Annotated in this window: 48 protein-coding genes and 1 pseudogene; 7 read left to right on the top strand and 42 right to left on the bottom strand. The window is 28.9% G+C overall.

Annotation, left to right across the window (positions count from 1 at the left end):
- Positions 1-234: 234 nt before the first annotated feature.
- Positions 235-852, bottom strand: a complete 618-nt coding sequence (locus ACJDTP_RS22765) for a DUF3267 domain-containing protein (protein WP_406762546.1) — start codon at positions 850-852, stop codon at positions 235-237.
- Positions 853-1,325: 473 nt separating this feature from the next.
- Positions 1,326-2,564: a [FeFe] hydrogenase H-cluster maturation GTPase HydF gene (gene hydF, locus ACJDTP_RS22760; RefSeq protein ID WP_406762545.1), complete on the bottom strand. Its 1,239-nt coding sequence runs from the start codon at positions 2,562-2,564 to the stop codon at positions 1,326-1,328.
- 286 nt (positions 2,565-2,850) lie between these two features.
- On the opposite strand from hydF, the gene ACJDTP_RS22755 reads away from it, so the two are divergent.
- Positions 2,851-3,087 carry a DUF2164 domain-containing protein gene (locus tag ACJDTP_RS22755; RefSeq protein ID WP_041898020.1) on the top strand — a complete coding sequence of 79 codons (237 nt, stop codon included), beginning with the start codon at positions 2,851-2,853 and terminating at the stop codon, positions 3,085-3,087.
- A gap of 12 nt (positions 3,088-3,099) precedes the next feature.
- Positions 3,100-4,497, top strand: a complete 1,398-nt coding sequence (locus ACJDTP_RS22750) for an aspartate ammonia-lyase (protein ID WP_406762544.1) — start codon at positions 3,100-3,102, stop codon at positions 4,495-4,497.
- A 57-nt stretch (positions 4,498-4,554) separates the two neighbouring features.
- Here ACJDTP_RS22750 and ACJDTP_RS22745 read toward each other — a convergent pair whose 3' ends face one another.
- Positions 4,555-6,111 (bottom strand): peptidoglycan-binding domain-containing protein, encoded by a 1,557-nt coding sequence (locus tag ACJDTP_RS22745; protein WP_406762543.1) that lies wholly within the window; start codon positions 6,109-6,111, stop codon positions 4,555-4,557.
- Positions 6,112-6,445: 334 nt separating this feature from the next.
- Here ACJDTP_RS22745 and ACJDTP_RS22740 point away from each other — a divergent pair, with 334 nt between their 5' ends.
- On the top strand, positions 6,446-7,021 hold the full coding sequence (locus tag ACJDTP_RS22740) for a class I SAM-dependent methyltransferase (RefSeq protein WP_171771877.1): 576 nt from the start codon (positions 6,446-6,448) through the stop codon (positions 7,019-7,021).
- 1,155 nt (positions 7,022-8,176) lie between these two features.
- Here ACJDTP_RS22740 and ACJDTP_RS22735 read toward each other — a convergent pair.
- The gene (locus ACJDTP_RS22735) at positions 8,177-8,341 is read right to left on the bottom strand and encodes a Spo0E family sporulation regulatory protein-aspartic acid phosphatase (RefSeq protein ID WP_077841109.1); all 165 of its coding nucleotides are present in this window, start codon (positions 8,339-8,341) and stop codon (positions 8,177-8,179) included.
- A gap of 578 nt (positions 8,342-8,919) precedes the next feature.
- On the opposite strand from ACJDTP_RS22735, the gene ACJDTP_RS22730 reads away from it, so the two are divergent.
- Positions 8,920-9,084, top strand: coding sequence for a hypothetical protein (locus tag ACJDTP_RS22730; RefSeq protein WP_162680635.1), 165 nt, complete (start codon positions 8,920-8,922; stop codon positions 9,082-9,084).
- Between the two features lie 126 nt (positions 9,085-9,210).
- On the opposite strand, the gene ACJDTP_RS22725 is transcribed toward ACJDTP_RS22730, so the two are convergent.
- The 5 genes from ACJDTP_RS22725 to ACJDTP_RS22705 form a co-directional block, all read right to left on the bottom strand.
- A complete protein-coding gene (locus tag ACJDTP_RS22725) occupies positions 9,211-9,903 on the bottom strand; it encodes an MBL fold metallo-hydrolase (protein WP_406762542.1) in 693 nt (230 codons plus the stop codon).
- Between the two features lie 155 nt (positions 9,904-10,058).
- Positions 10,059-10,778 carry a DedA family protein gene (locus ACJDTP_RS22720; RefSeq protein ID WP_406762547.1) on the bottom strand — a complete coding sequence of 240 codons (720 nt, stop codon included), beginning with the start codon at positions 10,776-10,778 and terminating at the stop codon, positions 10,059-10,061.
- Between the two features lie 763 nt (positions 10,779-11,541).
- Positions 11,542-11,751 carry an alpha/beta-type small acid-soluble spore protein gene (locus tag ACJDTP_RS22715; protein ID WP_061114876.1) on the bottom strand — a complete coding sequence of 70 codons (210 nt, stop codon included), beginning with the start codon at positions 11,749-11,751 and terminating at the stop codon, positions 11,542-11,544.
- Between the two features lie 117 nt (positions 11,752-11,868).
- On the bottom strand, positions 11,869-12,498 hold the full coding sequence (locus tag ACJDTP_RS22710) for a hypothetical protein (RefSeq protein WP_406762541.1): 630 nt from the start codon (positions 12,496-12,498) through the stop codon (positions 11,869-11,871).
- 298 nt (positions 12,499-12,796) lie between these two features.
- On the bottom strand, positions 12,797-13,669 hold the full coding sequence (locus ACJDTP_RS22705) for a YitT family protein (RefSeq protein WP_078117498.1): 873 nt from the start codon (positions 13,667-13,669) through the stop codon (positions 12,797-12,799).
- Between the two features lie 85 nt (positions 13,670-13,754).
- On the opposite strand from ACJDTP_RS22705, the gene ACJDTP_RS22700 reads away from it, so the two are divergent.
- Positions 13,755-14,402 (top strand): Crp/Fnr family transcriptional regulator, encoded by a 648-nt coding sequence (locus ACJDTP_RS22700; protein ID WP_039768285.1) that lies wholly within the window; start codon positions 13,755-13,757, stop codon positions 14,400-14,402.
- Between the two features lie 135 nt (positions 14,403-14,537).
- On the opposite strand, the gene ACJDTP_RS22695 is transcribed toward ACJDTP_RS22700, so the two are convergent.
- From ACJDTP_RS22695 to ACJDTP_RS22670, 6 genes and pseudogenes are all read right to left on the bottom strand, one after another.
- Entirely contained in the window at positions 14,538-15,083 is a 546-nt protein-coding gene (locus ACJDTP_RS22695) for a hypothetical protein (protein WP_406762540.1), read from the bottom strand.
- 108 nt (positions 15,084-15,191) lie between these two features.
- Positions 15,192-15,428: pseudogene (locus ACJDTP_RS22690) on the bottom strand (IS1595 family transposase); the annotation flags it as partial.
- A gap of 287 nt (positions 15,429-15,715) precedes the next feature.
- Entirely contained in the window at positions 15,716-16,093 is a 378-nt protein-coding gene (locus ACJDTP_RS22685) for a hypothetical protein (protein WP_406762539.1), read from the bottom strand.
- A gap of 123 nt (positions 16,094-16,216) precedes the next feature.
- Positions 16,217-17,008 (bottom strand): ferritin-like domain-containing protein, encoded by a 792-nt coding sequence (locus ACJDTP_RS22680; RefSeq protein WP_406762538.1) that lies wholly within the window; start codon positions 17,006-17,008, stop codon positions 16,217-16,219.
- A gap of 102 nt (positions 17,009-17,110) precedes the next feature.
- Positions 17,111-18,112 (bottom strand): Gfo/Idh/MocA family protein, encoded by a 1,002-nt coding sequence (locus tag ACJDTP_RS22675; protein ID WP_406762537.1) that lies wholly within the window; start codon positions 18,110-18,112, stop codon positions 17,111-17,113.
- Between the two features lie 248 nt (positions 18,113-18,360).
- Positions 18,361-19,044, bottom strand: coding sequence for a YjjG family noncanonical pyrimidine nucleotidase (locus ACJDTP_RS22670; protein WP_406762536.1), 684 nt, complete (start codon positions 19,042-19,044; stop codon positions 18,361-18,363).
- An 826-nt stretch (positions 19,045-19,870) separates the two neighbouring features.
- Between ACJDTP_RS22670 and ACJDTP_RS22665 the strand changes: the two genes are divergently transcribed.
- Positions 19,871-21,481: a permease gene (locus ACJDTP_RS22665; protein ID WP_406762535.1), complete on the top strand. Its 1,611-nt coding sequence runs from the start codon at positions 19,871-19,873 to the stop codon at positions 21,479-21,481.
- 653 nt (positions 21,482-22,134) lie between these two features.
- A complete protein-coding gene (locus ACJDTP_RS22660) occupies positions 22,135-22,953 on the top strand; it encodes a TIGR03943 family putative permease subunit (protein ID WP_406762534.1) in 819 nt (272 codons plus the stop codon).
- 112 nt (positions 22,954-23,065) lie between these two features.
- On the opposite strand, the gene ACJDTP_RS22655 is transcribed toward ACJDTP_RS22660, so the two are convergent.
- From ACJDTP_RS22655 to ACJDTP_RS22525, 27 genes are all read right to left on the bottom strand, one after another.
- Complete coding sequence (locus tag ACJDTP_RS22655; RefSeq protein WP_077843740.1) at positions 23,066-23,803, bottom strand: cell wall-binding protein; 738 nt, start codon at positions 23,801-23,803, stop codon at positions 23,066-23,068.
- Between the two features lie 748 nt (positions 23,804-24,551).
- Positions 24,552-24,758 (bottom strand): alpha/beta-type small acid-soluble spore protein, encoded by a 207-nt coding sequence (locus ACJDTP_RS22650; RefSeq protein ID WP_012059444.1) that lies wholly within the window; start codon positions 24,756-24,758, stop codon positions 24,552-24,554.
- A 133-nt stretch (positions 24,759-24,891) separates the two neighbouring features.
- A complete protein-coding gene (locus tag ACJDTP_RS22645) occupies positions 24,892-25,281 on the bottom strand; it encodes an ACT domain-containing protein (RefSeq protein WP_077843711.1) in 390 nt (129 codons plus the stop codon).
- A 440-nt stretch (positions 25,282-25,721) separates the two neighbouring features.
- Complete coding sequence (locus ACJDTP_RS22640; RefSeq protein WP_103699235.1) at positions 25,722-26,360, bottom strand: hypothetical protein; 639 nt, start codon at positions 26,358-26,360, stop codon at positions 25,722-25,724.
- A 261-nt stretch (positions 26,361-26,621) separates the two neighbouring features.
- Positions 26,622-26,792 carry a hypothetical protein gene (locus ACJDTP_RS22635; protein WP_168982825.1) on the bottom strand — a complete coding sequence of 57 codons (171 nt, stop codon included), beginning with the start codon at positions 26,790-26,792 and terminating at the stop codon, positions 26,622-26,624.
- Between the two features lie 538 nt (positions 26,793-27,330).
- Positions 27,331-28,365 carry a GH25 family lysozyme gene (locus tag ACJDTP_RS22630; RefSeq protein ID WP_171771889.1) on the bottom strand — a complete coding sequence of 345 codons (1,035 nt, stop codon included), beginning with the start codon at positions 28,363-28,365 and terminating at the stop codon, positions 27,331-27,333.
- A 97-nt stretch (positions 28,366-28,462) separates the two neighbouring features.
- Positions 28,463-28,720, bottom strand: a complete 258-nt coding sequence (locus ACJDTP_RS22625; RefSeq protein ID WP_077843794.1) for a phage holin — start codon at positions 28,718-28,720, stop codon at positions 28,463-28,465.
- 344 nt (positions 28,721-29,064) lie between these two features.
- Complete coding sequence (locus ACJDTP_RS22620) at positions 29,065-29,325, bottom strand: hypothetical protein (protein ID WP_077841154.1); 261 nt, start codon at positions 29,323-29,325, stop codon at positions 29,065-29,067.
- Positions 29,326-30,005: 680 nt separating this feature from the next.
- Positions 30,006-30,161, bottom strand: coding sequence for a hypothetical protein (locus ACJDTP_RS22615; RefSeq protein WP_173708287.1), 156 nt, complete (start codon positions 30,159-30,161; stop codon positions 30,006-30,008).
- Positions 30,162-30,331: 170 nt separating this feature from the next.
- Positions 30,332-31,777, bottom strand: a complete 1,446-nt coding sequence (locus ACJDTP_RS22610; RefSeq protein ID WP_406762533.1) for a 6-phospho-beta-glucosidase — start codon at positions 31,775-31,777, stop codon at positions 30,332-30,334.
- A 71-nt stretch (positions 31,778-31,848) separates the two neighbouring features.
- Complete coding sequence (locus ACJDTP_RS22605; RefSeq protein WP_406762532.1) at positions 31,849-33,249, bottom strand: prolyl oligopeptidase family serine peptidase; 1,401 nt, start codon at positions 33,247-33,249, stop codon at positions 31,849-31,851.
- 94 nt (positions 33,250-33,343) lie between these two features.
- Positions 33,344-35,248 (bottom strand): beta-glucoside-specific PTS transporter subunit IIABC, encoded by a 1,905-nt coding sequence (locus tag ACJDTP_RS22600; protein ID WP_406762531.1) that lies wholly within the window; start codon positions 35,246-35,248, stop codon positions 33,344-33,346.
- A 240-nt stretch (positions 35,249-35,488) separates the two neighbouring features.
- The gene (gene licT / locus ACJDTP_RS22595; protein WP_406762530.1) at positions 35,489-36,319 is read right to left on the bottom strand and encodes a BglG family transcription antiterminator LicT; all 831 of its coding nucleotides are present in this window, start codon (positions 36,317-36,319) and stop codon (positions 35,489-35,491) included.
- Between the two features lie 738 nt (positions 36,320-37,057).
- Entirely contained in the window at positions 37,058-37,267 is a 210-nt protein-coding gene (locus tag ACJDTP_RS22590; protein ID WP_077840750.1) for an alpha/beta-type small acid-soluble spore protein, read from the bottom strand.
- 196 nt (positions 37,268-37,463) lie between these two features.
- Positions 37,464-38,870, bottom strand: coding sequence for an amino acid permease (locus ACJDTP_RS22585; RefSeq protein ID WP_406762529.1), 1,407 nt, complete (start codon positions 38,868-38,870; stop codon positions 37,464-37,466).
- A gap of 479 nt (positions 38,871-39,349) precedes the next feature.
- Positions 39,350-39,985: a class II aldolase/adducin family protein gene (locus ACJDTP_RS22580; RefSeq protein WP_077841280.1), complete on the bottom strand. Its 636-nt coding sequence runs from the start codon at positions 39,983-39,985 to the stop codon at positions 39,350-39,352.
- Between the two features lie 30 nt (positions 39,986-40,015).
- Positions 40,016-41,563, bottom strand: a complete 1,548-nt coding sequence (locus tag ACJDTP_RS22575) for an acyl CoA:acetate/3-ketoacid CoA transferase (RefSeq protein WP_077841281.1) — start codon at positions 41,561-41,563, stop codon at positions 40,016-40,018.
- 605 nt (positions 41,564-42,168) lie between these two features.
- Complete coding sequence (locus ACJDTP_RS22570) at positions 42,169-43,059, bottom strand: cation diffusion facilitator family transporter (RefSeq protein WP_406762528.1); 891 nt, start codon at positions 43,057-43,059, stop codon at positions 42,169-42,171.
- Between the two features lie 666 nt (positions 43,060-43,725).
- Positions 43,726-44,223: a DUF3850 domain-containing protein gene (locus ACJDTP_RS22565; RefSeq protein WP_078117485.1), complete on the bottom strand. Its 498-nt coding sequence runs from the start codon at positions 44,221-44,223 to the stop codon at positions 43,726-43,728.
- Between the two features lie 164 nt (positions 44,224-44,387).
- On the bottom strand, positions 44,388-45,209 hold the full coding sequence (gene nudC / locus ACJDTP_RS22560; RefSeq protein WP_406762527.1) for an NAD(+) diphosphatase: 822 nt from the start codon (positions 45,207-45,209) through the stop codon (positions 44,388-44,390).
- A 255-nt stretch (positions 45,210-45,464) separates the two neighbouring features.
- The gene (locus tag ACJDTP_RS22555) at positions 45,465-45,956 is read right to left on the bottom strand and encodes a hypothetical protein (protein ID WP_406762526.1); all 492 of its coding nucleotides are present in this window, start codon (positions 45,954-45,956) and stop codon (positions 45,465-45,467) included.
- Positions 45,957-46,604: 648 nt separating this feature from the next.
- Positions 46,605-47,753: a flagellin lysine-N-methylase gene (gene fliB / locus ACJDTP_RS22550; RefSeq protein WP_406762525.1), complete on the bottom strand. Its 1,149-nt coding sequence runs from the start codon at positions 47,751-47,753 to the stop codon at positions 46,605-46,607.
- Between the two features lie 309 nt (positions 47,754-48,062).
- A complete protein-coding gene (locus tag ACJDTP_RS22545) occupies positions 48,063-48,500 on the bottom strand; it encodes a YmaF family protein (protein ID WP_012059464.1) in 438 nt (145 codons plus the stop codon).
- Between the two features lie 656 nt (positions 48,501-49,156).
- Positions 49,157-49,327 carry a hypothetical protein gene (locus ACJDTP_RS22540; protein WP_168983469.1) on the bottom strand — a complete coding sequence of 57 codons (171 nt, stop codon included), beginning with the start codon at positions 49,325-49,327 and terminating at the stop codon, positions 49,157-49,159.
- A 218-nt stretch (positions 49,328-49,545) separates the two neighbouring features.
- Positions 49,546-49,803, bottom strand: a complete 258-nt coding sequence (locus ACJDTP_RS22535; RefSeq protein WP_012059465.1) for a hypothetical protein — start codon at positions 49,801-49,803, stop codon at positions 49,546-49,548.
- A gap of 166 nt (positions 49,804-49,969) precedes the next feature.
- Positions 49,970-50,140, bottom strand: a complete 171-nt coding sequence (locus ACJDTP_RS22530; protein WP_171983670.1) for a hypothetical protein — start codon at positions 50,138-50,140, stop codon at positions 49,970-49,972.
- Positions 50,141-50,258: 118 nt separating this feature from the next.
- Positions 50,259-50,507, bottom strand: a complete 249-nt coding sequence (locus ACJDTP_RS22525; protein WP_406762524.1) for a hypothetical protein — start codon at positions 50,505-50,507, stop codon at positions 50,259-50,261.
- Positions 50,508-51,048 lie beyond the last annotated feature (541 nt).

The raw sequence follows: 51,048 nt of genomic DNA, 5'->3' as shown, positions 1-51,048 counted from the left end.
TCTTACTCATTTGTATTCACTCCTAACTCTATAATCTTATTATAAATAGAAAAACCCTATAGGGTAGACTTTTTTTACAGTGTCTACTCTATAGGGTACATTTTAAATTGAAATGTTGGTATTTTTATTTTAGCTGTGTTTTAATATTATGTTGAAATATAGCTTGAAAAAATTATAGCTTAGATTGTCCACCTATAATACTCAATGTAGGACTATCATGTTCATAATCCTAAATTACTTAAAATATGTTTCAAATCCATTATTAACAATATATGAACTCTTTGGAACTTGAATTGCTACTAAACATATATTCAGACAGTCAACACATGAACCCATTGCATTTAATAAACACAGAAATATAGTGAATCCATTTAAACATCCAAAAAAATTCAGAATAAAAGGTAATACAACTGACAACAAAATGAAAGGCATAATAGAAATAATTAAAAATCTGTTCTTTTTGACTTTTTCAGTAGTATAAATAAATCCGAAAAAGCCATTTATCCCCCAATATATTTGACTTGATTTAAATACATTAGGTATAAAACAAGCATGAAGAAATTCATGTATAGTCATAAAGATGAAAATTGCAACAATGTATATAAGAGTAAATAAATTTACTGTGAAATTAATACTAAAGCCATGCCCACTACTACTAAAAATTTCTTTCAATTGGGGATATAAATAATAGGAAATAGCAATAGATATAATCCCATTTATAAGCATAAAAGGCACTGATAATAACATTGATATACCTAAATTAGAGGGTTCTTTTAGTTTTGTCCATCCCTCTGATATTAGCTTAATACTAACTTCCTTATCTGCAGAAGGTATTTTCTTTAAATATCTCATTAATTAAAATCCTTTCATCAAAACATAATTGATTTTTATTGCATAATCCTTTTTTAGGCAAGTTACTGCATAAAGCTAGATTTATATAAAGAAAAATGCTTCAACTAAAAAGTAGAAACATTTTTATGTAGCAGGAATTTGAAAATAAGAGTCGAATTTATGTGGATATCAACTGAAGTTGAATCCATGTTTGCTTCATATATGTCCTGAAATATATACTAACTAGAAATAAGAATTATGCTAGTTCAAAAAGTGAGAATCGAAAAGTGATGATCCAAATTTTATATTTGGTTAGCAGAACTTTCCCATTGGGCATTTTATATTTCGTTTTTCGAACTTTCTCTGTGAGCGCCTGCCTTTGATGCTAGCATATTGGACGCAACTTGTGATCTTAGAATCATCCATCATAATTTCCTTAGAAACTGGAACAACAGCATAATTCTTATTTCGGTAAGTTACTGCATAAATTCTTCCTAATTAAAATCTCCATCATATATTGCTTTTGCCATTGGGAAAGGTTCAAGTGCTCTTTCTAAAATTCCTTGAACGTATCCTATTAATACTCCATAGTTTACAATTGGGATTTCATATTTAACTGCATTGCCAATTCTTGAAAGCATAGCAGCTCTATTTAGCATGCAGCCTCCACAATGAATGATAAGTTTGTATTTCTTAACATCATCAGTAAAGGAATTTCCAGAAGAATATTCAAAATTAATTTGTTTCCCTGTCATTTGACGTACCCATCTTGGTATTTTAACTGTTCCAATATCGTCACATTGCCTGTGATGAGTGCATCCTTCTGAGATTAATACATAATCCCCATCTTCTAAACTTTCTACTGCTTTAGCTCCTTTTACAAGCTCCATAAGATCTCCCTTATATCTTGCTTGCAATATTGAAAATGATGTAAGCATAATATCTTTAGGCGTATCTGCTGATGCCTTTAAGAAAACTTGTGAATCTGTTATAACAAGTTTAGGTTTTTTCTTTAAATTTTCAAGAGTTTCTCTTAGCTCATGCTCTTTTGTTACAATAGCTATGGCATCACTTTCAATTATGTCTCTTATTGTTTGCTGCTGAGGAAGGATTAATCTTCCTTTAGGTGCTGCCTTATCAATAGGTGTAACAAGAACAACTAAGTCTCCTGGGCTTATAAGGTCTCCAACTAATTTAAATTTATCTTCATTGTCTGGTATTACACTTATAATTTTTTGCTTAAGCTCATCTATTCCACTTTTATTTAATGCAGAAACTGAAACAACAGTAGTTCCAATTGTCTTTTCTATCTCAGCTAATTCTTCTTTTTCTATGCTTTTCTTATCTGCCTTATTAAAAATACAAATTGTAGGTATCTTCTTTTCCTTTATTTGATCTATTATTGATCTATCATTTTCAGTAACTCCAACAGTAGCATCTACCACTACTAATGCAACATCTGTTTTTGATAAAACTTCAATAGTTTTCTTTTTTCTTGACTCACCTAATTCACTTTCATCGTCAAGTCCTGCTGTATCAATAATCATACAAGGTCCTATCGGAAGAATTTCTATAGCTTTATAAACAGGGTCTGTAGTTGTCCCCTTAACATCAGAAACAATTGAAATTTCTTGATTTGTAAGTGCATTTATAATACTTGATTTTCCAGCGTTTGTCATACCAAATAGAGCAATATGTACTCTTTCTCCAGACGGTGTTGTATTTAAACTCATATTATTTCTCCTTTGAATTAATTTTAATTACTCAAAAATATTTTTTTAAGTTGCCTATTCTATTATAATATAAAATATAAATATATACATTGCAAAATAATTCTTTATTTAAGGCACAATCAAAAAAATAATGGATCAGTATGTTTGTAAATTTCGCGTCATACTGTGCTAATAAATTTAGCTAATAGACTTGTTATAAACTTAATTTGCTTTCTTGTCTGATGCTAAATATTCAGCGCATCTTTAATCTATTATTTTAGTTCATGTGCCTAATGCGGAGGTTAAGATGAGAGATAAAGATAAAATTAAATTAACTAAAGAAAAACGTGAAGATATGATTTCTTCAATAAAAGAATATTTTTATAATGAGAGAGGAGAAGAATTAGGCGATTTAGCGTCAAGCCAGATATTAAACTTTATCATAGATGAATTAGCATTAGAATTTTATAATCAAGGCGTCTATGATTCTTATAAATACATGACTAGAAGTATTGATGATTTATTGTCAGTACAAAAATATTAAGGAGTGTTCATTTTGGATTATAGATTAGAACAAGATGTATTAGGTGAAAGAAATATTGATAATTCTACATATAGTGGGATAAATACAGCAAGAGCTTTGGAGAATTTTGATTTAAACAGCAAAAGTGTAAATTTAAATTTAATACGAGAAATTGCACTTATAAAAAAAGCTGCTGCTATGACAAATAAAACATTAAAGTTTCTTGAACCCGAAAAAGCCGATGCAATAATAAAAGCAAGCGAAGAAGTTATAGACAGAAAATTTGATGATGAATTTAAACTAAGTGCATTTCAAGGTGGAGCTGGTACCTCTACTAATATGAATGTAAATGAAGTTATCGCTAACAGAGCTATTGAATTGTTAGGTGGAGTTAAAGGAGACTACAATTTAGTTCATCCTCTTAACCATGTTAATATGTCCCAATCAACTAATGATGTTTACCCTTCTGCCCTTAGAATTGCGGCAATTAGATTAATAAGAAAATTAAGTGATTCTTTATCAAGTTTGCAAGAAGCTCTTCAAATTAAGGAAAATGAATTTTCAGATATAATAAAGCTTGGAAGAACTCAGTTAATGGATGCACTTCCAATGACTGCTGGGCAAAGCTTTGGAGCATATTCTAAAGCTATCGAAAGAGATAGATGGAGAATCTACAAAGTAGAAGAAAGATTAAGACAAATAAACCTTGGCGGTACTGCTATAGGTACAGGTTTAAATGCTACAAATAAATATGTATTTATGATGACAGACATTATCCAAAACCTTACTGGCCTTGGAATAGCAAGATCTGATTACCCTATGGACATTACACAAAACTGTGATATATTCGTAGAAACTTCTGGACTTTTAAAATCGTGCAGCGTAAATCTTCTTAAGATTTCAAATGATTTGAGGCTCCTTAATTCTGGCCCTCGTGGTGGAATAGGAGAAGTAATTCTTCCTAAGATGCAGGCAGGCTCAACAATTATGCCAGGAAAAGTTAATCCTGTTATCCCAGAGATGGTTGCTCAAGTAAGCTTAAGAGTTATTTCCAATGATAGCGCCATAACCATGGCAAGTTCTATGGGACAATTAGAACTAAACGCTTTTACCCCACTTATAGCAGAATGTCTACTTGAATCCCTAGAACTTCTTGAAAGAAGCGTCACACTTTTTAAAGATAAATGCATAAATGACCTAAAAATGGATGAGGATAGATGTTTAGAAAACTTAGAAAACTCCTTAGTTTCTGCAACATCCTTAGTTCCTCACCTAGGTTATGATAAAGCCAGCTTAATATCAAAAAAAGCCTTAGCAACTGGAAAGACCATAAGAGAGATTCTTCTAGAAGAACAAATATTACCTGAAGATATCATTGATAAAATATTATCTCCAACTGAATTAATAAGAACCCATATCCCAGGAAAATAAAACAAATTGAATGTGCCCTTTAAAGTATATTTTTACTCTAAAGGGCACACTTTTATTTTAATAATAAAATCTTGGAATATTCCTTTCATCATCAAATCCAGGTATAACCGGTGGTCTAAATTCATTCTTTCTAAAGCTTCTGCTTGATTCAGTTGTATTAAGCTCTGCAAGTTTTGTTACTCCAACATAAATATCTGATATCCTATACCATGTTGCATAATCCACTACTCCTGTTTGAGGTAATGTAAATATTTGTTGAAATGTTTTAACTGCTGCAGCTGTCTTTGGTCCATATTTTCCATCTTCAGCTATCTTAGGAATGAGCGGATAATTTCTTGATATTCTGTTTAATTGACCTTGAATTGCTCTTACAGCTGGTCCAGATGACCCAAGTGTTAATTCTCTTCCTGGGTATGACATTGGTATTCCTGCAACCTTCTCAGCTGTTGTTAATTCAATATTATTGCCATAGTAACGCGTTAATATATCGTATGGTCCAAGACCTTGGCGTGATAATTCCTGACTTCCCCATTGACTTAACCAGTTAGGGCAAGTAACGCTCTTTCCATCGCAATATTGTGCAAAAAGTGGCTGCTTCTTTCCAATTCTTCTTATATATGTTGAGAAAATTTCATCTACAATTTCACTTATGTTATCATAAATATTTCTACCATAATTAAATGCTTGATCATAAGCTGTAGAGCTTGTAATATCGAAATTTTTTCCCTTACCTCTATACCATTCAGTAAAGATTCTGTTTAATGTGAATGATACAATACAAAAAACATTCGCTCTTATGGCTGATTCTGTCCAAGTTGAATATATTTCGCATGAAGCAACATTTTTAATATAATCTTTAAATGGCACCTTATAATTTGGTGCTGATGGATCATTTGGACCACCTTGATGAACAATGACAAATTCAGGAACTACAGGCTGTGGTAATACAACCCCTGAAGTTGGCGGTGGTAATGGCTTATCTTCTGCCTCTGGTATCTTAGGAGGAAAATTTCCATTCAAAGTATTTGGCAGTATGTCTATAACTTCTTGTCTCATAGGGCCTCTGCCTAAATTAGTTTCTAAATTACATATCTGATATGCAATTTCTGTAGGAAATACTTGGCATCCTCTTATTATTATAGGATTAAACCCTTCCCTCTCAACAGTTATATCGTATAAGCTGTAAGGTATTTGATTACTATTAGGATTTAAGGAATATTCCAATGGTGGTGCTGGTAGTTCTATAATATCAGTTAATCCAACTACATTAGTAATTAACTCAATAGTTCTGTCATTACCTAAAGTAGATTGTCCTCTTACTGTTATTCTAGCTCTATCTACTGGAATATAATCGTTTCCTCTGAAACATTGTATCTTCAAGCCACCTATTTTGGGTGTAGCACTTCCAGTGCTTGGTGTTGTTCCAGTATTTGCTGGGGCATTTCCTGTAATGTTTCCTGCACCTAATGTAGCACCTCCAGTACTTGGTGTTGTGACATTCCCATTAGCACTTCCTGTAGCGCCTCCTGCACTTAAAGTGGCACCTCCAGCTGTATTTGGTATCATATTTTCGCCAGTACTACCTGTAACATTTCCACTACTTATATTCTCCATAACATTCCTCTTTCTATTTTTTCAAGATATTATATTTAACAAATGCAATATTTATTACTAAAAACTATAATTATGGTTAATAATTATTTACTGAAAGTGCATAATATTTATGTACTCTTAATATCTTTTTATGTGAAACCTTTAATGCAGAATTTTATATTCCAGATTAATTTAATTGAACTTATATAGGACACGAAGGCTATGAATAAATGAAACTTTCTTCAAGACAAAACGGTAGTGTTGGTAGAAAAACCATACAAAATATCCAATGAATCTTTGGTCCATTATTATCTTTCATATGCCTAAAACAAATTTTAGGAGGTGTATTTTTAATATGATGACACACAAACTAGATGCAAAAGACACGCTCAAGATAGAAAATGAAAAGAGAAGAAAAATATTGCCACCTGAACAGACACTTATTAATCTTGATCTGCAGACTGGAGATGTAATGGCTGATATAGGCTGCGGCATTGGATATTTTACTATTCCCGCCTCTAAAATTGTAGGGAAAAACGGTAAGATATTAGCACTTGATATATCAGATGAAATGCTGCAAGATGTTGAAGAAAAAATAATTGAAAATGATATATCAAATGTTGAAACTATTTTAACAGAGGAAAATCACTTGAAATTAGAAAGCAATTCCGTCACATTTGCTTTTGCAAGTAATATAATCCATGAAGTCGAAGAAAAAGAGAGATTTTTAAATGAAATAAAAAGAATAATATGCCCAGAAGGGAAAATTGCTATACTTGAATGGGAAAAAATTGATAGTGATTTTGGACCGCCTATTGAACGTAGATTAGACAGGATGGATTTAATAAAACTATTAGATGAACTTAATTTTTCAACCATATCAACTATAGATATTGGTGAAGACTTCTACGGAATAATCGCCCAAAAATAAATCAATTTCTATTGATAAACCAACTTAAAAACTACATTTATGTGATATCTTACCGAAATCATAAATATTTTGATTCCGAAAAGCTATGAAAATATCGCTGAAGGTTCTAAGCAGCAGGTTGTATCCACTTTAGCATGCTCCAACTTTCCTAGGGAAGCTCGACTCATTACATTCGCTGAGGAAGTTCGAGAACCCAAAATAAAATTTTGGACTCTCACTTCACAAGCTGAAATGGAACAACCTACAGCCAAGAACCTTTAGCAGCTCATTTTCAAATGTTTTCTCCATATTATGACCCTTGTGGTTACAAATATATTTATGATTTCTAGTGAAGATACGAACTTAAAGTTTTAGAAACTTTGTTAATATGTTTATCTAATAAATTTAATTTTAAAAATTATTTATCTATAAAAATAGAAAAGTACAAATAGAGGATATAATAATTCTATTTGTGCTTTTCTTACATATAGGTTTTCACAATGATATTCAAACTTATGAAATTTCAACATTGCTATTATTTAGGAAATTCAAACAGTGGATATGTATTATTATCAATATTGACCCCTATATAGATAACACAATAATAAACTATGAAATATCTTCTATACAGAAATGAGTAATATACTTTTGTGGAATGTTTCATTGGTAATTTTGATGGATGTGATTCTTTGGCTATAAGTTGTTCCAAATGTGCTAGTTCAAAGCTTGTTCTTTGAGGCTAGCACTTTGGGTGCAACTTTATAGTCTTAGAATCACCCATCAGAATTGCCTAGAAACTGGAACAAAAGTATGTTATTCATTTCGGTTATGTATATGCATAAGTATAGATTACAGTTGGTTTATATCCTGAAATATATTCCATACTAGAAAGTAGAAACATTTTTGCGCAGCAGGCATTTAAAAATGAGCTGTTAAAAGTGCTTTATTGTAGGTTGTTCTACTTGTGCTTGTCACACTGAAAGTGGGAGCAAGCACAAGTGGCGGCAACCTGCAATTTAGCACTTTCAGCGAAATTTTTATAGTCCTGCGAAGCAATAATGTTTTTACTTTCGGTTGGCTATATGTATAAGTCTAATTCATACTTGGTTTATCTATGTTTATATCACAAAAAAAGAGCTCCTCTTTAAAGAACTCTTTTTTATCTAGATCTCTAATCTAGCTTAATTGAATTAAATGGCTATACTCGTCCAAAATAGAATCTAATCGGTCGCTTGCAACAATTACCTCAGGATCGAACAAATCAACTTTTTCCTTTATTATATTTAGCAGATTTTGTTCCATCTCATAAATTTCACTATCTATTTTGTTTATAGAATCCATAATTAATTCTCCTTTATTTATTAATATATTTAAGAAGTTTTTATATTTTATCAGATAAACCAGTAGGATATGTTGCCAAAGTTGTTGCATAAGGAGGGTTTGCTTTTATTTTCTACTGGTTTATTTTAATTTGTTTTGACACTAATATATTAACCGTAAATGATGCTTATACTCTTTAAAAATATTAGAAAAAATAGTATTAATATAACACGCTGCCTACGTTTAACCAATTTTAAATATAATATGAAAAAGAAAAGCTAACTTATGTCTTAAAAATAAGTGATTACGAGTAGTAACTTATAAATTAAAACAATCTATCCTAAAACCTCTATTTTTACTAATTATAACTTGAATATATATTTCAATGTTTCATAAACTACTCTTGATACGAGATTCAAACTTATTAAATTGCACCCCCGGCCGTTATTCTTCTCTTTTACCAGCCCCTTATTAATTAAGGGGCTATTTTTATTAAATTTTATATTTTAAAATTTATAGAATTGTTGTTTAATTTTGAATATTTTATTCATTTTGGGGCAAGCTATTTCCATATTAATTTTATGAAAAGGGGAATTTTAATGAACAAAATGCTATTTCAAACTCGTAGAGAAAGAATTATATCATTTATTAAACTACTAAATAAAGATCTTGATTTAAGTTTTACTGAAAAGGAAATCGAAGAAGATAATTTCACAGATATGCCTAAAAAGAATAATGTTATCCCATTTAAAAGAGTTGAATAACAATGTATCTATATTTATTAAAGTAGTCCAAGATATCTAAATATAATAAGCAAAAAAAGAGTGCCAATTGTTGTTTGTTCTATGCTAAAAAACTTAACAACATAATACTCACTCTTTTTTTATTTATTAAAGAAATATTTTATTACGATAATTTTCTGAACATTTCATTTCCTTTAATCGTTCTATTACAGAGCTGTCTCCCCAAAAATGCATTGGAAATACTTTATCTGTATCAGTGTTTTTCATGAAATAATCAAATCCTAAATAAAATTCTTCTCCTTGTCTAGGGTCTAAAACTACAAATGCAGCATCAAAATGTCTATCCTTGATCTTATTAATTTCTTCTTCAAATCTTTCTCTTGCACTTTCATTATCCTTTTGATCTCTTCCATTCCACCACCATAGATTAAGATCTCCCGCATGATAAATTGTTTTATCTTCTGCTGTTACAATAAATGCTACTCCCTCATCTGTTGAATTTAATGTCTCTATTTTCAAATCTGATATTTCAAGAGTTTTATTAATATCTATAAATTCTATTTTTTCATAAACCTCATCATCAACACCATGAGTATTAAAAAATTTTCTACCAAATTTCTTCTTGATATCTTTTGAAAAAATGTACACAACATTTGGATATTTATTTAATAACTGAAAAATATCTATATTAAAATGGTCATGGTGATTATGACTTGAAAACACGTATATTGTCTTTTCTGGATCAAAATCTGGAAGCTGACCTTTAAAATAATCAAATATTAAAACTACTTTATCAAGTTCAACTGAAAAACAGCTATGTTCAACATATGTAATATTCATTTGCATCATCCTTTTTTATAAATTTCATCTCATACTATACATCCATAGGAGTAATCTTCACCAATTTAATTTAAATAATAAATTCTTTAAGACAGCAAAATCACTGGCGAATATATTTTATTTTTTACTCTCTATCAAACCTTAACTTACTAATCTTAAATAAATCCTATCATAACAACTATAAATATCAAAAATAAAACTGCTAATCCAGTAACCAATACCTTTACTTTAAGCATTGAATAAAGCATTTTGCAAAACTCTTCTTTTAGAAATTTAGAAAGCACACTTATTTTTTCCTTATAGCTTATATAAAGAAGTATTAATAATATAGCGATTAAAACTGCTATTAATAGATACCATTTTGATATTTCATTATATTTATTCCAGTTTGCTCCAAGAACCCTTCCCAATGATATAAATGTAGTAGTCCATATGAATGCACCTAAATATGCACTAACCGCAAACTTCTTATATGATACCTTAGTCATACCAGAAAAGTAGCCTGTAATATGCCTTATTCCTGGAATAAAATATGCTACAATCAGCAATATACCACCATATTTTTGATACCATGTTGAAATCTTATCCATCCTATTTTTATTTAGATGAATATAGCATCCATATTTCTCAATTAATTTTATTTCTAATGCCCTACCAATGAAATATGATATAGTAATACCTATTATAGCCCCACTTGTAGCCACTATAATACTGAGCAGGTAACTCATTTTATTCATATAAACAACATATCCACAATAAGTCATTAGTGCTTCACCAGGCAAAGGAAACGCTATTAATTCTAACACTAAACTTATAAGCACTGCTATATATCCGTAATGATTAAACAATTCTATAACATGATCCAATACTCTCACTTCCACGGCTTAATAATTTTCTGCATACTTCCTTCGTAATAAATCTAATCTTAATTCTCCATATTTTATAAAGCGTTGCAGGCAAATATGATTTATCGGAATTAATACATTTATTATATTAATAATTATAACCTCTTTTCATTTATTTTGCATAGTTTATAGATAAACATTATCTAGCGTCTAACCTGATGTATATGTCAAATTCTTAAATCGGATATATAGGTAAATAGACTATTAAATATACTCATTAGATAAGCATATTTAGAAAGTTGAAAAAACTTTAAGTTCATCTCTTCACTAGAAATCATAAATATATTTGTAACCACAAGGGTCATAATATGGAGAAAACATTTGAAAATGAGCTGTTAAAGGTTCTTTGCTGTAGGTTGTTCCATTTTAGCTTGTGAAGTGAGAGTCCAAAATTTTATTTTGGGTTCTCGAACTTCCTCAGCGAATGTAATGAGTCGAGCTTCCCTAGGAAAGTTGGAGCATGCTAAAATGGATACAACCTGCTGCTTAGAACCTTCAGCGATATTTTCATAGCTTTTCGGAATCAAAATATTTATGATTTCGGTAAGTCAGCACATAAATCTAGTTTGAGATTTTGATATCCATATAATCATTTAGCATATATGCCTTTAAAAATTATAAAAAGCCAACAGAACAAATATAACAATGTTATAGTGCTCTGCTGGCTTTTTAACCGCAAGGGGATAGCTATTATATTGCGAAGAAATGGCTTTCTATTATTCTATGTTACTAATTACTTTAAACCTTGTTCGTAGCTTTCAATCATGTGTTTAACCATGTATCCGCCAACGTATCCATTTTGTCTTGAAGATAAATTTCCTTTATCTTGATTTTCGTAGTCATTTAATCCTACTTCTGAAGCAACCTCAGTTTTTAATCTGTTTAATCCTTGTTTTGCTTCTGGTACTAATGTTCTGTTTCTTCCACTATTGTTTGATGACATATACATCTACCTCCCTTAATTAATATTTTGTTTGCAGTAATATATTAACCAGTATGATAAATTATAATCTATAAAAATATTAACAAAAGTAGTACAGATAGCTTGTATTAGATAACTTTAGATAATCTTGTGTTTTACTTTGAATCCTTTACCATCATTTATGATATTTATCCCTAAAATATCAGTGAATTGCTTAAGACTTTTCATATTATTTATAAATTTAGCATTGCCTTTAGCAATCACTTTTTCAATTACTTCTATTATGTCTTTTTTCTGAGCAGAACTTAGTGTCATATAATTACTTAGGCACTCTCTATTAATATAAGTTAAAGTAGTCCATGCCTGTTCCTCTGATATGCTATTTACATCCATTAACACCCATGTGAAATCTTTTCTTCTAGTATTTTCAGGATATGCAGCTTTAAAAAATTCTATAAAATGATTTATTGCCTTTGGATCTTTTTCTTTAACATACTTTCCAAGTTGTGCTTTTAAACCATTCTTTAAGTACATTATTGTATTAGGCTTTATAGCATCCTTTAAATTATCAATTTTAGCGTAGATATAATTATATGTATCTGTAATCTGTTCCTCACTTGCATTTCCCTTTTTTAATACCTTTGTTATCTCAATGTATTCTAAGATACTTTTTTTAGAGCCAAGTTCTTTATTGTATAACTTTTCCCAAATTTCATATGCAGTTAGACCTTCAAATTTATCGTTAACTAGCGTTTCATCTTTATCCATATATGATCCTCTCTCTTTTAAATATATTAACTTTTATACCTTAACATAGTTTCTACAACTTATTTAAAATAACATTATTATAATACAGTATTTATAACATAATTCCTATAGAATATATTATATATATATTTATTGCAAAAATAATTCTTCATCATAATTCTAAAAATATTGTAAGAATCTTAACTGTAATTGTGAATTGTGAATTACAACATATATACGAAAAAATACTCAAGGCAAAATATATATAAATATTTCACCTTGAGCATTTAAATTTCTATTATTAATCATTTTTTATTAATTACGTTGTAGACACATCTAAATTGTCATATGCACGATTTAGCGTATATCCTCTTCCCCCAACTTCCCTAACGTCTGATACTGTTATAAAAGCGCTATAATCAATTTTATTAACAATATTTTTTACTTTTTGCAGCTTCTCAGCTGGAATAACTGTGCTGATAGCTTTGGCTTCAACTTTTGAGTATCCTTTTTCTGCATGCAATAAAGTTACTCCTGTATCTGCCTCTGAGATAATAGCCTTTTTTATTTCATCATAATGATCACTCATAATAACTACTTGTATCATTTCTTTTCCAAAAGTTAAAGTCTTATTTAACATAAAATAAGTTAAAAATACAACAACCAGGCCATACAATACATTAGTAACACTTGAAAATGTAATTTGTAAAGTTAAAATGCACAAATCAATTACATTTAAAGTGATATGAACTGGAGTATTAAATTTTTTATTTATTATAATTCCTATAATATCAATTCCACCAGATGATGCATTTGCTTTTAATATAAGTCCTGCTCCTATTCCTATTAAACATCCTGCAAGGACACATGATAATAATATATCATTGCAATAATTATGCAGATTTTCATGCTTTTCAAAAAAGTCCAAAAGAATAGGAAATAAAAATGTTGATACTAAAGTAGATAAAGCAAATTTCTTTCCTAAAAAAAATAATGCCGATAAAAATAATGCAATGCTTATAATGTACACAACTATTGTCAAGCTTGCCCCAGTAAAATTATTTATCACTCTTCCTAATCCTGTAACTCCACCAACAATAATATTATTCTCTAATATTAATGTGCTAATAGCAAAAGCTATTAATATATTTCCTAGAAGAATGTAAATTAAACTATTGATTTTTCCTTTCATGTTATCACCCCAAGACACAGAATACCATAATACTTGAAACAAGAATGTAATCTATGTTACAATCTCATAAAAGAAGGTGAAAAATTTGGATAAAATAAAAATTCCAGAGGAATTATATTATTATTTTGAAAAAGTTGGAAAATCGTTAACATATAATAAGAATGATATTATATATATGCAAGATGATAACGCAACCCATTTATACTTAATAAAAGCTGGTCGAGTGAGAGTATATTCTTCTTCAAAAGACGGTAGTGAAATTACAATAGAGATAGTTGAAAAAGGTAGAATATTTGGTGAATCATCCTTCATTCAAAGTTCAAAACAGCCTACTACAGTAAGCGCAGTTAATGATGTTGAATTGATTTCTTGTTCATTAGAAGATCTGTATCCTTACCTAACTCAATCAAAGGAATTGATGATTTTGCTTTTTCAGCTGCTTTCAAATACATGCAATCATCTTTCAAGTCTGCTTAACCAAGCTTACTTTTATAATCGTTATGAAAAAGTAGCTAATTTTTTATTGCAACAGACAGCTGTTCCTAATAAAGATAAAAATATAAGCGAAGATTGCATTCCCTATTCTCATGAAGAAATCGCTTCTTGCATTGGCCTAAATAGAGTTACAACCACCAAGATATTAAACTACTTTAGCAAACTAGGATATATTAAACTAAAATATAAAAAAGTAATAATACTAGAAAGAGAAGCTTTAATCAAATATGTAGAGTAGAAAGCTAGAATTATCTTAAAAATAGGCTATGCTTTAATATAATGTTGAAATATAGCCTATAAAAATTATAAGTGAGATTTCCCACCTACAATACTTAATATATATGAAAATTATGAAATATTTATATATGTGTCTTTAAAGTGTAATTTTAAATATTTTTCCTTTCCTATGAAATAAATTATTATCACTAGAACTTGAATATTCTCCTACTTCTATACCCAAACGACTATACATAGAAAATACCTTGGGATGACTTGATTTTAAATAAATTGCTTTATAATGTTTAGATTTATAATATTGTATTATGTTCTTCAACCACATTTCTCCATTTCCTCTGCCTTCTTGGGCTATATGAAAATAGTTGAATATCAAAATGTCTTTATCCTCTTCGTTTATCTGTATAGGTTCTTTAAAAAACATCTTATAATCAAGAATGCCACTACTAACAAGAGCAACACCTAAACATTTTTCGTCTTTCTTCATAATATGAAAATCCATATTCATATTTTCATTGCTTTTTACATTCTCAATTAATTTACAGCAATGATAAACTTCATTATAATCATCCCATTCATTTTCCGCTTTAAACAGTAAATTTTGTATTATTGGTGCAAGATATTCGCTTTTAAATTCACTTGAAACTCCAAAATTAATACCATTAGTTTTACTAATAATCTTCATTAACAAACCTCCTTTTTAAATAATTCTCTTAATTAATTGCTATTGCTTACTTGATTATGGTTTTCTTATAATACTTATCATAACATAATTTACAAAATACCACATATGCTATACATGCATTGGCTTTCTATTTTTTAAATCTCTTACTTTGCAATATGAATGTGCTACATTACTTTGAACTATAAAGTTTTTAACCTTTATTATCTCTTTATCTGTATCAATTATTTGAAGCCATTTGAACCACTTAACATAGTTACTTAGGTATTTTGCTGCAACACCCTTGAACCTGTTCATCCATTTTTTTAAATTACTATGGAGAGCATTAATAAGTTGAATATAAATCAACGTATCCCTTACCTAAAAATGTGCTTATACAATCAAGAAGATAATATCTTGATTAGTAACAATTGAAAATGGGCTATGGACAATTTGAGAGTGGAATTTCCTTTAGAATCCTCCCTTGTTATTTTAAAGTATACTATTTCAAATCTACCATCAAACAATAAAAAAAAGAATGTAGTAGATTTGTTGTACACAAATCTAGCTACATACCCGAATATTGTGGCATATAGATTCTTTCATAATTACAAAACAATAAAAATCTAAATTACTATACTGTAAATATATAACATTTACTCCTTTCTCACGCGTGCAAATGTCTCATTCCACTCTTCGATCTCTATCCTTTTATACAAATTGTCATTCACATAAATTGCTACTTCATCATGATTCGAATCTTCTATCTCTTCCTCAATAAAAAATGGCATCACTATAGGAATGCAATACTCCCCTTCTTCTTCAGGCTTACGCCCCATTTTAATAAAAAGTTCTGCTACGCCTGGATCTTTTATATGCACAATATTGCCTGGATACGTACCAACTATTTTAACTTCATCACATGGCGTTGCCATCTCACCTGTCACAAATATATAAATTATCCCGTCTCTTCTATATGCAGTAGCTTTTTCTAATGCTCTCATCATTGTTCTGTATGGACTTATATCAAACATGTCTTTCTCCAAAGAATTTATTAATAATTTATATTATGAATATGAATCTTAATAGGTACTTATCATGAATATTTCTTAATAAAATACCACAACATTCATGAATATTGTGGTATTAAAAAATATTTAAATGTTATCTAAATCATTAAAATATCTGCTCATTTTGCTCATAGCTAATTTCTTTGAAGCTCCTGATTTTCGCCACTCTTCAACCTGTTCCATCGCTTCATTAGGATTCTTTCCTAAGCCAACAAGTACACCTGATAGTATAAATTCTTGATACAAGTGTTCAGAGTTAACCCCTTCTTTTGATTCTGTTAAAGCGCGATTAACTAGTGGAGAAATGTAGCTAACCCAATCATCTGGAGTAAGATCATTTGTGTTATCTATATTTTCTGTAATAACTGTATCTTGTCTCATTAAGCTTCTATTCATAAATGAATTATTTCCAATACTATTTAATGTAAATAGATAATTGTATTTTGAAGCATGTTTTAATTCGTCTGTAATTATATCAAATAATACATCCCTGTAAACTCCTTCAGGAAGTCCTCTCCTAATAGCTCTATATCTTTCTACTGCTGCCAGCTCTCCAAATAAAGCTTTCTTAATACCTTCTAAATATGATTCAGGGACTTCAAAATCTTCTTCTTCATCCCCCATTATAGCATCCATATCACCTGTAAAATCTTCATAGATCCCTCTAAACAACATATTATGTCTGCGTTCATCATCTCTAATAGATGATATTATTTCTTTCTCTTCATTTGTTGGCGCTTCACTAATAAGATAATCATAAAACAATTCATCTTCTCTTTCTCCTTGAATTGCTTTTTTTGCCCCCTGAATTGCTATCTGTAACTGATCATCATTGTTCATCTGATCATTATTACTCATTTGATTATTATTGTCTTCCATAAAATATTATTGATTCTCCTACAAATAATTAACTCACTTTCATTGTATTAATTTATAATTCATTTGTGCATTATAGGTGAATCCATTTTTATGAAATTCAAATTAACTTTCTGTTTCTGTAAAATCATCTACTGGAAATATTATTCCACCTTTATGCCTAGCAATTGTTTGAACTTCACTAACTATCAAGCTATGGTCTAGCATTTTATAACATCTTTCTAAATCATTATTTTTGACAGCATCTGAAAATTCAATGAACTCATTAACCATACGGTGCTCATAATTATTTTCATTTACTTCTGAGCTAGTTCCATCATTCATAAGTAATTCAAATCTCTTACAAACATTGGCTGGAGTGTCTTGATATATGCAGCCTTTATCTCCTTGAATATTATTTGCTATAGGCGCCTTACAATCTTTTGCACCAACACAGACACATTTAAATTTTCCATAATCTAAAATTAATACGCCCGATGTATCTATTCCCCTCTCAATATTTGGATAATACTCAACATTTTCTGGTTTACCAAACAAACCTACTACATAATGAATATTATAGATATTTAAATCCATTAATGCGCCACCAGAGAATTTAGGATCAAAAGCAGGCAATACCTTCCCCTCTTTAAAGCTGTCATATCTGCTAGAGTATTGAGAATAATTACACTGAACAATCTTTATATTTCCTAAAGTCGGAAGTAGCTCTTTTATCTTTTTATAGTTTGGGAAATATTGATTAGTTATAGCCTCAAATAAGAATAATTTCTTTTTCCTAGCTAAATCACTTAAAATTAATGATTCCTTATATGTTGATGTAAATGGCTTTTCAACTATAACATTTTTATCGGCATCCAATGCCTTTTTAGCAAATTCAAAATGTAAATTATTTGGTACACCAATATAAATTATATCTAAATCACTATTTAGTAGTTCATCATAATCGCAAAAAACCTTCTTAATCCCATACTTATCTTTCAATTCATTCAAAGTATCTTCACTTCTTGGAGTTCCGCAAATAGCCTCTAATTCTATATCTTCCAAAAGATGACTAATTGAAAGAAAATCCTTTACTATCATTCCAGCTCCAACAATTCCTAATTTCATATTAATTCCTCCCTTTTACTATTGATATCTCTTTAGTAACCTTATCATTAGATACCTAATATGCTTAACTAAACTTAATTTTCTTTTTAGTTTTTGCTTATTTACTAAAATATATTTTCTCTAATAATTGACTTAGATTCTTTTATTTGTTAGATATCATAGTTACTTTTAATAGCATTATAACCTATAAAATTAATTTAATCATCCCAAATCAAACCAATTCATAAAATTCAAAATTATTATTCTTATCATAATAGTATTTGAAGTAATTCCTTTAACGAATGTATTTCATAGTTAGGAGCTATTGACGATTCATTTACTGTTCCCTCCTTGCAAAGCCAACAAGTGTCAATTCCAGCGAGATTTCCACCCTTAATATCTGATGTGATAGAATCTCCAATAATTAAGGCTTCTGTCTCATTGAACCCCTTAATATGATCCTTGACGTAGTTAAAAAATTCAATTGCCGGCTTATTAGCACCTATATCTTCTGATATAAAACAGTCTTTAAAGTACTGTGAAATTCCAGCACCATTTATCCTTGAATACTGTGTCTTAGCAATTCCATTAGTAATAATATATAAGGTATACTTTTCATGCAGTTTACTCAAAACCTCATGGACATCTGGCATTAACTGCACTCCTTGATTTAAATACGATCTATAGGTCTTCTCCCACTCTCCACCATCTATACTCTTCCCATACTTAGACATTAACTTAGAAAATCTTGTATTTAATACTTCCTCTACTTTAATCTTCCCCAGTTCAATATCAGCCCACATACCTTGATTCATTTTTTTATAAACTTCATACAATTCTTCTGAATATATTTCACCCTTATCTCTAATTAAACTCTTAAACGATTCTTCTTCATTTGCATCGAAATCAAGTAATGTATTATCAACATCAAATAACAACGTATTATATTTCATTTCATACCGCTCCCTTTCCTTTTATAGATACCCCAACTAAGATCTGAACTTATGTATATAACTCGCCGAAATGAATAACATACTTTTGTTCCAGTTTCTAGGTAATTCCGATGGGTGATTCTAAGGCTATAAGTTGCACCAAAGTGCTAGCATCAAAGAACAAGCTTTGAACTAGCACATTTGGAACAACTTATAGCCAAAGAATCACATCCATCAAAATTACCAATGAAACATTCCACAAAAGTATATTACACATTTCTAGTTAGGATATATTTCATAGTATAAATCTAAGTTACACAATAATCATCCCAAAGTAGAAACATTGCTATTTCTCAGGACCATTAAAATTTCGTTGAAAGTGCTAAATTGCAGATTGCACCACTACTGCTTGCTCTCAATTTCATTGTGACAAGCATTAATGGAACACTCTACAATTAAGAACTTTTAACATCTCATTTTCAAATGCCTGCTGCATATAAATGTTTCTGCTTTCTAGTATTGTAACGTATAAATCAAATTTTCAATGAGGTATCTATATAGATAAACCAATTATAATATATAATTTGGTCAATTGAAATTACTAAGTGACGAAGTGAGTCGACTTTCATTCTCCATTTATATAGCTTAACTATTTTTAATCATTTTATTAAAATCTATTGCGCCTATAAAAAGAGTATTATCTAGACCTCTACTAAATTCACACTCATCTTACTAATTTCAAATATAAAAATAATGCCAAAAAATATCGCAAGATTATTCTTGTTTGTTTACATATATGGTAATATAATACATTTAAATGCAAATACATTGCAACAAGGAGATTTATATGAAAACACAAATAGAAATAATACTAGGATTCTTACAGTCTGGAAAAACTAATTTTATAAATTCCATGCTTAAAACTTGCGATTTACAAAATGAAACTATTGTTGTCATCCAAGATGAATTTGGACAAAGCAAAATAAAGAATGAATTTATAAATTCAAATGAAAATATGAATATTATAAACATTGAAAATACTTCTAATGAAGAAATTAATGAACAGTATATAAACAAAATTTTAGAAATATATTCTCCTCATAGAATATTTATTGAAGTTAATGGTATGAAAAATTCCAACTCTATAATTAATATGTTTAATAATAAAAATTTAAGAAAGTTATGCAGAATTGACGACATCGTAACCTTAATTGATACGAAAAAGTTCTTCATTTATTTCAGAAATATGAAAAGTATGTTAAGTACTCAAATCTATAATAGCAAGACAATAATATTAAACAATATAAATAATATCAACAAAAAAGACTTCTTAAATATTCAGAATCAAATAAAAAGAATTAATGAAACTGCTAATTTATTAGAGCATGCGCCTTCATTAAATATTAAAGAAATACATCAAGACGAATATAGAGAAATTAGTAGCCATAGTTTTTCTGCAATTAAAACCATGTTTTACATGAGCCTTCTAATATTATCATTTACGTGTTTTGCTGCATTATCTATTACCGATAGTAGTGGGTATTCATACTATTTGGACAAGTTTAAAAATTTTTACACTGTATTTATTAGCATATTAATTCAAGGTATCCCATTTATCTTAGTTGGAAGTTTTGTATCTGCAATAATACAAATTTGCATCCCAAAGGATACATTTATCAAATTTTTTCCAAGAAATATATTCTTGTCATGTGTTATTGCAGCTCTTGCAGGCTTACTCTTCCCAATATGTGATTGTGGAACTATTCCTATTGTTAAGGGACTCATAAAGAAAAAAGTTCCTATAGCTGCTAGTATTACTTTCATGTTATCTGCCCCAATAGTAAATCCAATAGCTATAATTTCAACGATATATGCCTTTCAAGGTATGAAAGCGGTTGTAATTTATAGGATTGTTGCAGGCATAATAATCTCTATTCTAGTTGGTTTAATTATGCATTTTATAACTAGGAAAGACGATGATATATTAAATATAAATAATGATGGACTAAGTTGCGAATGCGGTTTTTGTAATGATGACTATGATTATTCAAGGAATAAGCCGCAAAAAATCAGAGCAGTATTTATTCACACTGGCGATGAATTTTTTAATATAGGAAAGTTTATGATTATTGGTACATTTTTATCTAGCATTTTTCAAAATATAGTATCTGCCGGTACCAACATTCCAATTTTGAGCGGTAATATAAGCCCCTTAATTGCAATGATATTATTGTCTTTTGTGCTTTCAGTTTGTTCAACATCAGATGCATTCATTGCTAAAGGATTTTTAAAACAATTCTCAGTTAACTCTGTAATGGGCTTTTTAGTTGTTGGCCCTATGCTTGATATAAAAAATACAATCATGATTTTTGGAAACTTCAAAAGAAAATTTGCCATAAAACTAATATTTTTTATTATTGTAGTATCATTTAGTATTCTTATTAACCTTAGACTATAGATAAACCAACTTAGACCTGAACTTATGCATATAACTCACCGAAATCATAAATATTTTGTTCCGAAAAGCTATGAAAATATCACTGAAGGTTCTAAGCAGCAGGTTGCATCCACTTTAGCATGCTCCAACTTTCCTAGGGAAGCTCGACTCATTACATTCGCTGAGGAAATTCGAGAACCCAAAATAAAATTTTGGACTCTCACTTCACAAGCTAAAATGGAACAACCTACAGCTAAGAACCTTTAACAGCTCATTTTCAAATGTTTTCTCCACAAATATATTTATGATTTCTAGTGAAGATATGAGCTTAAAGTCTTAGCAACTTTGTAAATATGTTCATCTAATAAGTCCAATTCTTGAATTAGATCTATATAACCACCAATTAATCCAAGACTCTATTGTTTACTCAGCAATGAGAAGAATTCTAGTAATAATGGCATATATTTAATGGAAGGTGTGTACAGATCATTGACCTAGATTCAATATATTAGTAAAAAATGTGTCCATAATATTAACCTAAGTCCACAGATCTATGCCATATTAGAATATAAGAATATAAGAATATAAGAATATAAGAATATAAGAATATCCTCTTATCTTAGGCAATATATTTTATCTTAAAATACTCTTTAATTTGATATGGAGATGAAGATATGAAAAAAATTAATGCGGAAGTAGTTGCAAAAATATTAATACTATTAGGATTTTCAATATTCTATTTAAAAATTATTGTAAGTAATGAAATTCTCACATATGTACATCCAAGAATTATCCCCTTTGCAATCTTTGGAATGATTTCAATGTTCATAATTACTTTATTTTTGATTTCAGATGTCTTTTATAATAATAGAAAAAAATTTAAAATTAAGAATCACTTTATCTTTATTTTTCCTTTGATCATGATAATTTTTATGCAAAGTAGTAGTGCAAATTCTGCCACTAAAGGCATTGATACAAATGGAAAGCTTAACGAATCATCATCTACTAACAGCTCTTCCAATAATTCAACTAACAACTTGCCTTCCCTTAACTCAACATATGAATTGTATAGTGGAAAATCTGAAAGTGATGGTCAAGGTCAAGTTGATAAGATTCAGCTAAATATTGTGAATAATATTATAGAAGTAAACATTAATAACTTTGTATCTTCTCTTGATGAGATTTTAGGAAACCCTAAAAAATATGAAGGAAAGGAAATAGAGATTTCAGGATTTGTATATAGAGATAAAGATTTAAAAGAAAATCAATTTATAATTGCACGATTTATGATGGTGTGTTGTGCTGCTGATCTTCAAGTTGCAGGAATTGAATGTTCTAGCAGTGATTCAGGTTCATATGATAATGGTACATGGGTAAAAATAAAGGGCAAAATTAAAATTAATACTTCTGAAGATGGAATAGATCCAGTTATAGCTGTTGAAACTATAGAAAAAGATCCTGCTCCTGACACTTCTTATGTTTATCCATTTTAAAATATATGCTTATATAATTTTCACTCAACATAATTTCTAAAAAAAAAATTATAATGAATATAAAATAAGAATAATCTAACATAGAAAGTTAGGTTATTCTTATTTTATAGCTCTAAAACATTGATGTCACATTTCCAGTAAATTTATCTACATAATACCATCCGCCAGTTGTTATATATTCTCCTGATGTATCATAGCAATGAATTACATAAGAGTTAGACTCATCATGATCATATTCAATTTTACTTGGAACATATTTTCCATTCGCTAGAAGATAATCTTTTACTTTCTCTACAGCTTCAATCGTTGAAATCTGAGTATTAGTGTTATTTATAGTAATATTAGAATTAAGCAGTGTTGTAATTCCTTGTTTTATTTTATATACATTTCCATTAGAAGAATCATAGTAATATTCACTAATATTGTTTCCTACTTGATCTTCTGCAGAGAATTTATATAAACTCTTGTCACTTAATCCTATTTGATTAATGAATCCCTTATTCTCATATTTAATAGTTCCAGAATCATTATAAATATTGATTATATCATACATAACCTGAATATCATTTGGAACAACAGTAGTAGTCTTAGATTCTTCCCAAGCTCCACTATCATTTAGATAATACCATTTATTATTATCATTAATCCAGCCTGTTTCCATTATTCCATTACTATCAAAATAATACCAGTTACCATCAATTTTATCCCATCCAACTGAGTAAGCTTCTCCTTTAGTAAATTGCCATCCTTGACTGTTTTGTTTCCAATATGCATTAGCCATAGTAGAATTAGTAATTTGTATTGATAGGATAGTTAAGATTACTAAAGACAATTTTTTCACTTTATTCATTGCCATTCCTCCCTATACATATTACTATTACACCTTTTACCATGTGATGTCAATAATTCTAGTAGAATATAATAACTCTTAAAAAAGGAAAATACACAGATATCTGTTTCACATATTATATGTTGCAATTCACAATGCACAATTCACAATTACGGCTAAAATTCTTGCAGTATTTTTAGAATTATCATGAAGAATTATTTTTGCAATATATATATTATTTTCTTAACGCTTTTAAAACTTGTACTCAGATTTAGCTTGCCACACTGAAAGTGAGAACATACTAAAATGGTGAAACCTACAACTTAGAATCTTCAGCAATATTTTCATAGTTTTTCAGAATTAAAATATTTATTATTTTGCTAAGTTACCATATAAATTTAGTTTTAAAGTTAGATATCTATATAGATACCACAATCATAAACTATAAGTAAACTATGAAATATCTTCTAACTAGAAATGAGTAATATACTTTTGTGGAATGTTTCATTGGTAATTTTGATGGATGTGATTCTTTGACTATAAGTTGTCCCAAATGTGCTAGTTCAAAGCTTGTTCTTTGAGGCTAGCACTTTGGGTGCAACTTTATAGCCTTAGAATCGCCCATCATAATTACCCAGAAACTGGAACAAAAGTATGTTATTCATTTCGGCGAGACATATTCATAAATTCGGGTCTTAATTGGGGTATCTATAATTTATAGGGCAAAAGCAAAGCACTAAGAATCTTCTTAGTGCTTTACTTTTATTTATTATAGTCCTTGTTCATAGCTTTCTATCATTCTTTTTACCATTTCTCCACCAACGCTACCGTTTTGTCTTGAAGAAAGGTTTCCTTTATCCATGCTTTCATAATTGCTTAATCCAACTTCTGAAGCAACCTCTGTTTTTAATCTGTTTAATCCTTGTTTTGCTTCTGGTACTAATGTTCTGTTTCTTCCACTATTGTTTGAAGCCATATGAATCTACCTCCCTTAATTTTTAATTTTGTTTGGCAGTAATATCTTAACCACTATCACAAAATATAACCTATAAAAATGTTAACAGAAGTAGTACAGATAGCTTGTATTAGTTAATTTTAGATATTCCTCCTTAAACTATAACATCATATTTATTTTTAATAAGTGCTTTCATGGCATCATCCACATCTTTTTCCTTAACAAGGATATAATCAGTATCATAAGTGGAAATTGCAAATATGCTTATTCCGCTTTTCGCTAAAATCGTACTAATTGATGAAAGAATTCCTACTAAAGAAAAGTCCAATTGACCTTCAACCTTTAAAATTCTCCATTCTTTTTCGCATTTAACTTCATTAGGGATATCTTTTTCAAGGCATACTATTGATAATTCATCAAATGTTTTTGTTATAGAAAGAAAATCACTGTTTTTTATCCATCCAGGAATTGATTCATTGTTATTTAACCTGCACACTCCATATTTTTCTTCTAATAATCTAATAGTTAATATTTTTTCCGACATATCTTTCTTTCATCCTTTCTTCTCATTTCTAAAACGCCTTATTTATCGCAAATTTATAGTTTAAAATATACAAAAAGAAAAAAGCCAATAGAAATATTATTAAAATACCTCTCAGGCTTTTATCCTTTCATGAATACAATTAACTTTAAAGTTTATCTTAGAACTGCTAATCATATTGAACTATTGAGTCAAAAAACAATTCAGCCTTAATTATTAAATGTTAAAATTATTCATATATTTTAACATAATGTAAAATTTGGATCAACATCACATATTATTATAGATATCATAATTGCGAATTTTAATTTATGATTGCACTAAGCTAAGTGTTTATTTATTCCTAAAATGTATAAGATACATTGCAATATGAATACTTTCTTATTCAAAAAAATTACATTAACCTTAATTCTCTTTAACTATCCATAGTTTCAATATGATAGCTAATTATTAGGTAATACTGAAATTGGAAATACACGTTTCTTTATTTTATATGCAAGATCAAGTTTAGTATCATCGTCTATTTGACTCAATTTATAATTCCATACTCTTGTATTTTCATCTACATCTTCTTCTGCATTGCAACCTATAATATTCCCTGGCACTTCAACCTCATTAATAAATTTTATATTTTTAATATAACTATATATTTTTTCGTCATCAGTATTATTTTTAATTAAGTTATCTATTGCAGATTTATTGAATTTTACATCAATTGTGTATACATCATCTTTTCCTTTTGTTCTTTTTAAATCAGTCATTGTTGCTAATCCACTTGAATTTATTTTTTCCTCTAATTCCTTAATATCTTTAAACTCATACGTAATTTCTTCAATGTTCATATTATCTTTAAAATACTTATTAAAATTATATCCATTTTCTTTGGCCCATTCATGATCAATCACATCATTTTTTAATTTTGTTGATATAAAATCATCATATACAACTTGCAGTTTTACAATACCTGACCCATTTTCATTTATTACAGTTGAACTTCTTAAATCTATATCTCTACATCCAAGTAACATAATACCTAAGATTAATATAAGTGAATTAAAAATTGTTCTTTTCATTTTACTCATTAGTTCTCCTCCTAGATGCATATTTTTCTATACTACTATAGTACCCAAAGATAGATTGTATATGCATAACGACATTACGCTTACCCACAATTCCATACAAGCTCAAGCCATCCCCCTAACTCTTTATTTTAAGGCATTCTAGCTAATTTCAGGTTCAAATTTATACTCACTTTAAACATAAAAATATTATCCAAATTAAATTACTTTTAAAAATAATAAAGGGTAGTTAACGAACTAAAATCGCACACTACCCTTCATAAACTATTTCGTATGTAGGAACTTTTCATAACTCTCTATTTTATCCTCTCTGTTGGTATTCTTTATCCAATTATTATATTCCAAGATAACTTTTTCTATTGTTGTTAAGTTTAATTTATTATTTCTTTTTCTTTTCATTTCTGCATACATATTAATTTTAATTATATTTCCCATTTCACTGCCCTCCTTTCTATATAATATAACTTTGATATTAATTTTGTGTGTACGAAAGTATTAAGAAATAGTTAAAATTTAATTATATCTTTTAACGTAGATAATTTTAAAAACGCTCTTTGTATAGATACAACAACTACAGCCTATACTTATGCGTATACCTCACCGAAATGAATAATATACTTTTGTTCCAGTTTCTAGGTAATTCTAATGGGTGATTCTAAGGCTATAAAGTTGCACCCAAAGTGCTAGCCTCAAAGAACAAGCTTTGAACTAGCACATTTGGAACAACTTATAGCCAAAGAATCACATCCATCAGAATTACCAATGAAACATTCCACAAAAGTATATTACTCATTTCTAGTTAAGATATATTTCATAGTATAAATCTAACTTATAGTTGAATTATCTATACTCACCACTTATATCTTGTTACTAATCAAGATATTATCTTTTATTTACAAATTATAAATCAAGCTGTTGGTTGGTTTATCTATCGCTCCCTATGCTCAAAATCCCATTATTATACCTATTCAAGTTAACTTAACTTTGTAGCATGTCCATTCTCATCAAAGCGGTATCCGTATATATCTATATTGGTAATCAACTCACCAGTAGAATAAGTTAGATAATCGTATCCATCTACATTAAACCATCCAGTAACCATGGCTCCATCTGTTTCAAAGTAGTACCAGTTACCATTTATTTTTTGCCATCCTGTCTTCATTGAGCCATCACTAGGGTCTCCAAGATAATACCACTTATTATTTTTCAATAACCATCCTGATTTCATTGATCCATCATCTGAATTTCCTAGATAATACCAATAATCTCCACTCAACTTCCAATCATAAAGCATCCAACCTTCACTATCAAATAGATACCACTTTCCATTTATTTTTTCCCATCCATTCTTAGTATAACTTCCATCAGTGTGCCTATACCACCACTTATTATCCTGTATAATCCATTGTCCTGGTTTAGTAACATTACTTATTAAAACTCCATCAGTAAATGAATTTATGTCACAATCTTCACTTACCCCATTTACTCTGCCAGTTTCCGTATATTGATGCCCTACCCTATTGGTAAAGAAATTTGATGGCAAATTCCAAGGATCATTGTTATAATTGGCCTCCCAGAAAGGCATATCCTGTATAACTGATTTTGCATTAGTAAGATAACTTATAAAACTTGTATAACTATAAATGCCTAATGGAATAGACGTTAGCTGGCCAAATGCGGTAACAAATCTTATAACATAATCTGCAAGTCCGCTAAAGTTAGTTTCTACATCCATCATAGGCACTAGATCCCAATTATAGTCTTTTATCTTATTATAAAAATTCTGGGCTTGCGCTTCTGGTGTACTTGTCCCAACTAAAAAATGATATGCTCCCACTTTTAAGTTATTATTTTTGCATCCACTATAAAATTGTTCCATTTTACTATCTCTAAATGTTGCCCCTTCTGTTGCCTTTAAATAAACATATTGAACTCCATCTCCTGCAACAGCTCCGAAATCTATATTTCCATTGTTATTTGATACATCTATACCTTTTATATACCCCATAATTCATACTCCCTTTCGATTTTCATATTTATAAAGAGTAACCCAAAAGGGTTACTCTCAAATATTCAGTTACTATTGCTTCATTAACTTATTGCTTTTATTTATTTTCTTTAGAATCTGAAGCTTGGACAGTTTCTGCTTCATCATTTGTAGTTTGGTCGCTTAAACCTGGTGTACTAGTATCAACTATAATTCCTAACATTGTTAAGATTGTCAAAATAGTATTAACAATTTCTGTATAGTTATCAGGAATTATATTTAATCCTAACTGTTGTACTAATAATGCTATAGCACTGGCCATTGCAACCCAAAAAGCTTTGTTTTTTAATCTTGCTTGAAGATCAATACCTAACATACCTATCTTCACCTCTCTTCTTTTATATATACATAATATGAATTAAAACTCTTAATGGCGACTTAAAATTGAACTAACAGTACGAATTCTATTTTACAAGTGGTACTATCATTCATCACTTTAATACCTCTTAAAATATATATGTTTAAAAATATATTATAAATGCCATTTTTATAATCCATTTAAATTTTTAATCTAAGTAATACCTTAAATTTTTGTTAAAGCTATTTATTTAAAGAAGGGGCAATGTAATATAAATCTCAAATAAAAATAGAGATAATATTTTACTAAGCATAGAAATACTATCCCTACTTTCAGCCAAACTAATTCTATTGTGATTTATTTTATAATATACACTCAATGCTTGTTATCTTTGCTTTTCCCGTAAGCGGTTTATAAATCATCACTTTGGAAATACCTTGTCCATTATGTGCTGCAACCTTTGACTTACATATAAAACAATAATTTGTTCCGTTTACGCTCTGAGTAGCTAAGATTTTAGGTTCATACTCAACACCAATTAATTCACTCAATGCTGTCTTAAGCACATTTATATCATCATCTGTTATGTTATTGTGAACTTTCCATCCTCTTGATATCTTCATAGAATTCTCCTCTCATTTATATCCCCTTAAATTTTCGAAAACGATTATATAACATTCGATTTACTATAGCATATTCATATTATTCGAATTTTTTAACTAATTTCCAAAAGAAAATTTAGAAGTGCAGCAAATTTGCTTTAAAAAATAAAATATAGAAAATCAATTGTAATATGCATTGGTGATTATAGATATCCGACTTCAAATCTAGATTTATGTGATAACTTACCGAAATCATAAATATTTTGATTCCGAAAAGCTATGAAAATATCGCTGAAGGTTCTAAGCAGCAGGTTGTATCCCCTTTAGCATGCTCCAACTTTCATAAGGAAGCTCGACTCATTACATTCGCTGAGGAAGTTCGAGAACCCAAAATAAAATTTTGGACTCTCACTTCACAAGCTAAAATGGAACAACCTACAGCTAAGAACCTTTAACAGCTCATTTTCAAATGTTTTCTACACAAATATATTTATGATTTCTGGTGAAGATATGGATTTAAAGTTTTAGCCACTTTGTAAATATGTTCATCTAATAAGTCGAATTCTTAATCAGAATATCTAACTATATATCCAACTTTAAAAATGGATTTATGTGGTGATAGAACTAAATAATAAAAAGAAGTGTTCCAAATATATGAAACACTTCTCTTTAACTATTCTATTTAATTAATAAAAAACTCTCTAACGCTGTAAATTTACTTTCCTCATAACATCTTTCATAGTTTGAGCTCCATATTTATTAATAAGATCTTTAACTATTGCTCTATGAAATTCCTTTATAGTTTTTTCCTTCAATTCATTATCACAAATAGAATTGTAATCAACTTTATTATTCATATTTTTCTCTCCTTTTGACTTATATTCATAATGTGCATAATAAATAATATTTTATACATACTTTATTTAAAAATATTTCATGAACACTATGAAATACGCTTTAAAGTTAAAAGGAGAGCTTTAATAGCTATTATCTATAAGAATCTCTTTTCTAAAATATAAACTGCTTTCTATAAATCTTTTCCATTAGTAGAAATCACCTCTTTGTACCAGAAAAAGCTCTTTTTCTTACTACGCTTTAATTTACCTTTGCCTTCATTATCTTTATCAACGTAAATAAAACCATATCTTTTTTTCATTTCTCCTGTGGATGCGCTTACAAGATCTATACATCCCCATGGAGTATATCCAATAAGATCAACCCCATCAATATTAATTGCATCTCTCATAGCTTTGATATGTTCCCTTAAATAATCAATACGATAATTATCTTCCACATATCCATTTTCATCTGGAGTATCAACAGCTCCTAATCCATTTTCAACTACAAATAATGGCTTTTGATAGCGATCATACAAAGAATTTAAAGTAATTCTAAGTCCAAGAGGATCAATCTGCCACCCCCACTCACTTGCTTTTAGGTATGGATTTTTTAGCGTAGCAAATACATTCCCTTCTGTTTGTGCATTTATTTCTGGATCAGCACTAGTCAATCTTGATGCATAATAGCTGAAAGAAATAAAATCAACAGTATTATTTTTTAATAATTCTTCATCCTCAGCTTCCATTTCTAAAGTAATGTTCATTCTTTCAAACATCTTCTTTGCATAGTTTGGGTATTCCCCGCGAGACTGAACATCAATAAAGAAATAGTTTTCCCTATCCTTCTCCATAGCTTTCCATACATCTTCTGGATCGCAAGTATTTGCATAGGTATTACCAGCTGCAAGCATACAACCAATTTTAAAATCTGGATTTATCTTGTGTGCTATTTGAGTTGCCTTAGCACTTGCAACTAATTGATGATGTGCTGCTTGATACTTTATAGCTTCTTCATTTTCTCCTTCTTCAAAAACTAATCCTGCACCAATGAAAGGCAGATGTAGCAGCATATTTATTTCATTAAAAGTAAGCCAATACTTCACTTTGTCTTTATAACGTTCAAAAATCACTTCACATAATCTTTCATAATAATCTATCATTTTGCGACTTCTCCATGAACCAATTGTCTCTACAAGATGCATTGGTACATCAAAGTGAGTTATAGTAACTAAAGGCTCTATACCATATTTATGGCACTCATCAAAAACATTATCATAAAATTTTAATCCTTCCTCGTTTGGCATTTCATCGTCTCCATTTGGAAATATTCGTGCCCAAGATAAAGATAGACGGAAAGTCTTAAAACCCATTTCAGCAAATAATGCTATATCTTCTTTATAGTTATGATAAAAATCTATTGCTTCATGACTTGGATAATAGTGTTCTTCATCGCATTTCATCATTTTCATCTTTCCAAGCATCACTGGAAATCTATCTTTGCCTGCTGGAATTACATCAACTGTAGATAAACCTTTATTACCTTCTAAGTATCCGCCTTCGCACTGATTTGCTGCTGTAGCTCCGCCCCATAAAAATCCTTTTGGAAATCCCTTTATTTCTGAGTTATCATTCATATTATTGTATCCTCCATATGTTTAAAAATATTATAAAAATAAACCTTCTTTTCGCTTTTACAATAACTGTACTAGTTTTGCGATACAGTTATTGTCTGAGATACCGTAATAGGTTTCATTCCTGTTTGAGATTTAGTTTCTTTATTTAATTGCTGGTCAGAGAGCCATTCCATAAGTGTTGTTACTTTTCCATTTATTATTGCTGAACATTGGTTATTATATACGTATATCCATGACCAATGACCCATATATTCATATGGTGTTCCATCTGCTTTCTTATATAGACCTGTAGTATCAATTACATTATCAAAAAATGAAAAATGAACATTTGTATCACCGGCTTGCACTAAGCGATTATAAGTTGGAACCACATAATCAGCTGGAGGTACTGTTGTATCTGTTTTAGCTGCTGTAAACCAAATTGGCACTTTCTTAAACGCTTCAATATCTTTATCAGTAATCAATGTATCCTTTAGCGCCTCACAAGTTGGGAACGCTGCTGCAAAATAATCAGTATAATCACGTATCATAAGCATTGTCATATAGCCACCATTAGAGTCTCCACCTATATAAATTCTATTTGTGTCAATATTACTATTCTTTGAGACATAATCTTTGATTAATGACATAAGAGCTTTTTCATACTTTGAGCTTCCATCTCCAAAACCAGTAAATCCATCCATCCAAAAAGTTGGTGCCTGAGGCGCTAAAATATATGCACCATTAAAATATGCTTGCATGTCTTTTGATGCAAAATTTACAGCTTTATTCCCTGATATAGGTAAAAGCCCATCTGTTCCGCCTTCTCCAATACCGTGTAACCAAATAATTAATGGTTTTTTACTATAATCATTTTCTGGTTTATAGCTTGAATATTTTAGAGTAACGTTATCATAAGTTGCACTTCCAATTTTAAAATCATCAACAAGCTTTTTAGTTCCACCCGCAAATTTATTTATAACTAAGCCAGAAATTTTGCCTGAATCCGTAACGATATCATTCTTCTGCTTAATTGTAAAGTCACAATTAACCCAGCCATTAAGATTAGTAGTTAAATTATAGTTAATAGGCGAAGTTAAAGATACATCAGGCCCAACTTCCAAATCAAAAGTAATATAATTCCCTTTGCTTTGAATACTTCCAATATCATCAGAAACATATGCATTTTTAATCTTACAATTTCCTTCCGCTTCTCCTAATATAGGTGAATTTGCTCTATTCTCAGTCCTTAATACATGCACTTCGAATGTATCCTTAGTAATTGCTGATTGTGGTATTGTTTCACCTAAATCAACAATTATTTTTGTGATTGCAGGGCCCCAATCAAATACCTCTGTAGTAGTACGATAAGATGGTTCCTGAGTCTTATTATCATCAGCTGCAAAAGCACCAACATGAGGTGCACTTATCATAGTTACTGCCATAATAACTGACATAATGATTTTTCCATGCTTACTAATTATTTTTTTCATTTAACTCCCCCCTAATTTATCATATTTTAATATACTGGGCATTACATTTATTATAGACTAATCCCCAGTATATTTTAAATTATTCTCCAATATCTTATCTCATTACTGTTAGTAGTTCTTCTTTATAATCAATAATCTTTCTATCAGTTTCAATAACATCTAAATAACTATCTGAATTAGTAATTACTACTGGGGTTATTAAAGAATAACCTTCTTTCTCTATAGAATCAATATCAAACTCTAGTAGCACCTGTCCTGCTTTTACTGTATCTCCTTGCTTTGCTTTAGGGTAAAAGTATTTTCCTTCAAGCTGTACAGTATCCATGCCCACATGAATTAATATTTCCGCACCGTTAGCACTTGTGATTCCTAGTGCATGACCTGTTGGGAAAAATGTTGTCAAAACTCCATCTACAGGAGCAAGTATTTTACCTTCATTTGGCTCTATTGCAATACCTTTTCCGAGTGCACCTTTTGAAAATGCTTCATCTTTTACTTCTGATAAATGTTTAACTTCACCTTTTAATGGACTTACTAAGATTTCTTGTCTAACTAAAGGTTGTACTGTGTTTAAATCATTCTTACTTTTACTAGAATCCGTATTATCTTCAAGTTTTGTAAATAACATTAATATAAATCCAATTAAGAAACCTGCTATCATAGCAATTATTGAACCATAGAAGCCCCTATCCATTCCATTTGGACCAATATAACCTGGTATTCCAAAAATCCCAAGACCTCCTATCATATATACATTAGAACCCATAAATCCTAATATTGCACCACCTAGCGAACCTCCTATACAACTCAAAACAAATGGCTTCTTACGTGGTAATGTAATACCATATATAGCTGGCTCTGTAACACCAAAAATTCCTGAAATAAATGCTGGTATACATAATCCTTTTAATTTACTATTCTTTGTTTTAAGCAGAATAGCTCCAACTACACCTGTTTGAGCAAATGAAGCTGCAAATATAAGTCCAAGAATTGGATCTTGATGTAATACTGTTAAATTATTTATTGCTATAGGAATAAATCCCCAATGTAATCCAAAGATAACAAATACTTGCCAGAAAGCACCCATAAATAAACCTGCAACAACTGGACTTAAGTTATAAATTGATAGTGTTAACGCACCAAGTAATTTACCTGCCCAAGTTGCAATAGGCCCGATAACTATAAAGGTTAAAGGAACAATAACTAATAATGTGCAAAATGGAACCAAGAATGTTTTAACTACATCAGGAATTACCTTTTTAAATCCATTTTCAATTTTACCCCCTACATATGTAGCTAAAATAATTGGTATAACACTTGATGTATAACTCATTAATATAACTGGAATTCCTAAAAAAGTTATATAAACTGGTGATTCAATTATTGAACCAGCAAATAAAGTATATAAAGGCTGAGCTGGTGATGCTGTCAATCCTGCTAATGATGGATAAACTAACGCTGCACCTATTGCCATACCAATAAATTTATTCACTTTAAACTTATTAGCTGCTGTATAGCCTAAGAAAATTGGGAAGAAATTAAATAAACAATCTCCAGTTGCATTTAAAATTTGATAAGTTCCATCATTAGTGTTAAGTATATGCAACGCTATGAATAATGCATTAAATCCTTTAATCATACCTGTTGCAGCTAGTACTCCTAAAATCGGAGTAAACACACCTGATACAGTATCTATGAATTTGTTAAATGGACTCATTTTTTCTTCTAATACATCTTCTGATGCTCCAGTTTTAAAGCCACCAATGGCAACAACATCTTCAAAAACATCTGGAACATGATTGCCAATAACCACTTGATATTGCCCTCCGCTCTTTACAACTGTAACGACTCCATCCATATTTTTTAATACCTCAGTATTTGCTTTACTTTCGTCTTTCAGCTTAAAACGTAATCTAGTAATACAGTGCGTTAAGCTATTAACGTTTTCTTTACCACCGACATTTTTAATTATGTCTTTTGCTAATTGTTCATATTTCATAATAATTCTCCTTTTCATATATTAAGATTTCTTTTTTATTCTTTTTAAAATACCTAAACTATCCAAGCAACCTTTTTTAAGCTATACCCTCAACAAGGAGTACCTCGTTCACAGATTTTACTGAATATAAATTCCTAATGAATAAAAAACGAGACCAGATATGGATAGATATATCTTTTCTATCCATATTTGGTCTCGCCTGCTTTACCAGTAACAATCCAATACTTTTATTATTTTAATTTATCTTTGAGTCACACGTTGGATATGTATAGTTAAATACAGTTGCTCTTCATCAGATAATTCTTGTTCTAAATACTTCTGTATTTTAAGCATACATTCATATGCTTTTTTATATTTGGTTTTAACTTGCTTTAATAAAAAATCATCCTCTTCCTTTTCCATCTTTTCATTTTTATTTAGTCGTTGAAAAAAGAATCTTAAATGTGTAACAAACCTTTCATAGTTAAGAGATTTTTCATTAAGTGCAATGTTGTAAGTGTACTTAATTATATTTAATATATCCTGTATCATTTTTGTTTGATGAGCAATATCTTCGACTTTATTACTCGAATTATTGGTCTGCGCATTTATTAAATGAAGAGCTATGTTTCCTGCTTCATCTTCTGGTAATTTTTTATTAGTCTCACTTTGGATGAGGTCTAATGCTTTTAATCCAATTTCAAATTCTTTAGGATAAAACTTTTTAATCTCCCAGATTAATGCATTTGGACGATTTAACCCTTCATCAAATAATTTTAATGCATAACTAATATGATCAGTCAAAGTAATATATATATAATCATTTAGTTCAACACTTAGCATATTCTTGGCGTATTCAATAATATCATAACATAGTGATACATGTTCAGTAGGAATATCTTCTAATAATAATTTAAATTTCTCTGAGTCATCTTTTTGTTTTAGTATAAAAGTTTTTTCGATTAGATTTTCATCTACTTGATCTCCTACACTTTTCTTAAAGCCAACTCCACGCCCCATAATAACAATCTCTTGCTTACTTAAGTCTTTGGCTAAAATAGCATTATTATTAAATATCTTTTTTATTATCATTCCTATCCCCCAATCAAAGTTTATGATAAATTAGAATATAAAAACCCCAATTAATCAAAAGAGACTAAGCAATATCTCTTCTCATTAATTAAGGTTTCGCCTGATCTAGTCAGTAACAATCCTAATATTTTGTAATCGTTTATCCATATTTTTATAATAACTTCTTTACTATTAAATGTCAAGAATTTTGTTATTATTTTCATAAGAAAAATTATAATCAGCTGTTAAGCTTAAGATTTTTTAGCATCTATCTTTTAAGTGCATGTAAAAAATCTGCACATCCGAAATGGCAGCTATGCTGCATATAAGAACATTTTATGCAAGCGAATATATTTTCTTTTTTATTCTCTCTCAAATCATAGACTTTTAAATCAGCTTTTCATAATCTATATTCATAAATGCCCTACTATCCACAAATTTAACATGAATATAAATTTCTAGAGAAGAACAAAATCGCAGGAGACTGTGGAGCCGGAGATTTTTTCACGCATCTGCCTTTTCGAACGTATGTGAGAAAAATTTGGCAGGCGAATAAGATTTCTTTTTTATTTTTTTGATACAAAAACTAGTCAATCAACTTTTTTAAGTTATCCACGGACTTTATTAAAATATAAATTCCTAAAAAATAAAAAAGCCAGTAGAACATTTAATCTTAAATGTTCTACCAGCCTTACTTAACCGCAAATTGAGATTTACAGTTTTTTAAAGAAAACTTTTTTCTACGTTCTTAGTTCTTAATTACTTTAAACCTTGTTCGTAGCTTTCAATCATGTGTTTAACCATGAAACCGCCAACGCTTCCGTTTTGTCTTGAAGAAAGGTTTCCTTTATCTTGATTTTCATAGTCTTGTAATCCAATTTCTGAAGCAACCTCAGTTTTTAATCTGTTTAACCCTTGTTTTGCTTCTGGTATTAATGTTCTGTTTCTTCCACTATTGTTTGAAGACATATATATCTACCTCCCTTAAATTAATATAAATTTTGCTTGGCAGTAATATATTAACCATTATGATGAATTATAACCTATAAAAATATTAACAAAAGTAGCATCATAAATTATAATTAGAAAAAACTTTCAATATCTTGTACTAAAATTCATAAAAAAAGTAGCAATCTAAGATTACTACTTTTTTATGCATTATAAATTATACAGCCTTGTCTGAATTTTCTTGATTGCTTTCATTTTGGAGTGTACTGTGTTTTCTTCCGTAAACAAAATATACTACCAATCCTATAACAAGCCATACTAAAAATCCAATCCAAGTTATTAATTTTAATCCGCATAATAAAACTATACAGCATATTATTGATATTAATGGAGTAAATGGTACTCCTGGAGTTTTAAAGATTCTTTTAAAATCTGGCATAGTTTTTCTAAGCACTATAACTGCAAGAGATACAGAAATGAAACTTAATAATGTTCCTGTACTTAAAAATTCTACAATAATATCTAATGGTAAAAATCCTGCTATTATTGCTGCTATAGTTCCAGTTATTATAGTTGAAATGTGTGGAGTTTTATGTGTTGGATGTACTTTTGAAAATAACTTTGGTAAAAGTCCATCTCTTGACATAACCATGAATACTCTAACTTGGCCATAAAGTACAACCATCATAGTAGAAACCATTCCAAGTATAGCTCCAGTTCCAACTAACGCTGCTCCCCAGTTTATACCAACTCTAGCTAGGGCTCCAGGCACTGCATTTTCTGAAATTATTTCATTATAAGGTACCATTCCAGTAAGAACAACTGCAACGGAAACATAAAGCAAAGTAACTGCTATTAAACAAATTATAAGTCCAAGTGGTATATCCTTTTTAGGATTTTCAGCTTCTTCTGCTGCTGTAGATATTGCATCAAATCCTATAAATGAGAAGAAGATAGTAGCTGTTGCTGCAAAAATCCCCTTAAATCCAAATGGTACAAAAGGTTGATAGTTAGATGGATTTATGTGTGATACTCCAAGAACTATAAATATAAGAATTATAGCTATTTTTATTCCAACAATTAAATTGTTAACTCTAGCGCTCTCCTTCATACCATAATATAATATGTAGGTTATCACTGCAATTATTAATACTGCTGGTAGATCAACTATTCCACCTTTACTTGGTGACGTTATCAAAGCTTGTGGAAGTGTTACACCTACTGATTTTAATATTCCAATAAAGGTTCCTGACCAACCTGATGCAACCGCACTACATGCAACTAAATATTCTGCAGTAAGGCACCATCCAATTATCATAGCTACTATTTCACCAAATACTATGTATGAATAAGAATATGTACTTCCCGCAACTGGAAACATAGTTGAAAGTTCACAATAACACAATGCACAAAGTCCAGCTACTATACCTGCTAAAATAAATGAAATAATTACAGCTGGTCCAGCCAAATGTGCGCCTGTTCCTGTCGCAACAAAAATACCTACCCCTACTACTGCTCCAATACCAAAGGCAGCTATGTCTTTGGCTTTAAGATTTTTCTTTAAAGCTGTCTTTTGTGCCCCTTCCAACATTTTATCTAACGATTTTTTCTTAAAAATATTCATATAGGTCCTCCTATTTACTTAATCCATTCGTCAAAAATCTCTTAATAACTATATACCTCTATATAACATATTAAATATTTATCTAGAAATTTTAAAAGTACAACAAACCAATTAATATATTATCATATTTTTATAATATTAGGCAAGACATTAACACATTAATAATTTATATATTTTTTAATTTTTCTCTTAAAAAAACAATACTTTTTAACATAATATTATGCAAAGTCCTAATATAAGGAAGAAATTCATAAATTAACGACGAAAATCCAACAAAAAATTGCTGCATTATTTTTAATCTATGTTTCTAAATAAATTTAAATCTATAATATCCATCATTATTTTAAGCAAATATAAGAATAATATTAGTAATAAATGAAGAAATTTATTAAAAAATGCCGAACTTATATCTCTTATCACTACTATAAAACGATAAGAGACATAAGCTCGGCACTCTATAATAAGGCTGTTATAAATTTTTATTGACCTATAAGATACGCCATCAATTCTTCCCTTGTAAATCTTTTAGGTTCTTTAAATTGATTTAAAGTTAATGCTCTATAATAAACTTCAGCTACTTTTTCAACATATCTTCCTTTAGATAGTACATCTTCTATATCTTTACTAACAACAATTACACCATTACTTTCTAATAAGCAAGCATCACTTGTGCTTAATCTTTCTAACAAATCTTTTGCTGGATCATTAGTTTTTGCTTTTTCATAATTCGCTAAATATATATAACCGCCATAATTTGCAGCATCATAAGTTACTGGGGGAATTACTTTATTAGCTACCGCAAAAGTAGTCGCATAAACTGGGTGAATATGCATAAAAGCTTTTATATCTTTTCGAGCCTTATATATATCAAGATGCATTTGCATATCACTATTTGGTTCAACTCCGTCCATTGTTTCAACTTTATTTCCATTTAGGTCTACAACACAAACATGCTCCTGGCGTAAATCTTCTATTTTAATTTTTGAAGGTGTTATAATTACATAACCAGAACTTTCGTCTTTAATACTAAAACTTCCGATTTTTTCTATGCATAAGTTATATTTTTCTGCATCTTTTACAATTTTTATAAGTTTAATTTTTAAATTTTCTAACATACTTACACTCTCCTTCACCATAACGCTCACTTAATTTAATCCCATTACTTTATCTTCAAATATTCTAGCATCCATCAATTTAAGATCTTTATCTACTATTGGCGCAAAATCCATTGCAGCTAATATATCTTTTTCAAGATCTACTCCAGGTGCAATTTCAGTCAAATGTAATCCATCATCTTTTAACTCAAATACAGCTCTTTCTGTTATATACATAACAGGTTGTTTTAACTTCATTGCACGGTTTCCACTAAAAGTAATCTGCTGAACAGAGTCTACAAATTTTTTATTTGATCCATCATTTATAATTTTTAATTTTCCATCTTCTATTTTTATGTCCAATCCTTTAGCTGTAAAAGTTCCACAGAAAACTACTTTCTTCGAGCTTTGAGTAATGTTAATAAATCCACCACAGCCTGGGACCTTTGGTCCAAATTTACTAACATTTATATTTCCGTGCTTGTCTACTTCTGCAAGACCTAAAAATGCTATATCCAATCCGCCTCCATCATAAAAATCAAATTGTGTTGGTTGATCATACATACATTCTGGGTTTATTGATGCTCCAAATTTATTGCCGCCTTGAGGAATTCCGCCTATAGCTCCTGGTTCTACAGTTAATGTAAAGTAATCACATATTCCTTCTTCATTAGCAACATTTGAAATTGCTTCTGGCATTCCAATTCCGATATTTACAACTTGTCCTTTTACTAATTCCATTGCAGCTCTTCTGCCAATAATTTTTCTTTCATCTAATTTTAGCGGTGCTAATCCATCGACTACCATATTTGCCTCTCCAGTTAATGAAGGGTCATAATTGTATCCTAATATTTGAGCTTGATCTTCTTTATCTTCTGCCTCAACTATATAGTCAACATATATTCTAGGTATCTTCACAGCTCTTGGATCCAATGTTCCAAATTTAACAATTTTCTCAACCTGAACTACTACAGTTCCTCCACAATTTTTAACAGCTTGAGCTATACATGCAGCCTCAGAATAAGTAGCTTCGTGGTCCATTGTAATATTTCCTTTTTCATCTGCATATGTTCCTCTAATAAAAGCAATATCTATCTTTGGACATTTATATATTAAATTTTCTTCACCTAATATATCTATTACTTGTACTATATCATCCTTAGTTATTGAATTTGCTTTTCCTCCCTCTACTCTAGGATCTACAAAAGTATTTAATCCAACTTTAGTTATAGTGCCAGTCTTATTACTTGCTTTATCTCTAAACATATGACACATAACTCCTTGCGGTAAATTATATGCATATGTTTTATTATCTCTAATTAATGCGCCTATCTTAGGTGCTAAGCCAAAGTGTCCTCCTATAACTCTACCTGTTAGCCCTTCATGTGCTAAGTGATTTAATCCTTTACTTCCTCTATCACCTGATGCTGCCGCAAACATTAATGTTAGATTTCTTGGGCTATTTTCTTCTAAAAATCTTTCTTCCAAACTTTTGATTAATGATTCTGGAACTCCTAGTAATGCGAAACCTGATGTTGCCAAAACGTTATTGTCTTTTACCAAATCTGCTGCCTCTTTAGAATTAATTATTTTTACCATAAATATCATCTCCTGAAAAATATAATAGCCTTTGTTATTTTTTTATCAATTCCTCTTACCTTTATTTTAATAGCTTGTCTATTTTTTGTCAATCTAATTTTCTGACAATTCAGAATTATTTTTTAATACATTATTATTCAAAAATCTATTTTTTATTGTTAATGTATTGATATCGCTAACATTTCTCTATTTTTCCCATATTTCTCAATAAAATTAAAAGTATAAAATTAAATCAAAATATTTATTATCTAATTATACTTATATTTTATGAAAGCAACCACATATTGGTTATTACATATTGATATTTTTTTAACTATTTTTCAATTTATTATTGATTACCAAATAACAACATTATATTTCACATATCGATTTAGCATATATGTTGCAATTCACAATGCACAATTCACAATTATAGCTAGAATTTTTTCAATATATATTCTCTACTAGGACCATATAACATTTAAATTTCCCCTCTTTAATACAGCAATAACTCCTTTGATTGTCTTAAAATCAAAGGAGTTATTACTTTGTTATAAAATATAAAACTTATATTGTTTTCTCTTTTGTTACAATTATGATTTATAATCAGCAATATATGTTATATATTAAGTTGCTCTATTATTCATATTTTCTCTATATGGCTCTAAATGAACAATTACATCAGCATTATTATTAAATTCCTTTCTTAACGCATCTTGAATTTCATGAGTTAACTTATGAGACTCTTCAAGACTCATCTTTGAATCTGCTAAAACATGCATATCTATATGCATATCTTCAATAGTTCCACGACTTCTTATTTTATGAACACCTTTTACACTTTTCTGGGACATTGTAATTTTTTTTATTGTCTCAGCTTCTACTGCAATACTATCAACTAAAATATCGCTAGCAGCTCTGAATATTTCATAGGCAGAATGAAATATAAAGATAGCAACTACAACAGAAGCAAAACTATCTATAAGTGGCGATACCCCCAATTTTATTGCGCTAATAGCTATAATTACACCGATGGTTACAAATACATCACTTTTTGTATGCATTGAATCAGAAATTAGAATTGTACTCTTTAACTCTAACCCCCTCTTATATTCATACTTCGTAATAAATATATTAATGCATAGTGTAACAAGCATTACAATTAGACTGACCGTTGTAATTTCTGGTCTAACTGGATGCATAAATTTATTAATTCCATCGATTATAATCTTTCCACCTATAAAAACTAACATTCCAACAATAAATAATCCTGTAAGTGTTTCATACTTCTTATACCCATAAGGATGCCCCTCGTCAATAGGCTTGGCTGCTATTCCTACCCCAATAAGTCCAATGATATTAGATGATCCATCTGTTATTGAATGAAATCCATCCGCCACTATACTTGAACTATTTGCAAAAGTACCAATTACTATTTTTATAAAAGCTATTATTATATTTGCAAACATAATAATCCAAAGCACTCTTTTTATTTCTTTAAAATTGTTTTTCTCCAAAATTACACCTACTTTTAATTAATAAAATTTAAGTAACTATAATAAATTTGTTGATAAATTCAACTCTAGATGACTAATACATTATTTTTTCTTTATATTACTTCTAAAAAATCTTATTCTACATCCTACTTCATCAATTATTTTAATAATAGTTTGCTTATTAATTATCAATTGGTAATATATTTTATACTTCTATAGTATGTTATTGTTCCATATATGTTAATATATCTAGAAATATATCAAGTACTTATTATTATCAGTTGAAAATAAATTCTAATTGATAGCTCATATAGTTCATAACCTACTAGTTCAAATATTATATAAAAAGAAATACAAACAACAAAAAGGACTCAGAATCACATTTTCCGAATCCTTTATTTCAAATTAATATATTGCAAAAATAATTTTTCATCTTAGTTCTAAAAATATTACAAGAATTTTAACCGTAATTATGAATTGTGAAATGTGCATTGTGAATTTCAATATATATAACCATTTTCGAAAATCTTTATTTCTAATATATCCAATAACCTCCACACATACCAGCCTGTACAAAAATATAAAATTATTTTAAAAATCTATTGCAAATAGAGTATTAGTATTAATTCAAAAAAGCATTTTATTAAATATTTTATAGAACTATATTTATGTAATTTGCTATATTTTTTATACTTTATCAGGTAATTCACTTCTAATTTTCTCTAAGTGTTTTGGATAATCCTGAATTACGATATCAGCCTTTATTCCAATCTTCTCTAATGCCCCCAATGAAGATTGTACTTTATCCCAGAATTCTTCTACTGCTCTATTTACATGATTTTTCACCACTGCAGTCTCAAACTCATTATTTTCCTTTTCAACTTTTCTCAACTGATTCATTAAAGTTATTTCATCAGAATCTATATTTTTTAATTCTACACATAATGTATTTTTTAACCCAAGTATACAAAAATCTTCACTTAATCCATCTTCGCCTTTATTAGAAACATATGAAATCTCTTTAATAATTTTTCTTCCAGTATATCCGCTCGAGTCTTCATATTCTTGAAATACAAGAATGTCTCTAACACTAAAATCCCTATTGTATTTTACTAATTCAAAAGTTTTACTTCCATCTCTTATCACTTTATAGTTATTAGGCGTTATTTTTAGCTCATGTATCATTTAAATCATCTTCTTTCTATAGTGTATTATATTTTAAAATTTTCGACTTAAATAAATTGAGTATTTGCTCCATATAACTATTGTTTCAAAAAATACTTCTACTATTCTTAATAAAAGTTTTTAAATTATGTAATCTCCAATTAGCATATAAAGTATATAATTCATTACTTAACTTTTTCGATAAATTTATCTATTAATTTTCTTGCCAAAGTAAACTTTTTAGGTATATTAGGGAAGTTTTCTTTTGAGAACCACTGTGCATCAACTATTTCTTTTCCATCGACCTTTATTTCTCCTGATTCATACTCTGCAAAAAATCCAACCATTAATGAATTAGGGAATGACCAAGGAGAGCTTTTATAATATTTAATATTCTTAACATTTATTCCAACTTCTTCAAAAACTTCTCTTTTAACTGTACTCTCTAAATCTTCTCCAGCCTCTACAAATCCTGCAATCAAACTATACATATCATTTTTAAATCCTCCATTATGAGCAAGAAGAATTTTATCTCCTTTTATAACAGCAACTATTATAGCAGGACATATTACAGGATACATTACATTATTGCAGCTCGGACAAACTTTGGCCATTTCATCAATTTTATCTTCTGTTCTAGATCCACATTTTCCACAAAATCTATGTGTTCTATCCCAATTTAATATTTGGTTAGCCCTTCCTGCTACTAAAAATAATTCTTCTTCTAATAGCGGTCCAATTTCATATAATGATATTAACTCAAAATTATTTTCCAATTTAATTTCTGAAGAAACTTCTATTGCAAAGCAAAACTTATCTTCAATTTTTCCAAGAAGGAACTCTTTTTCATATTTAGCTCCTAATTTCATAATTTCATCAAAAACAGGAATGCTTAATACGTCTCCATTTCTCTTAACTAATAAACTTCCCTTGAATATTAAAAAACATAAGTCTTCTGGTGTACTTTTTTTCACTATATTAGATAATATATTAAAATTATTTTCCATCTTAAATTAATTCCTTTCAAAACACTTTACCATTTAAAGCTAATATCTAATGTAAAGTTATAATAAATAATCTTTATTATAACATTTAATTTAAATTAAGGTAAGCATATACATTTAATTTAAGTGAACTAAAAATAACTTATGTATTGAATAATTCAATGAAATTTGCCTTATTAAACATACAAAGAGGAGCATTTTGTATAACCCCTCTTAATAAACAAACTATTATTTTATATAATAATCCTTGGCTTGATATTAGTGTTTTTTACAGCAGTGATGTTTGTGATGAGATTTACGACATTTGAAGCAGCATTTATTCTTTTTCATATACTCTATGAGTTCACGTTTTGCTCTTTCATAACCATCTCTACAGCCTTTTTTATAACCTTCATACTTTCCTTTTTCAAAACCTTCTTTGAAAACTTTTTCCATCATCTTTGGGATATAATCTTCATCTTTATCAAAGTCGCACTCTTCTTTTCCGCCTAAATCCCAATCTTCTTTTTCTGCGAATTCATACTCTTCTTTTTTGCCATATTCACAATATTCTTTTTTGTCATATCCATAGTCTTCTTTTTTATCATATCCATAATCTTCTTTTTTATCATATTCATAATCGTCTTTTTCTTCAAATTCGCATTCTTCTTTTCCAAAGAAATCAAACTCATCCTCTAGGTCATCAAAATCAAAGTCAAGCTCATTTTCAAAATAATAACTGTATTCTTCTTTATTATCTTTGTAATCCATTTTTTTCTCTCCTTTGTAATTTCCATAAAATTGTTTGATTTATAGAAGCTCTATTTATATAGCTTTTAATTTATCTACTATGCTATTAAAAATCTGATAACATTTTTTTACTAGAACTTTGTTAAAATTAACAATCACTTAGTATTATATTATGCTGATTTATAATATTTGCTATTAATTACTAAAGAAATATTCCAACTCATCTCAACTTTAACCTGAATAATAAAACTATAAAAGTTATTTGAAAAACGTATATTTTTCTGTACTTTGTTAATAATATTATTGAAAACATAATAACCCGACCTAAATTTAAAATAGAGATAGTATTTTAGAATTCACTAATACTATCTCTATTTTTTATTTTAAATTTATTTATAGTAACTATAATATGTGTTGCGATTAAATTTCCGCATGGTTCGCTTTAATTGAGTTCTTAGCTTACTATGATTTTGGATGCGAATTTATCATTACAGCATGTATATTTAATATGTAAAATTTTTATATAATAATCTCAAAAGATATGTATATTTATTTACTACCCTGTCAATAATTCTAAAGGAAAGCATTATTACTCAACCACACTTAAAAATAGAGATAGTATTTTTTAATTAATAATACTATCTCTATTATATTCCTCTAAATTAACTTCTAATTATACCTTTCCAACAATTCCTTAAACACCTTATTGTGCTCTATGTCTTTGCTTAGAGATTGAATAACTCTTATAATCTGCTGTTCATTTATCTTTTCTTTGGAATTCATAGCAATTCCTATTATATAAGCTTTTATTATTTTATAAGTATTAATAAGAACTTTAATACTTTCCAAAAACTCTTCTCCTTTATTAAAAGGAATCAAGTCTTTAAAAATCTGATTTACTAAGTAATTTTCTAGAATGTATGAATAGTCATCTATCTCATTAAAATATCTAGGATTTTCTTCTAGATACGTGCATAAATCACTTTTATTAAAAATCCCATCTTTATATTCATTAACACATTGCTTAAGCCTGATCCCTCTTATATTTTCAAACAGATCAGCCTCAGCAATATCTATATAAAAATCATTATTTTCTTTGAAATTCATTCCTTTTAACGACTCATAATCTATGTACTCATTATTAAAATCATCTAATAACTTCTCTATTCCATCAAAATCATTTAGTTTATATAGACTCTGAATTTTTCCATAAAAACTCTTAAGAATATTTAACCGTTCCTCTATTGAATATTCTCTCGATTGAATAATATTTATAGATATTACTCTTATATCCCAAAAATATTGAAAAAGACTTTCCGTCCCTTCAAAGGCTTCACTATCTATAATTCTTCTTATCTCAATACCATTCTCATTTATTTCTTCTTCGCTCTCTATAAACTCCATTTTATCTTTATTTAAGAACGCTTTTGTACATATTTCTATGCAAGAAGGTAATCCACTCTTTTCATAAATATTATCAACAATATTAAATACTCTAGGATAACTTTTGCAAGTTATACAAAGATTTTTTTCTCCAAAACCACCATGTATATCACAAAGCATATTACAATTTAAAAAAGGACATCTATTACCATCTTTTAGTGCCATGAAACCATTATTAAAAAAATCGTGTTCAGCTTCATTCACAAAAAACTTTCCTTCCAATAATTCTTTAAATTCACCAGTACTATTAGTGTAATTATTATAAGTATCCTCATCTATATTTATATCCCATCCCGCACAACAAGTATCAATGCAACTTGAGTTTATGCATTTAAAGTCTTCCATATATTTGGGTAAAAAAACGTTTATTTTCATTTACTAGCTCCAATCTTCTTACGTCCTTAAGAGTCATTTATCATATTCTAATATAGACTTATTTATATATTTCACTTTATTTAGAGATATAATTTCAATAAGTTTATATAATGTTATTATTACTATTTCAATTTCATTATATCATACTTAATCTCGCAAATATGTACATCATAGATGAAATACTGTACTAAAATATATAAGACGAAATTTAAATCACACTCTATTATGCATAAAGTGTGATAATCAAACATCTATAATATATATTTTAGAAGTTATTTAATGGTAAGCTTCTTTTATTGGTGTTTAAATCTAGCAATCTTTATCTTTAGGAACGTTTGTAGGATCTTCAACTAAAGTAGTAAAATAATAATCATGATAATGTCCATCTGCACAAGCTGTTTTACCCTTTACTAAATGAATATGCTTTCCGTCTGGAAGATAAATAGCTGGACCTGTTGTATCACAAAGATCATGGTAGTGATCACAAAAAGTATCTGTACGTCCTTCTATTTTATGAACGTGTGAATTACCACATTCTATTGCAGGACCAGTCATGCCGGCAATCCGATGATTATGTCTCACACATTCATCATCTTTTGCATAATCTGTACTTGATAAATATTCATGATTATGATTCTTTATTCTATAGCTAATATCTACATAGTTACAGTTATCCTCATTTTTATCATTTTGGTTATTTTTGTAACCACAGCTGCATCTCCCGTTATTATTACAATTGTATCTCACCGTAAGCTCCTCCTCCGTTATTAAAATATATATAATATTTTATGTTTGCTCACATATTTGTGTGATTACTTAGTAACGTACCATATTTTTATTGCTTTCCTATAGTAAATCCATCATTTCAAGTAGATTTAATTTCTATAAAGTTTTATATAAGTTAGTCAGCACCATTTTTTAACACTGGATCATTAAAATTAAAATTTCCATATAAAAAATCTTTTTAAATAATCGCAAATACATCATAATATTCTAATTCTTAAAATTAAATCGAAATAAAAAAGGTGGCATTGTCCATGACAATGCCACCTTTATAAAATGAAGAATCTTTTATCAAATCACTTTTATAATATCACAATATCTTAAATTAGTAACTATTTTTCATAACATAAATTTTGACAAAATGTGTCACAACTCTTTCAAAAAATGTAATATAAATTAAGACTAATAAAATAAAGATGCAGTCAAATAGTGACTGCATCCAATGGTTAAACTTGAGAGAGAGTTATTTAGGATTTGAATATATTGTGTATTTATATAATAGCATATTATTTTTAAATAGTCCATATTAATTAATAACTTTTATTGATTAATCTTCTTGAAATTCAAAAAAATAGAGGTAAATTAAATCATACAATTTAATTTACCTCTAATAATAAATATTATTGAGCTTGTAAAAATTCCTCATAGCTCTCTATTCTATCCTCTCTATTATTCTTCTTTAGCCAGTTATTATAAGTTAAAATAGTCTCTTCTAACTTGTTTATTTTTATCACTTTTCCATTCTTTTTCTTTTTTTCAGCGTATATATTGATTTTCATTAAGTTACCCATAATAACTCCCCTTCCTTAAATATTATTTATTACTTTTTCTCTTCAAATATATATTACCACATTATTATAAAATATTCCATACTATTTAATAATAATTATTTGTTATTTTTAAAATTATATTATATTCACTTTTTATCTAGTTCAAAAATTAATAAATAAAATACTTTAGAATTATATCTGTATATAATTACATAGGTCTCATAAAAATTAAAATAAATTTATTCTATGCCTTCAATCCTTAATAATTGAGGATTGTTATTAGAAACTCTAACATGTACTTTTGCTATCTTCATTCTCAAACTTTTTATTATTACCTTTACTTTGCATATAAAGTAATAGTCCTCGACACCATTAGTAATTACTGTGATAGGATCAAATTTGAATCCATTTATGCCATCTAACGCATCATTTAGCATTACTTTTTCTTCTATAGAAATTTCACTTCTGATTTCCATTTTTCTATTTTCTTTTAACATATAAACAAACACCTTCTCCTGTAACTATATTATTACCGGTTTTTGTCAGTTATTAATCAATTATATAAAGCTTTTCTTAATATAATATTACAAAAAAATAAAGATTCTGCTTTATTAAAAACAAAAGAGACAGATTAAACTTAAAATCTAATCTACCTCTTAGTAATTATCGAGCTCGTAAAAATTCTTCATAATTTTCAATTTTATCCTCTCTGTGCGTTACTTTTAACCAATAGTTATATTTTAAGATATTTTCTTCTAAAACTCTTAGTTTAATTTTACTATTATTATTCTTCTTAATCTCCGAATACATAATTATCTTAATTATATTGCCCATATTTACCACCTCCTTCTATATCTATAATACAATTTAAGTATATAAATTTGGGTACTAAAATTTTAGGGTATGAAGTATTTTCTCATATCCTAAAATAATTAATTTTCTATAATATATCTTATAATATTTCTTCAATAGTTAGTAAATTTATGCTTCCATCATTTTTAGTTTTAATATATATTTTGGCCATCTTCATTTGCCTATTATTCGCTTTTACTTTACATATAAAATAATAATCGCCTTTATGATTTATTATCACAAATACAGGAACAAATTCCCATCCAACTATTCCATTTAATGCTTTTCTTAATATTCTCTTATCCTTTGCTGTAATTGTATTCCTAATCTCTAAATCATTTGCTAGCATGCCATATACCCTCTCTCATAAAATACGCTTATCGATATTTATATTTGTCATGAATTAAGTTAATTCCTTACGCAAACATTTTTAATAAAACGTACAATTTTTTATCTGTGTCTTTTCCGATCTAGAAGCATCGTATATTTAATGATGGAATTCCAAAAATAAAATTAATTGTAGAGTAACCAAAATTTTTATCAAGAGAATATTAAATTATGATTCCTATATCAATTGTATATACAATAAAATTTATTATTCTACTCTACATAATATGAAGAAGCTTTAATATATGTCACTAACAATAGGCCATAATCATAAGTATTCTTCATTCATCATTTTTTCTTTCAAATTTTAATAAAAAAATCGCAGGCGACTGTGTTTAAGTTCCGTATTGTGCTTCGCACTCTTTTCATATGTGTAGATTTTTTCACGCATCTGCCTTTTCGAACGCATGTGAGAAAAATCTGCATATCAGAAATGGCAGCTATGCACCTATAAAAAGAGTAGCTATGCTACAATACTGAACTATTCTGCATATAAGAACATT

The organism is Candidatus Clostridium helianthi, assembly GCF_045310795.1.
In the GTDB taxonomy this organism is placed as follows: Bacteria; Bacillota; Clostridia; order Clostridiales; family Clostridiaceae; genus Clostridium; species Clostridium helianthi.
This window is presented reverse-complemented; position numbering and strand designations above follow the sequence as displayed.

Excerpts from the sequence above, each read along its gene's own strand:
- ACJDTP_RS22765 (WP_406762546.1), bottom strand. The coding sequence starts at position 852 with ATGAGATATTTAAAGAAAATACCTTCTGCAGATAAGGAAGTTAGTATT.
- hydF (WP_406762545.1), bottom strand. The coding sequence starts at position 2,564 with ATGAGTTTAAATACAACACCGTCTGGAGAAAGAGTACATATTGCTCTA.
- ACJDTP_RS22755 (WP_041898020.1), top strand. The coding sequence starts at position 2,851 with ATGAGAGATAAAGATAAAATTAAATTAACTAAAGAAAAACGTGAAGAT.
- ACJDTP_RS22745 (WP_406762543.1), bottom strand. The coding sequence starts at position 6,111 with ATGGAGAATATAAGTAGTGGAAATGTTACAGGTAGTACTGGCGAAAAT.
- ACJDTP_RS22740 (WP_171771877.1), top strand. The coding sequence starts at position 6,446 with ATGATGACACACAAACTAGATGCAAAAGACACGCTCAAGATAGAAAAT.
- ACJDTP_RS22735 (WP_077841109.1), bottom strand. The coding sequence starts at position 8,341 with ATGGATTCTATAAACAAAATAGATAGTGAAATTTATGAGATGGAACAA.
- ACJDTP_RS22730 (WP_162680635.1), top strand. The coding sequence starts at position 8,920 with ATGAACAAAATGCTATTTCAAACTCGTAGAGAAAGAATTATATCATTT.
- ACJDTP_RS22725 (WP_406762542.1), bottom strand. The coding sequence starts at position 9,903 with ATGAATATTACATATGTTGAACATAGCTGTTTTTCAGTTGAACTTGAT.
- ACJDTP_RS22715 (WP_061114876.1), bottom strand. The coding sequence starts at position 11,751 with ATGTCATCAAACAATAGTGGAAGAAACAGAACATTAGTACCAGAAGCA.
- ACJDTP_RS22710 (WP_406762541.1), bottom strand. The coding sequence starts at position 12,498 with ATGGATAAAGATGAAACGCTAGTTAACGATAAATTTGAAGGTCTAACT.
- ACJDTP_RS22705 (WP_078117498.1), bottom strand. The coding sequence starts at position 13,669 with ATGAAAGGAAAAATCAATAGTTTAATTTACATTCTTCTAGGAAATATA.
- ACJDTP_RS22695 (WP_406762540.1), bottom strand. The coding sequence starts at position 15,083 with ATGAAGATTATTAGTAAAACTAATGGTATTAATTTTGGAGTTTCAAGT.
- ACJDTP_RS22685 (WP_406762539.1), bottom strand. The coding sequence starts at position 16,093 with ATGTTTGATATAAGTCCATACAGAACAATGATGAGAGCATTAGAAAAA.
- ACJDTP_RS22680 (WP_406762538.1), bottom strand. The coding sequence starts at position 17,008 with ATGGAAGACAATAATAATCAAATGAGTAATAATGATCAGATGAACAAT.
- ACJDTP_RS22675 (WP_406762537.1), bottom strand. The coding sequence starts at position 18,112 with ATGAAATTAGGAATTGTTGGAGCTGGAATGATAGTAAAGGATTTTCTT.
- ACJDTP_RS22670 (WP_406762536.1), bottom strand. The coding sequence starts at position 19,044 with ATGAAATATAATACGTTGTTATTTGATGTTGATAATACATTACTTGAT.
- ACJDTP_RS22665 (WP_406762535.1), top strand. The coding sequence starts at position 19,871 with ATGAAAACACAAATAGAAATAATACTAGGATTCTTACAGTCTGGAAAA.
- ACJDTP_RS22660 (WP_406762534.1), top strand. The coding sequence starts at position 22,135 with ATGAAAAAAATTAATGCGGAAGTAGTTGCAAAAATATTAATACTATTA.
- ACJDTP_RS22655 (WP_077843740.1), bottom strand. The coding sequence starts at position 23,803 with ATGAATAAAGTGAAAAAATTGTCTTTAGTAATCTTAACTATCCTATCA.
- ACJDTP_RS22650 (WP_012059444.1), bottom strand. The coding sequence starts at position 24,758 with ATGGCTTCAAACAATAGTGGAAGAAACAGAACATTAGTACCAGAAGCA.
- ACJDTP_RS22645 (WP_077843711.1), bottom strand. The coding sequence starts at position 25,281 with ATGTCGGAAAAAATATTAACTATTAGATTATTAGAAGAAAAATATGGA.
- ACJDTP_RS22640 (WP_103699235.1), bottom strand. The coding sequence starts at position 26,360 with ATGAGTAAAATGAAAAGAACAATTTTTAATTCACTTATATTAATCTTA.
- ACJDTP_RS22635 (WP_168982825.1), bottom strand. The coding sequence starts at position 26,792 with ATGGGAAATATAATTAAAATTAATATGTATGCAGAAATGAAAAGAAAA.
- ACJDTP_RS22630 (WP_171771889.1), bottom strand. The coding sequence starts at position 28,365 with ATGGGGTATATAAAAGGTATAGATGTATCAAATAACAATGGAAATATA.
- ACJDTP_RS22625 (WP_077843794.1), bottom strand. The coding sequence starts at position 28,720 with ATGTTAGGTATTGATCTTCAAGCAAGATTAAAAAACAAAGCTTTTTGG.
- ACJDTP_RS22620 (WP_077841154.1), bottom strand. The coding sequence starts at position 29,325 with ATGAAGATATCAAGAGGATGGAAAGTTCACAATAACATAACAGATGAT.
- ACJDTP_RS22615 (WP_173708287.1), bottom strand. The coding sequence starts at position 30,161 with ATGAATAATAAAGTTGATTACAATTCTATTTGTGATAATGAATTGAAG.
- ACJDTP_RS22610 (WP_406762533.1), bottom strand. The coding sequence starts at position 31,777 with ATGAATGATAACTCAGAAATAAAGGGATTTCCAAAAGGATTTTTATGG.
- ACJDTP_RS22605 (WP_406762532.1), bottom strand. The coding sequence starts at position 33,249 with ATGAAAAAAATAATTAGTAAGCATGGAAAAATCATTATGTCAGTTATT.
- ACJDTP_RS22600 (WP_406762531.1), bottom strand. The coding sequence starts at position 35,248 with ATGAAATATGAACAATTAGCAAAAGACATAATTAAAAATGTCGGTGGT.
- licT (WP_406762530.1), bottom strand. The coding sequence starts at position 36,319 with ATGATAATAAAAAAGATATTTAATAATAATGCTATTTTAGCCAAAGAC.
- ACJDTP_RS22590 (WP_077840750.1), bottom strand. The coding sequence starts at position 37,267 with ATGTCTTCAAACAATAGTGGAAGAAACAGAACATTAATACCAGAAGCA.
- ACJDTP_RS22585 (WP_406762529.1), bottom strand. The coding sequence starts at position 38,870 with ATGAATATTTTTAAGAAAAAATCGTTAGATAAAATGTTGGAAGGGGCA.
- ACJDTP_RS22580 (WP_077841280.1), bottom strand. The coding sequence starts at position 39,985 with ATGTTAGAAAATTTAAAAATTAAACTTATAAAAATTGTAAAAGATGCA.
- ACJDTP_RS22575 (WP_077841281.1), bottom strand. The coding sequence starts at position 41,563 with ATGGTAAAAATAATTAATTCTAAAGAGGCAGCAGATTTGGTAAAAGAC.
- ACJDTP_RS22565 (WP_078117485.1), bottom strand. The coding sequence starts at position 44,223 with ATGATACATGAGCTAAAAATAACGCCTAATAACTATAAAGTGATAAGA.
- nudC (WP_406762527.1), bottom strand. The coding sequence starts at position 45,209 with ATGGAAAATAATTTTAATATATTATCTAATATAGTGAAAAAAAGTACA.
- ACJDTP_RS22555 (WP_406762526.1), bottom strand. The coding sequence starts at position 45,956 with ATGGATTACAAAGATAATAAAGAAGAATACAGTTATTATTTTGAAAAT.
- fliB (WP_406762525.1), bottom strand. The coding sequence starts at position 47,753 with ATGAAAATAAACGTTTTTTTACCCAAATATATGGAAGACTTTAAATGC.
- ACJDTP_RS22540 (WP_168983469.1), bottom strand. The coding sequence starts at position 49,327 with ATGGGTAACTTAATGAAAATCAATATATACGCTGAAAAAAAGAAAAAG.
- ACJDTP_RS22535 (WP_012059465.1), bottom strand. The coding sequence starts at position 49,803 with ATGTTAAAAGAAAATAGAAAAATGGAAATCAGAAGTGAAATTTCTATA.
- ACJDTP_RS22530 (WP_171983670.1), bottom strand. The coding sequence starts at position 50,140 with ATGGGCAATATAATTAAGATAATTATGTATTCGGAGATTAAGAAGAAT.
- ACJDTP_RS22525 (WP_406762524.1), bottom strand. The coding sequence starts at position 50,507 with ATGCTAGCAAATGATTTAGAGATTAGGAATACAATTACAGCAAAGGAT.